The organism is Streptomyces sp. NPDC048297 (genome assembly GCF_043201585.1).
In the GTDB taxonomy this organism is placed as follows: domain Bacteria; phylum Actinomycetota; class Actinomycetes; order Streptomycetales; family Streptomycetaceae; genus Streptomyces.
The window spans coordinates 1-41,751 of sequence record NZ_JBICZA010000044.1 but is presented as its reverse complement, the minus strand read 5'-3'; the positions used below and the strand labels follow the sequence as shown (position 1 = coordinate 41,751).

At 69.3% G+C, this 41,751-nt stretch carries 33 protein-coding genes and 2 pseudogenes; 27 read left to right on the top strand and 8 right to left on the bottom strand.

Going from position 1 to position 41,751, the window contains the following annotated elements:
• The first annotated feature begins 705 nt into the window (after positions 1-705).
• The 3 genes from ACGFYV_RS33430 (at position 706) to ACGFYV_RS33420 (ending at position 3,451) form a co-directional block, all read left to right on the top strand.
• A complete protein-coding gene (locus ACGFYV_RS33430; RefSeq protein WP_393882275.1) occupies positions 706-1,629 on the top strand; it encodes a DMT family transporter in 924 nt (307 codons plus the stop codon).
• Between the two features lie 85 nt (positions 1,630-1,714).
• Positions 1,715-2,110 (top strand): ribonuclease domain-containing protein, encoded by a 396-nt coding sequence (locus ACGFYV_RS33425; protein ID WP_393882274.1) that lies wholly within the window; start codon positions 1,715-1,717, stop codon positions 2,108-2,110.
• 150 nt (positions 2,111-2,260) lie between these two features.
• Entirely contained in the window at positions 2,261-3,451 is a 1,191-nt protein-coding gene (locus ACGFYV_RS33420) for a cytochrome P450 (RefSeq protein WP_393882273.1), read from the top strand.
• Positions 3,452-3,464: 13 nt separating this feature from the next.
• Here ACGFYV_RS33420 and ACGFYV_RS33415 read toward each other — a convergent pair whose 3' ends face one another.
• Positions 3,465-4,487, bottom strand: a complete 1,023-nt coding sequence (locus ACGFYV_RS33415) for a Gfo/Idh/MocA family oxidoreductase (protein WP_393882272.1) — start codon at positions 4,485-4,487, stop codon at positions 3,465-3,467.
• Positions 4,488-4,605: 118 nt separating this feature from the next.
• On the opposite strand from ACGFYV_RS33415, the gene ACGFYV_RS33410 reads away from it, so the two are divergent.
• The 8 genes from ACGFYV_RS33410 (at position 4,606) to ACGFYV_RS33375 (ending at position 15,544) form a co-directional block, all read left to right on the top strand.
• A complete protein-coding gene (locus ACGFYV_RS33410) occupies positions 4,606-5,355 on the top strand; it encodes a GntR family transcriptional regulator (RefSeq protein ID WP_393882286.1) in 750 nt (249 codons plus the stop codon).
• A 189-nt stretch (positions 5,356-5,544) separates the two neighbouring features.
• On the top strand, positions 5,545-6,549 hold the full coding sequence (locus tag ACGFYV_RS33405) for a sugar ABC transporter substrate-binding protein (protein ID WP_393882271.1): 1,005 nt from the start codon (positions 5,545-5,547) through the stop codon (positions 6,547-6,549).
• The gene (locus ACGFYV_RS33400) at positions 6,546-7,580 is read left to right on the top strand and encodes an ABC transporter permease (RefSeq protein WP_393882270.1); all 1,035 of its coding nucleotides are present in this window, start codon (positions 6,546-6,548) and stop codon (positions 7,578-7,580) included. Before ACGFYV_RS33405 ends, ACGFYV_RS33400 begins: the two co-directional genes overlap by 4 nt.
• The gene (locus ACGFYV_RS33395; RefSeq protein ID WP_393882269.1) at positions 7,577-8,347 is read left to right on the top strand and encodes an ATP-binding cassette domain-containing protein; all 771 of its coding nucleotides are present in this window, start codon (positions 7,577-7,579) and stop codon (positions 8,345-8,347) included. The genes ACGFYV_RS33400 and ACGFYV_RS33395 overlap by 4 nt, the downstream gene beginning before the upstream one ends.
• A gap of 116 nt (positions 8,348-8,463) precedes the next feature.
• Positions 8,464-9,621, top strand: coding sequence for an ROK family glucokinase (locus ACGFYV_RS33390; RefSeq protein WP_393882268.1), 1,158 nt, complete (start codon positions 8,464-8,466; stop codon positions 9,619-9,621).
• Positions 9,618-10,199 carry a sugar kinase gene (locus tag ACGFYV_RS33385; protein ID WP_393882267.1) on the top strand — a complete coding sequence of 194 codons (582 nt, stop codon included), beginning with the start codon at positions 9,618-9,620 and terminating at the stop codon, positions 10,197-10,199. Before ACGFYV_RS33390 ends, ACGFYV_RS33385 begins: the two co-directional genes overlap by 4 nt.
• Before the next feature lie 201 nt (positions 10,200-10,400).
• Positions 10,401-13,262, top strand: a complete 2,862-nt coding sequence (locus ACGFYV_RS33380; RefSeq protein WP_393882266.1) for a DEAD/DEAH box helicase — start codon at positions 10,401-10,403, stop codon at positions 13,260-13,262.
• The gene (locus ACGFYV_RS33375) at positions 13,259-15,544 is read left to right on the top strand and encodes an SWIM zinc finger family protein (RefSeq protein WP_393882265.1); all 2,286 of its coding nucleotides are present in this window, start codon (positions 13,259-13,261) and stop codon (positions 15,542-15,544) included. The genes ACGFYV_RS33380 and ACGFYV_RS33375 overlap by 4 nt, the downstream gene beginning before the upstream one ends.
• Positions 15,545-15,588: 44 nt before the next feature.
• Here ACGFYV_RS33375 and ACGFYV_RS33370 read toward each other — a convergent pair whose 3' ends face one another.
• Positions 15,589-16,167 carry a TetR/AcrR family transcriptional regulator gene (locus ACGFYV_RS33370; protein ID WP_393882264.1) on the bottom strand — a complete coding sequence of 193 codons (579 nt, stop codon included), beginning with the start codon at positions 16,165-16,167 and terminating at the stop codon, positions 15,589-15,591.
• Positions 16,168-16,258: 91 nt separating this feature from the next.
• Here ACGFYV_RS33370 and ACGFYV_RS33365 point away from each other — a divergent pair, with 91 nt between their 5' ends.
• Both ACGFYV_RS33365 and ACGFYV_RS33360 read left to right on the top strand, forming a co-directional pair.
• Positions 16,259-16,705, top strand: coding sequence for an anthrone oxygenase family protein (locus ACGFYV_RS33365; protein WP_393882263.1), 447 nt, complete (start codon positions 16,259-16,261; stop codon positions 16,703-16,705).
• Between the two features lie 141 nt (positions 16,706-16,846).
• Positions 16,847-16,981 (top strand): annotated as a pseudogene (locus ACGFYV_RS33360) (RNA polymerase subunit sigma); the annotation flags it as partial.
• A gap of 148 nt (positions 16,982-17,129) precedes the next feature.
• Here ACGFYV_RS33360 and ACGFYV_RS33355 read toward each other — a convergent pair.
• From ACGFYV_RS33355 to ACGFYV_RS33340, 4 genes are all read right to left on the bottom strand, one after another.
• The gene (locus ACGFYV_RS33355) at positions 17,130-17,873 is read right to left on the bottom strand and encodes a DUF1295 domain-containing protein (RefSeq protein WP_393882285.1); all 744 of its coding nucleotides are present in this window, start codon (positions 17,871-17,873) and stop codon (positions 17,130-17,132) included.
• A gap of 62 nt (positions 17,874-17,935) precedes the next feature.
• Positions 17,936-19,252 (bottom strand): class I SAM-dependent methyltransferase, encoded by a 1,317-nt coding sequence (locus tag ACGFYV_RS33350; RefSeq protein ID WP_393882262.1) that lies wholly within the window; start codon positions 19,250-19,252, stop codon positions 17,936-17,938.
• Positions 19,253-20,350: 1,098 nt separating this feature from the next.
• Positions 20,351-22,594 carry a hypothetical protein gene (locus ACGFYV_RS33345; RefSeq protein ID WP_393882261.1) on the bottom strand — a complete coding sequence of 748 codons (2,244 nt, stop codon included), beginning with the start codon at positions 22,592-22,594 and terminating at the stop codon, positions 20,351-20,353.
• 13 nt (positions 22,595-22,607) lie between these two features.
• Positions 22,608-22,847, bottom strand: coding sequence for a hypothetical protein (locus ACGFYV_RS33340; RefSeq protein WP_393882260.1), 240 nt, complete (start codon positions 22,845-22,847; stop codon positions 22,608-22,610).
• Between the two features lie 254 nt (positions 22,848-23,101).
• Here ACGFYV_RS33340 and ACGFYV_RS33335 point away from each other — a divergent pair, with 254 nt between their 5' ends.
• From ACGFYV_RS33335 to ACGFYV_RS33310, 6 genes are all read left to right on the top strand, one after another.
• Positions 23,102-23,308, top strand: a complete 207-nt coding sequence (locus tag ACGFYV_RS33335; RefSeq protein ID WP_393882259.1) for a Wadjet anti-phage system protein JetD domain-containing protein — start codon at positions 23,102-23,104, stop codon at positions 23,306-23,308.
• Positions 23,256-23,420 carry a Wadjet anti-phage system protein JetD domain-containing protein gene (locus ACGFYV_RS33330; protein ID WP_393882258.1) on the top strand — a complete coding sequence of 55 codons (165 nt, stop codon included), beginning with the start codon at positions 23,256-23,258 and terminating at the stop codon, positions 23,418-23,420. Before ACGFYV_RS33335 ends, ACGFYV_RS33330 begins: the two co-directional genes overlap by 53 nt.
• Positions 23,421-23,712: 292 nt before the next feature.
• Positions 23,713-24,150, top strand: coding sequence for a hypothetical protein (locus ACGFYV_RS33325; RefSeq protein WP_393882257.1), 438 nt, complete (start codon positions 23,713-23,715; stop codon positions 24,148-24,150).
• 158 nt (positions 24,151-24,308) lie between these two features.
• Positions 24,309-25,547 carry an IS701 family transposase gene (locus tag ACGFYV_RS33320; RefSeq protein ID WP_393882284.1) on the top strand — a complete coding sequence of 413 codons (1,239 nt, stop codon included), beginning with the start codon at positions 24,309-24,311 and terminating at the stop codon, positions 25,545-25,547.
• Positions 25,548-25,608: 61 nt separating this feature from the next.
• Complete coding sequence (locus ACGFYV_RS33315; protein WP_393882256.1) at positions 25,609-25,992, top strand: hypothetical protein; 384 nt, start codon at positions 25,609-25,611, stop codon at positions 25,990-25,992.
• Between the two features lie 40 nt (positions 25,993-26,032).
• The gene (locus tag ACGFYV_RS33310) at positions 26,033-27,016 is read left to right on the top strand and encodes an IS3 family transposase (RefSeq protein WP_393882283.1); all 984 of its coding nucleotides are present in this window, start codon (positions 26,033-26,035) and stop codon (positions 27,014-27,016) included.
• Between the two features lie 616 nt (positions 27,017-27,632).
• Here the strand turns inward: ACGFYV_RS33310 and ACGFYV_RS33305 are convergent.
• Together ACGFYV_RS33305 and ACGFYV_RS33300 are read right to left on the bottom strand one after the other, a co-directional pair.
• A complete protein-coding gene (locus tag ACGFYV_RS33305) occupies positions 27,633-28,235 on the bottom strand; it encodes a hypothetical protein (protein WP_393882255.1) in 603 nt (200 codons plus the stop codon).
• 7 nt (positions 28,236-28,242) lie between these two features.
• Positions 28,243-28,740 (bottom strand): polymorphic toxin type 28 domain-containing protein, encoded by a 498-nt coding sequence (locus ACGFYV_RS33300; RefSeq protein ID WP_393882282.1) that lies wholly within the window; start codon positions 28,738-28,740, stop codon positions 28,243-28,245.
• Positions 28,741-29,115: 375 nt separating this feature from the next.
• On the opposite strand from ACGFYV_RS33300, the pseudogene ACGFYV_RS33295 reads away from it, so the two are divergent.
• The 8 genes and pseudogenes from ACGFYV_RS33295 to ACGFYV_RS33260 form a co-directional block, all read left to right on the top strand.
• Positions 29,116-29,295: pseudogene (locus ACGFYV_RS33295) on the top strand (transposase); the annotation flags it as partial.
• Positions 29,296-29,802: 507 nt separating this feature from the next.
• A complete protein-coding gene (locus ACGFYV_RS33290; RefSeq protein WP_393882254.1) occupies positions 29,803-32,130 on the top strand; it encodes a DUF6531 domain-containing protein in 2,328 nt (775 codons plus the stop codon).
• Positions 32,131-32,226: 96 nt separating this feature from the next.
• On the top strand, positions 32,227-39,207 hold the full coding sequence (locus ACGFYV_RS33285; protein WP_393882253.1) for a LamG-like jellyroll fold domain-containing protein: 6,981 nt from the start codon (positions 32,227-32,229) through the stop codon (positions 39,205-39,207).
• Positions 39,208-39,220: 13 nt separating this feature from the next.
• A complete protein-coding gene (locus ACGFYV_RS33280) occupies positions 39,221-39,742 on the top strand; it encodes an SMI1/KNR4 family protein (RefSeq protein WP_393882252.1) in 522 nt (173 codons plus the stop codon).
• 240 nt (positions 39,743-39,982) lie between these two features.
• Complete coding sequence (locus ACGFYV_RS33275) at positions 39,983-40,198, top strand: hypothetical protein (protein WP_393882251.1); 216 nt, start codon at positions 39,983-39,985, stop codon at positions 40,196-40,198.
• A gap of 87 nt (positions 40,199-40,285) precedes the next feature.
• A complete protein-coding gene (locus tag ACGFYV_RS33270; protein WP_393882250.1) occupies positions 40,286-40,798 on the top strand; it encodes a hypothetical protein in 513 nt (170 codons plus the stop codon).
• Positions 40,799-40,859: 61 nt separating this feature from the next.
• Positions 40,860-41,300 (top strand): hypothetical protein, encoded by a 441-nt coding sequence (locus ACGFYV_RS33265; protein ID WP_393882249.1) that lies wholly within the window; start codon positions 40,860-40,862, stop codon positions 41,298-41,300.
• A gap of 33 nt (positions 41,301-41,333) precedes the next feature.
• Positions 41,334-41,468, top strand: coding sequence for a hypothetical protein (locus ACGFYV_RS33260; RefSeq protein ID WP_393882248.1), 135 nt, complete (start codon positions 41,334-41,336; stop codon positions 41,466-41,468).
• Positions 41,469-41,751: the final 283 nt, after the last annotated feature.

The following is a 41,751-nucleotide window of genomic DNA, read 5'->3' as shown; positions in this document are numbered from 1 at the left end:
GCCACCCGGAGAGGCTGACCTGCCACCCGGAGACGCTGTCCGCCTCCCGGCGAGGCCGATCCGCCTCGCGGAGGGGCTGACTCGGCACCCGGCGATGCCGATCCGCCGCCTGGAGGCGCCGACCCGTCACCTGGCGACGCGGCTGCGCCACCCGGAGAGGCTGACCTGCCACCCGGAGACGCTGTCCGCCTCCCGGCGAGGCCGATCCGCCTCGCGGAGGGGCTGACTCGGCACCCGGCGACGCTGATCCGCCGCTCCTACATCCGGCGGCGCGGCTGTGCCGTCCGGAGAGGCTGATCTGCCTCCCAGAGAGGATGGCTGGGCACCCGGCGACGCCGATCCGCCGCCAGGAAGCGCCGCCCCCTCATCCGGCGACGCGGCTGTGCCGCCCAGAGAGGCTGACCCGTCAACCGGAGAGGCGGATTCGGCACCCGGCGACGCTGACCCGCCGCCTAAAGGCGCCGACCCGCCACCCCGCGCCGCCGACCCGCCCCCCGTTATGTTCTCCACGGCTCCGCAACGGGGCCGCCGCCCCGCCACCCGTCATCCGCCACTCGTCACCCCCCGCCCCCCGCCGACAGCGCCCCCGGCCGAAACCCCTGGCCGAAGATCGTCCCCGCCGGTACGGTGATCGCGTTCCGTGCGAGCCGCCGATGTCTCCGCACCCTGTCCGTACCTCGTCCGGAGACCGGGAGAGCCGCCCCCATGTCGTCCATCGCCGTACCGGGCGCGGTCGTCGCGCCCGGTCGTGCCTGGCACACCGACCTGCCCGTCCTGCTCGTCGCGGTGTGCTGGGGCGCCAGCTATCTGGCCGCCAAGGACATCACGACCCCCCGCACGGTGCTCGCCGTGCTGGTGCTGCGGTTCGCGCTGGTGCTGCCCGTCCTGGCCGTCGCCGGGCGGCGCTCGCTACGGGCGCTGACGGGCGCGCAGTGGCGCGGCGCCGCCCTGCTGGGGCTGATCCTCAGCGGTGTGTTCCTGCTGGAGACGTACGGCGTCGTGCACACGTCGGCGACGAACGCGGGCCTGATCATCAGCCTCACCATGATCTTCACCCCGCTCGCCGAGGCCGCCGTCACACGCACCCGGCCCACCCCGCCCTTCCTCGGCGCCGCCGCCCTGTCGGTGCTCGGCGTCGTCCTGCTCACCCAGGGCGGCGGTTTCACCCGGCCCTCCGCGGGCGACCTGCTGATGCTGCTCGCCGCCCTGGCCCGCACCCTGCACGTCCTCGCCGTGTCCCGGATCCGTGCCGTCCAGAGCGCGGACGCGCTGCCGCTCACCACGGTCCAGCTCGGCACCGCGGTCGCCGTCTTCGCGCTCCTGTCGGCCGGCACGGGCATCAGCACCGGCGGCACCACGCCCTGGGCGACGGCGGTGGACTTCGGCCCGCGGGAGTGGGCGGGGCTGCTGTTCCTGTCCGCGCTGTGCACGCTGTTCGCGTTCTTCGTACAGATGTGGGCCGTGCGCCGCACCTCCCCGTCCCGGGTCAGCCTGCTGCTCGGCACCGAGCCGCTGTGGGCCGCCGCGGCCGGCATCGCGCTCGGCGGGGAGCGGCTCGGGGCGCTCGGTCTCGCGGGCGGCGCGCTGGTGCTCGCGGGGACCGCGTGGGGCCGGCGGACGGCAGGTTAACTTCCCCGGAAGTCACCGGACTTGACGAGTAAATCTTCAACCTTGTCATTGACATGCCATCATCTACGCGCGTCATCATGGAGGCATGCGAATCCCCCCACGCGTCACACGCATCGGCGCCGCAGCCACTCTCCTGTCCGCCCTCCTCGTGGGCGGCACCGTCTCCGCGACCACGGCGGACGCCGCGGTCACCTCAGTCGGCAGCATCTGCCACAGCAGCCTGCCGTCGCAGGCGTACGACACCCTGCGCCTCATCGACCAGGGCGGCCCCTTCCCGTACTCGCAGGACGGCGTCGTCTTCCAGAACCGTGAGCACGTGCTGCCCAGCCAGTCGACCGGCTACTACCACGAGTACACGGTGAAGACCCCCGGCTCCTCCACGCGCGGTGCCCGCCGCATCGTCACGGGCGAGGAGTACCAGGAGGACTACTACACGTCCGACCACTACGCCACGTTCGACCTGATCGACTTCGGCTGCTGAACCGTCCGCCCGACCCTCGCCCCGCGGCCCCGCCCCACACCGGCCGCGGGGCGAGAGGCGTCAGGGGACGGGCACCAATCGCGCACCCCGCCCGTTGTCCTCGTACCGGGGTGATCCCGGTGGGCCTCGGGGGAGTCCGGAAGGGGAGCGATGGACAGGCGACAGGTGGTCGATCTGGGGGAGTTCGGGGACGCGTTCCGCGAGGATCCCCATCCGGTGTACACGCGGCTGCGCGAGCGGGGCCCCGTGCACCGCGTCCGGCTGCAGGGGGCGGACGCGGGCATGGAGGTCTGGCTGATCGTGGGGTACGAGGAGGCGCGCGCGGCCCTCGCCGACCCCCGGCTCGCCAAGGACGTCTCCAGGATCGGCGTGACCTTCCTGGACGAGGAGCTGATCGGCAAACACCTGCTCGCCACCGACCCGCCCCGGCACACCCGTCTGCGGAGCCTCGTCACGCGCGCGTTCACGATGCGCCGGATCGAGCGACTGCGCCCCCGCATCCAGCGGATCACCGACGACCTGCTCGACGAGATGCTGCCCCACGGCCGCGCCGACCTCATCGAGTCGCTCGCCTTCCCGCTGCCCATCACCGTCATCTGCGAACTCCTCGGCGTCCCGGACATGGACCGCGCGGCGTTCCGCAAGCTGTCCACCGAGGTGGTCGCACCGGCCGACTCGCAGACGGAGTACGACGCGGTCGTCGGCCTCGCCGACTACCTCACCGAACTGATCGAGGACAAGCGCTGCTCAGCCCCCACCGACGACCTGCTCAGCGACCTGATCCGCACCACCGCCGAGGACGGTGACCGGCTGTCCGTGGAGGAACTGCGCGGCATGGCCTTCCTGCTGCTCATCGCCGGCCACGAGACCACGGTCAACCTCATCGGCAACGGCGTCCACGCCCTGCTCACCCACCCCGGCCAACTCGCCGCCCTGCGCGCCGACATGGACCTCCTGGACGGCGCGATCGAGGAGATGCTGCGCTACGAGGGCCCGGTGGAGGGTGCCACGTACCGGTTCGCCGTGGAGCCCCTGGAGATCGGCGGCACGGCGATCGAGCAGGGTGCCCCGGTGATCGTCGGACTCACCGCGTCCGACCGCGACGCCGGGCGCTACGACGACCCGCACCGGTTCGACATCCGCCGCGACACCCGCGGCCACCTCGCCTTCGGGCACGGCATCCACTTCTGCCTGGGCGCACCGCTGGCCCGGCTGGAGGGGCGCACAGCCGTCGGCACCCTCCTGGAGCGCGCCCCCGCACTCGCCCTCGACGGTGCGCCGGGCGAGTGGCTGCCGGGCCTGCTGATGAGAGGGATGCGGAGCCTGCCGGTGCGCTGGTGAGCCGTCCGGGCGGTCAGCCGTACGGGAGCGCCGGCCGGTCCGGGATCTCCGCGAGCCGCACCGGGCGGCGCTCGCGCCGGGAGAGTTCGCAGGCCTCGGCGATCCGCAGCGCCTGGAGGGCCTCGTAGCCGTCGCAGGGGTTGGCCAGCGTGCCGTGCAGCACCTGGACGAAGGCGTTCAGCTCGGCCTCGTAGGCGGGCCCGAACCGCTCAAGGAAACCCGTCCACGGCTTGTCGGCGGGCGGCGGCCCGGTCGGCTCGGTGGACGCGATCGGCGTGCGGTCGTCCAGGCCCACGACGACGGTGTCCCGCTCCCCGGCCAGCTCCATGCGGACGTCGTAGCCGGCGCCGTTGAGCCGGGTCGCGGTCGCCGTGGCCTGCGTGCCGTCGTCCAGGGTGAGCAGGGCCGCCCCGGTGTCCACGTCACCGGCCTCGCGGAACATCGCGGGCCCGGCGTCGGAACCGGTCGCGTACACGTCGACCACTTCACGGCCCGTCACCCAGCGCAGCACGTCGAAGTCGTGGATCAGCGTGTCCCGGAACAGCCCGCCGGACAGCGGCAGCCACTCCGGCGGGGGAGGGGACTGGTCGCAGGTCATCGCACGCACCGTGTGCAGCCGCCCGAGCCGGCCCGAGCGCACCGCCTCCCGGGCACCCGCGTACCCCGCGTCGAAGCGCCGCTGGAAGCCCATCTGCAGCACGGTGCCCGCCGCCTCCACCTCGGCGAGCGCCTGCAGGGTGCCCGGCAGGTCGAGCGCGATCGGCTTCTCGCAGAACACCGGCAGGCCCGAGCGGGCGGCCCGGCCGATCAGTTCGGCGTGCGCCGCGGTCGCGGTGGTGATCACCACGGCGTCCACGCCCCACCTGAAGATCTCGTCCACCCCCGGCGCGGCCGTCTCACCCAGCCGATGCGCCAGCGCCTGTGCCCGCGCGGGGTCGGCGTCCGTCAGGATCAGCGCCCCGACCTCGTGATGGCGGCTGAGCGTGTTCGCGTGGACGGCGCCGATGCGACCCGTCCCGATGACCCCGATGCGCATGGAAACAAAGTGAGGGCGGACCCCGCGCGCTGTCAATGTGCATGTCCGGACAATCGGACTTCACGACTTCTCGTCAACCGGGCACACGACTACGCTCGGGCATGTGCCCAAACCAGATGTGGACCCGACCGTCGCGCTCGAGCTCCGTGTGGACCGCAGTTCCCCCGTGCCGCTGTACTTCCAGCTCTCCCAGCAGCTGGAGGCCGCCATCGAGCACGGCAGCCTCACCCCGGGCAGCCTGCTGGGCAACGAGATCGAACTGGCCGCACGCCTCGGCCTGTCCCGGCCCACCGTCCGTCAGGCCATCCAGTCCCTCGTCGACAAGGGCCTGCTGGTCCGCCGTCGCGGTGTCGGCACCCAGGTCGTGCACAGCCAGGTCAAGCGCCCGCTGGAGCTGAGCAGCCTCTACGACGACCTGGAGGCGGCCGGTCAGCACCCCGCCACCAAGGTCCTGGTCAACACCGTCGTCCCCGCCTCCAGCGAGGTCGCCGCCGCGCTCGGGATCGCCGAGGGGAGCGACGTGCACCGCGTCGAGCGGCTGCGCCTCGCGCACGGCGAGCCGATGGCGTACCTGGTCAACCATCTGCCGCCCGGCCTGCTCGACCTGGACACCGGCCGGCTGGAGGCCACCGGTCTGTACCGGCTGATGCGGTCCGCCGGGATCACCCTGCACAGTGCCCGGCAGTCCATCGGCGCCCGCGCCGCCACCTCCGCCGAGGCCGAGCGGCTCGCCGAGACCGACGGTGCCCCGCTGCTCACCATGCAACGCGTCACATTCGACGACACCGGCCGCGCGGTCGAGTTCGGCGACCACACCTACCGCCCGACCCGCTACTCCTTCGAGTTCCAGCTGCTCGTACGGCCCTGAGCGGGTCCGCCGCGCGGCCGTGAACGCCCGCCCGGGTTCGCCATGATGTCCGGACAATGTGACCGGCGTGCGCTCCCCGGCCGCGTCATGAGTGTCTCCTGTGTTCGATACTGGGGTGTTCGGGGCCGCCGAGGCACACGCCACGCGGCCCCCGCGTACGGACGGACACAGCAAGAAGGGCACGGCCTCGTGGCACGGTTTCGGACCTGGGTAGGCATAGCGCTGGCGGGGGCACTCTCCGTGTCCCTCGCCGCCTGCAGCAGCACCGGCGGCAAGCGGGCCGAGGACGCCCGCAAGGCCGCCGCGGCCCAGGGGCGGGCGGCGGTGAACACGCCCCGCTGGACCTTCGCGATGATCACCCACTCCGGAGACGGCGACACCTTCTGGGACATCGTGCAGAGCGGTGCCAAGCAGGCCGCCCTCAAGGACAACATCAACTTCCTCTACTCGCACGACGACGAGGCCCAGCAGCAGGCCCAGCTGGTGGACGCGGCGGTCGACAAGAAGGTCGACGGCATCATCGTCACCCTCGCCAAGCCCGACGCCCTCAAGGCCGCCGTGGCCCGCGCCGAGAAGGCCGGCATCCCCGTGGTCACCGTGAACTCCGGCTCCGAGGAGTCCAAGGCCTTCGGCGCCCTCACCCACATCGGCCAGGACGAGACCGTCGCCGGCGAGGCCGTCGGCGACGAACTGAACAAGCGCGGGAAGAAGAAGGCCCTGTGCGTCCTGCACGAGCAGGGCAACGTCGGCCACGAGCAGCGCTGCGACGGCGTCGCCAAGACCTTCCACGGCAGCGTCCAGAAGCTCTACGTCAACGGCACCAACATGCCCGACGTGCAGTCCGCGATCGAGGCCAAGCTCCAGGCCGACAAGTCCGTCGACGCCGTCGTCACCCTGGGCGCCCCCTACGCCGACACCGCCGTGAAGGCGAAGACCGACGCGGGCAGCAAGGCCGAGATCGACACCTTCGACCTCAACGCCAAGGTCGCCGCCGAGCTGAAGAGCGACACCCTCGGCTTCGCCGTGGACCAGCAGCCGTACCTCCAGGGCTACCAGGCCGTCGACCTGCTGTGGCTCCACAGGTACAACGGCGACGTCCTCGGCGGCGGCAAGCCGGTCCTCACCGGCCCGCAGATCATCACCAAGGACCAGGCAGGCGCGCTCGCGGACTACACCGCGCGGGGCACGCGATGAGCGCGATCTCCCGCAGCGACGAACGGCTGCTCCGGACCTCACCCCTGCGCAAACTCCTCACCCGCCCCGAACTGGGCTCGATCGTCGGCGCGCTCGCCGTGTTCGCGGTCTTCGCCGTCGTGGCCGACGGCTTCCTGCGCGCCACCAGCCTCAGCACGGTCCTGTACGCCTCCTCGACCATCGGCATCATGGCCGTACCCGTGGCCCTGCTGATGATCGGCGGCGAGTTCGACCTGTCGGCGGGCGTCCTCGTGACCTCCTCGGCGCTGGTCTCCTCGCTCTTCAGCTACCAGATGACGGCGAACACCTGGGTCGGCGCGGGCGTGTCCCTGCTGGTCACCCTCGCCATCGGCGCCTTCAACGGCTTCATGCTCACCCGCACCAAGCTCCCCAGCTTCATCATCACGCTGGGCACGTTCCTGATGCTGACCGGCATGAACCTCGGCTTCACCAAGCTGATCGACGGCACGGTCTCCACCAAGACCATCGCCGACATGGAGGGCTTTCCGAGCGCCCACGCCGTCTTCGCCTCGACCCTCACCATCGGCGGCGTCGCCGTGAAGGTCACCATCCTGTGGTGGCTCGCCCTGGTCGCGCTCGCCTCCTGGATCCTGCTGCGCACCCGCGCCGGCAACTGGATCTTCGCGGTCGGCGGCAACGAGGACGCGGCCCGCGCGGTCGGCGTCCCGGTCGCAAAGACCAAGATCGGCCTCTACATGGGTGTCGCGTTCGGCGCCTGGATCTCCGGCCAGCACCTGCTCTTCTCCTTCGACACCGTCCAGTCCGGCGAAGGCGTCGGCAACGAGCTGATCTACATCATCGCGGCCGTCATCGGCGGCTGCCTGATCACCGGCGGCTACGGCAGCGCGATCGGCTCTGCGGTCGGCGCGCTCCTGTTCGGCATGACGAGCAAGGGCATCGTCTTCGCCGAGTGGAACCCCGACTGGTTCACGTTCTTCCTCGGAGCGATGCTGCTCCTCGCGACCCTGCTGAACGCCTGGGTCCGCAAGCGCGCGGAGGCGACCAAGTGACTCTCGTCGAGCTGACCGGAGTCAGCAAGCACTATGGCTCCGTCCGCGCCCTCGAAGGCGTCTCGCTGGAGGTCCACGCCGGTGAGATCACCTGCGTCCTCGGCGACAACGGAGCCGGCAAGTCGACCCTCATCAAGATCGTCGCGGGCCTGCACCGGCACGACGGCGGCACGCTGAGCATCGACGGGGAGGAGACGACCCTCTCCTCCCCGCGCGAGGCCCTGGACCGCGGCATCGCCACGGTCTACCAGGACCTCGCGGTCGTCCCCCTCATGCCGGTGTGGCGCAACTTCTTCCTCGGCTCCGAACCCCGCAAGGGCGTGGGCCCCTTCAAGCGCATGGACGTCGACTTCATGCGCCGCACCACCCACGCCGAACTGCTGCGCATGGGCATCGACCTGCGCGACGTCGACCAGCCCATCGGCACCCTCTCGGGCGGCGAACGCCAGTGCGTGGCCATCGCCAGGGCGGTTTACTTCGGCGCCAAGGTCCTCGTCCTCGACGAGCCGACGGCGGCACTGGGGGTGAAGCAGTCAGGTGTGGTCCTCAAATATGTGGCGGCGGCACGCGACAACGGCCTGGGCGTTGTCTTCATCACCCACAACCCGCACCACGCATACCTGGTGGGGGACCGCTTCGTACTCCTGCGACGCGGCACAATGGTGGGCAATTACACACGGGACGACATCACACTGGACGAGCTGACCCAGCAGATGGCCGGGGGCTCCGACCTGGACGCGCTGCGCCACGAACTGCGGCGCACCTGAAGGGGCGCGGGGAACCGCGCGAAGAAACCCCCGCGCACCCGCGGTCGGCAATACGCGCGCACCCCGCCCCCTTCTCCGACCGCACCCTTACCCGCGGTGAGGCAGAATCGAGCCCGATGAGCACCTACCGCGACCTCACCGCCCCCATCGGCTCCCGCCGAGCCCCGGTCCTGCGGACCGTCGGCACCCGGGAACGCCGATCCCACCTGACCGCACCCCGCGTGCCCACGGTCGGGATCGACATCGGCGGCACCAAGGTCATGGCGGGTGTCGTGGACGCCGACGGCAACATCCTGGAGAAGCTCCGCACGGAGACCCCCGACAAGTCCAAGAGCCCCAGGGTCGTCGAGGACACCATCGTCGAGCTGGTCCTCGACCTCTCCGACCGGCACGACGTCCACGCCGTCGGCATCGGCGCCGCCGGCTGGGTCGACGCCGACCGCAACCGCGTCCTGTTCGCACCCCACCTGTCCTGGCGCAACGAGCCGCTGCGCGACCGCCTCGCCGGCCGCCTGTCCGTACCGGTCCTCGTGGACAACGACGCGAACACCGCCGCCTGGGCGGAGTGGCGCTTCGGCGCGGGACGCGGCGAGGACCACCTCGTCATGATCACGCTCGGCACCGGAATCGGCGGTGCCATCCTTGAGGACGGCCAGGTCAAGCGCGGCAAGTACGGCGTCGCCGGCGAGTTCGGCCATATGCAGGTCGTCCCCGGCGGACACCGCTGCCCGTGCGGCAACCGCGGCTGCTGGGAGCAGTACAGCTCCGGCAACGCCCTCGTCCGCGAGGCCAGGGAACTGGCCGCCGCCGACTCGCCGGTGGCCTACGGGATCATCGAGCACGTCAAGGGCAACATCGGCGACATCACCGGCCCGATGATCACCGAGCTGGCGCGCGACGGCGACGCCATGTGCATCGAGCTGCTCCAGGACATCGGCCAGTGGCTCGGCGTCGGCATCGCCAACCTCGCGGCGGCCCTCGACCCGTCCTGCTTCGTGATCGGCGGTGGCGTCAGCGCAGCCGACGACCTGCTCATCGGCCCGGCCCGGGACGCCTTCAAGCGCCATCTCACCGGACGCGGCTACCGCCCCGAGGCCCGCATCACCCGCGCCCAGCTCGGCCCCGAGGCCGGCATGGTCGGCGCCGCCGACCTCGCCCGGCTGGTCGCCCGCCGCTTCCGCCGCGCCAAGCGGCGCCGGGTGGAGCGGTACGAACGCTACGAGCGGTACACACAGGCCCGCCGGGACCGGGACGCCGACCGGGACACCGTATGACGACGACACTTCCCCGCCAGGCCACGGCCCCGGACGGACAGGGCTCCGCGCCCGAGGGCGGCCGCCACAAGATCGTGCGCAGGACCATCACCCTGCTGATCATCGTGCTGCTCATCGGCATCCCGGCCTTCTACCTGAACATCTCCGCCGACCAGAGCCGCGAGAGCGGCAAGGCCAAGGAGGACAAGTACGCGGCCACCGGTCTCACCCCGGGCTGGCCGTCGAAGGTGCAGCGCCGCCTCTACCAGGTCGCGGTCCCGCACCCCGCCGACTCCCTCGCCTCCTACGAGACCAACAACTGGCGCACCAGCCGCCTGTACGTGCAGTTCCGCACCACCGACGCCGGTCTGGACAGCTTCCTGGGCGCCATGGGCGTGCGCCGGGACCAGCTGAAGAAGGACCACATCACCATCGGCGCCCGCGACCGCGAGGTCACCGGCTGGGACTTCACCGGCCCCGGCGCCTGGTCGGGCCTCACCCACAAGCAGAAGAACCCCGCGCCCACCCAGGACGTGGTCGTGAACACGGCCGACCCCGTCTACCCGACGGTGTACGTCGTCTCCCGCACCGTGCCGTGACCGAGCCGGCCGTGACAGGGGTCGGGCGTGACCGGGCGGTCGTGACCGAGTCGGCCGTGACCGGGCGGTCGTGACCGAGTCGGTAGGGCCTTCTGCCCTTGCGCCACCTGGCCCTCACCAGTGTCCGGAGCCGATTGTCAGACCCCGCCCGTACAGTCGAAGACGTCTGATCCGAAACACGGGCGGGAGGTGGCAGGACGTATGAGCGAGGGCACGGCCGCGGTGGCCGAACGCACGGAGGGCTCCGGCCCGTTTCCGGGTCCCGTTCCGGTCCGGCTCGCGTCCGTCTACCTTCCCGCGCCCCTCCCGCGCCACGGCCGCATCGCCTTCTGGGACCCCGACGGCGGCCCGCTGCCCGCCGGCACCGGCCTCGACGAAACCGCCCTCGACGAGCTGACCGTCGTACGACGCCAGGGCGCGACCGTGCGCCGACGGCAGGTGCCCGCGCTGACCCTGCCCCTCGCCGACGCCCTGCCGCTCCTGGTCCAAGCCCGGCGCGACCCGGCCGCCCACCCGGCCACGGCCTGCTGGGGCGCCGCCGCGCTGCACGCGCTGCGACTGGTCGCGCGGGGCCGGCTGCTGCCCGGCCTCACCCCGAGCGGCCACGACGCCTGGCGCGCCGGCCCGCTGGAACCCGACGACATCGCCCACCTGCGCGCGGTGGCCGCGGCCCTGCCCCCGGAGGGCCACGCCGTGCCCCTGCCGGATCCCGGACCACTGCGGCTGCCCGAGCCGGAAGCGCTGGTCCGCTCCTTCCTGGACGCGGTCGCCGACACCCTGCCCCGCACCCCCGCCGCCCTCCACACCTGCGGCCGTCCCTTCGCCGCCCGCGCGGCCCAGGTGCTGCCCGGCGCCCACGACTGGGCGGCCGAGGTCGCCGCCGGCATGGACGCGGGCGTGCGGATCTCGCTGCGCCTCGACCTGTCCGCGCACGACATCTTCGACGCGGGAGCCGGCGAGGGCGCGCGCGCCGCGGGCGCGGCGATCGTGCAGGTGCACAGCCTCGCCGACCCGACCCTGGTGACCGACGCGGCCGACCTGTGGGCGGGCGAGGCCGGCACGGCCTTCGGCCCCCGCGCGCGCGTGGACGCCGCCCTCGCCGTCCGGCGCGCGGCCCGCGTGTGGCCGCCCCTGGACCGGCTCGCCGAACACGACGTCCCCGACGTCCTCGCCCTGTCCGAGGACGAACTGGGCGACCTGCTCGGTGCGGCGGCCTCCCGGCTCGCCGCCACCGGCGTCGCCGTGCACTGGCCCCGGGACCTCGCCCGCGACCTCACCGCCACCGCGGTGGTACGGCCCGCTCCCGGCTCGGCGACCGACGGCACCGGCTTCTTCGAGACCGGGGAACTGCTCCGGTTCCGCTGGCAGCTGGCGATCGGCGGGGATCCGCTCAGCGAGGCCGAGATGGACGAACTCGCCGAGGCCCACCGCCCGGTCGTACGGCTCCGCGACCACTGGGTCCTGGTCGACCCGGCCCTCGTCCGCAAGGCCCGCAAACGCGAACTGGGCCTGCTCGACCCGGTCGACGCGCTGTCCGTCGCACTCACCGGCACCGCCGAGGTCGACGGCGAGCGCGTCGAGGCCGTCCCCGTCGGCGCGCTCGCCGCACTGCGCGACCGCCTCACGGCCGGACCGCGCCCCGCCGAACCCCCCGCCGGACTCGCCGCCACCCTCCGCGACTACCAACTCCGCGGCCTGGCCTGGCTCGACCTCATGACCTCCCTCGGCCTCGGCGGCTGCCTCGCCGACGACATGGGCCTCGGCAAGACGATCACCCTCATCGCCCTGCACCTGAAGCGGGCCCGCACCGAGCCGACCCTCGTGATCTGCCCCGCCTCCCTGCTCGGCAACTGGCAGCGGGAGATCACCCGGTTCGCCCCCGGCGTCCCCGTCCGCCGCTTCCACGGCCAGGACCGCACCCTGGACGATCTGGCCGGCGGTTTCGTCCTCACCACCTACGGCACCATGCGCTCCGCCGCCGCGCACCTCGCCGAGCAGCCCTGGGGCATGGTCGTCGCCGACGAGGCACAGCACGTGAAGAACCCGTACTCCGCGACCGCCAAGGCGCTGCGCACCATCCCCGCCCCCGCGCGCGTGGCCCTCACCGGCACCCCGGTCGAGAACAACCTCTCCGAACTGTGGGCCCTGCTCGACTGGACCACCCCCGGACTCCTCGGCCCCCTCACCTCCTTCCGCGCCCGGCACGCCCGCGCGGTGGAGAACGGTGAGGACCCCGAGGCGGTGGAGCGTCTGTCCCGCCTGGTCCGGCCCTTCCTGCTGCGCCGCAAGAAGTCCGACCCCGGCATCGTCCCCGAACTGCCGCCCAAGACCGAGACCGACCACCCCGTCCCGCTCACCCGGGAACAGGCCGCGCTGTACGAGGCGACGGTGCGCGAGTCGATGCTGGCCATCGAGACCGCCGAGGGCATCGCCCGACGGGGCCTCGTCCTCAAGCTCCTCGGCGCCCTCAAGCAGATCTGCGACCACCCGGCGCTGTACCTCAAGGAGGCGGCCAGCCCCGACCGGCTTGCCGCCCGTTCCGGCAAACTCGCCCTGCTGGACGAGCTGTTGGACACCGTCCTCGCCGAGGACGGCTCCGCGCTCGTCTTCACCCAGTACGTCGGCATGGCCCGCCTCATCACCGCCCACCTGTCCGCACGCGCGATCCCCGTGGACCTCCTGCACGGCGGCACACCGGTGCTGGAGCGCGAACGCATGGTGGACCGCTTCCAGAACGGCGAGACTCCGGTCCTCGTCCTCTCCCTCAAGGCGGCCGGCACCGGCCTCAACCTCACCCGCGCCGGCCACGTCGTCCACTTCGACCGCTGGTGGAACCCGGCCGTCGAGGAACAGGCCACCGACCGCGCCTACCGCATCGGCCAGACCCAGCCCGTCCAGGTCCACCGCCTGGTCACCGAGGGCACGGTGGAGGACCGCATCGCCGAGATGCTGGAATCCAAGCGCGCCCTCGCCGACGCCGTCCTCGGCTCCGGGGAGTCCGCCCTCACCGAACTGACCGACCGCGAGCTGTCCGACCTGGTCTCCCTGCGGAGGACCCCGTGACCACCGGAACCCCCCGCCCCGCCGACGCCGCCCGCCGCGCCCTGCGGGCCGCCCGGGAACGAGCGGAGACGGACCGCGAGGCGGACAGCGCCGAGCAGTCGGCGGCCTGCCCTGCCGAGGTGAAGTCCGGGTCCGGCGCGGTGGCAAGGGAAGCTCTGCGAGCGGCGGTGGCGGCGCGTTCGGCGCGGCGGGACGAGGCCGACGTGGACGGGCCGAGGACGGCCGGGACTGCGGGGGCGGCGGGGACCTCGGGAGCGGCGGGGGCGGAGAGGGCAGTGGGGGCTGTCGGCGGGGCGGCGACCGGCCGGGAGGACGAGTCGTTGGCGGACGGGCCGACGGCGGACGAGTCCAAGGCGGACGAGTCCGAGGCGGACGAGTCGATGGCGGACGACGCTGCCGATGGGCGACCGCGCGGGCAGCAGGACATCCGTACGTCCACGTCCGACGGATCCCCCACCGAGGCAGTCCGCACCTCGACCGATGACACCTCCGGCCCCGGCATCCGCCCCGAGCCGTCGGCCGGCGAAGCGCCCTCGGCCGGAAGCCGACCGGGGGACGTCGCCCGTGAGGCGTTGCGCGCGGCCCGCAGGCAAGCGCTCCTCGCCGAGTCAGAGGCTGCGAAGCCGGACGACAGGCGCTCGCGCCGCACCGGGGCACGTCCTGCCGCCGCCCACCCCGGGGAGGAATCCCGGACCCCTCGCTCCCAAGCGGCCCACGACATGCGGCAGTTCCTCGCCACCGCCTTCCGCATGCCGTCCGGGACCGACAGCCCGGAGGGCCTCGGCGACAGGGGCGAGGCCGACAGGGGCGAGGCCGACACGCGCGACGCCGGTACCTTCGCGGACGCCACCACCCGGATGGCGCCCCACTCTCCGGCCTCCACCCGGGAACCCGGCACCAAGGCCCCGGCGCCCGGCGTCCGCGCATCCACCGCACCCGGAGGCGTCAGTCCGGCCCCCGCACCCGCCCTTCCCCACGTACCCGCCCCTCCCCACGTACCCGCCACCATGGCCACCCCCCACCGTGACACCGAACTGCGCCGCACCTTCCCGGCGTTCCGGGCGAGGCAGGCCTTCGCGGAGGGCGCCGGCGCCGTCTTCGCCGAGAGCTGGTGGGGAAACGCCTGGGTCGAGGCGCTGGAGCAGGGGGCGTTGGACGCCAAGCGGCTGGGCCGGGGGCGTGGTTACGCGGACGGGGGCAACGTCGACTCGATCACGGTGACCCCCGGGCTCGTGCTGGCGTACGTGCGGGGGAGCAGGCCGCGGCCGTACCGGGTGCAGGTGCGGTTGCGGACACTGGAGGACGCGGACTGGGAGCGGTTCCTCGACACGGCCGCCGACCGGCCGGGGCACATCGCGGCGCTGCTGGACAAGGAGTTGCCCCAGTCCCTGGCCGACTGCGGCGTGCCCCTGCTGCCCGGCCCCGGCGACCTCGACCCGCACTGCAGCTGCCCCGACTCGGGCCACCCCTGCAAGCACGCGGCCGCCCTCTGCTACCAGACGGCACGCCTGCTCGACGCCGACCCCTTCGTGCTGCTCCTGCTGCGCGGCCGGGGCGAGCGACAACTGCTCGACGCGCTGTCCCGGCGCAGCGCCGCCCGCGCGGCCCGCGCCGCCCAGGAAGGGCAGCCGGGCGCGCTCCCGGGCATCCGGGCCTCACAAGCCCTGACGCCCCGCCAACTACCGCCCCTTCCCCTGCCGTTGCCCGCACCACCGCACCCCGAGCAGCCCCCGGTGTACCCGGCGGCGCCGGGCGGCCCGGACCCCTTCGCGCTCGACCAGCTCGCGACGGACGCCGCCGCCCGCGCGCACGCCCTCCTCACCACTGGCCGCGACCCGGTCGGCGAGCTGACGCTGTGGCAGGACGCGGTGCGCCTTGCCGCCGCCCGCCCCGGCTCCGGTCTGACCGCCACCACCCGCACCCTGTACGCCACGCTCGCCACGGCCACCGGCCGCACCACGGCCGACCTGGCGCGCGCGGTCGCCGCCTGGCGGCAGGGCGGCCTCGCCGGCCTGACCGTCCTGGAGGAACCGTGGGACCCGCCGGCGGGCCGCTTCGACCGCGCCCGCCCGCTCCTGCTCGCCGCCGACCTGCCGGCCTTCCGCCCCTGGCGCAACCACCTCACCCACCCCCGCGGTCACGTCCAGCTCCGCCTGGGCCGGGACGGCCTCTGGTACGCCTACGAGTCCGACCCCGGCCACGACGACTGGTGGCCGCGCAGCACCCCCGACCTCGACCCGATCGGCGCCCTGACCGGCCTGGACACCGCGAGCGACCTGTGACCGGCCTGTGACTGACCTGTGAGCGCCGGGGGCTTCCGGGGTGGTCAGACGACGGCGAGCCGGTCCACCAGCAGTTGCACCCTCGACTCGGTGTCCCCCGGCGGCAGCCGTCCCGCTCGGGTCAGGGTGGCCAGCCCGTGCAGGGCCGCCCAGAACACCTCGGTGAACAGCCCCGGGTGGACACCGTCCCCGGCGACCTCGTCGAGGGTTTCCAGCAGGGCGGCGAAGGCGTCCTTCAGCGGTTGCGGGGTGTCCTCGTCCGCGAAGGCCAGGCCGCCGTCGAGCTCGAACATGGCGTCGTAGACCGCCGGGTTGCGCGTGGCGAAGCCGAGGTAGGTGCGGGCGAGGGCGGTGACGCGGGAGCGAGGTCCGTCCGCGGCGGAGGTCGCGGCCCGCAGTGCGGCGGCCATCTCGGCGGCGCCTTCGAGGGCGACGGCGCCGATGATCTCGCGCTTGCCGCGGAAGTGGCTGTAGAGGACGGGCTGGCTGTACTCGATGCGCTCGGCGAGCCGGCGGGTGGTGACCGCGTCCCAGCCCTGCTGCTCGGCGAGTTCGCGGGCTGTCGCCACGATGAGGCGCTCGCGGTCCGCCCGTTCGCGCTGCTTGCGTTCCTGTACCGACATGACGCGATGCTAGCACCGCTAGACATACGAGCGGCGGCAGCGCTAGCGTTGCCTCATCATCTAGCGCCGCTAGATCTCTGGAGGGGTCATCATGCTCAACGCACTCGAGGTGTTCACCACTGTGGTCGTCGGTGTGATGGTGGGGGTGGAGTTCTCCGTCGCCTTCGTCATGAACCGAATCTTCGACGCCCTTCCCGAGGACAGCGGCCAGCTCGGCCGCGCCCACGGGGGCCGGATGCTCGGCGCCGTGATGCCGGTCTGGTACATCACCTCGCTCGTCCTCGTCGCCGTCTGGGCCATCGCCGGACGGCACCGCCCCGGCGCCGGTCTCGTCGTCACCGCCGGCGCGCTGCTGATCCTCAGCGTGGTCATGTCGATCCTGCTGCTCGTCCCGATCAACAACCGGGGCAAGACGTGGACCCCCGAGAACCGGCCCGACGACTGGAAGGAGCAGATGAACCGCTGGGACCGCTTCCACTACGTCCGCGTCGCCGTCATCATCGCCGCCTTCACCCTGCTGGTCGCCGCCCTCGCCTGATCGAGCGATCCACCGGATCGGAGTTCAGCGCGAGGTGAGAACCCGCCCACTGGTCACGACCCGCTGCGCGCCCTGGTCGCCGCAAGCAGCCGGAGCCGGTGTTTCCGGACGGACCGGTAACCGTGTTCACCGACGACAAGGATCCGCTCCGTCCTCGGGGTCGCCTGGGCCGTTTTGCGTGATCAGGCGCAGTCCGGGGAGGCGCTGGTGGAGGTGTGGCGTACAGCCCCCCACTACCGGCCCGAGCGCGGCACGGCCATCTGGATCCTCATCCTCCCGATCTGTGCCTCCGGGGTCGGCATGACGGTGGGGCCGACCGGTGGATCGAAGCAGCCGACCTCGACGCCGGTCGCCCTGCTCGGCGTGCCGGCGTGAGGGTCCGCGTGGGGTGCCCCACCCGTCGGCGGGGCACCCCACGCGGCTATCAGCCTCGGCGTGGCCGCCGGGGGAAGAAGCCGCTGGTGCGGGCCGCGTACGCGTCCCACCCGGGGCGGCCGGCCATGTGCCGTTCCAGGAGTCGTTTCCCGCTCCCCTTGATCAGCAGAACGCTCATCACCAGCGGTGAGATGACGGACACGACGGTGGCCTGCCATCCGCCGTCGCATGCGACGAGGAACAGCCCCCACCAGATAAGGAAGTCTCCGAAGTAGTTGGGGTGCCGGGTCAGCCGCCACAGACCCCGCTCCATGATGCGGCCCCGGTTGGCCGGGTCCGCCTTGAAGCGGGCCAGCTGGGCGTCGCCGACGGCCTCGAAGAACAGACCGAAAGCCCAGACGGCCGTGCCGGCGAAGGCCAGGGCGGACAGTGGCCGGGACGTGTACTGGGCGGCCTGCACCGGCAGGGACACCAGCCACACCAGGGCCCCCTGCAACAGATAGATTATCCGCAGGGCGTACAGGTTCCGGTTGCCCCGCGCGCGGGCCAGCAACGCCGCATAGCGCGGGTCCTCACCGTGGCCGCGGCCCCGCCGGGAGATGTGCACCGCGAGCCGCAGCCCCCATATGACGGTCAGAAAGGTGACCAGCAGACGTCTGCCCGTGTTGCCCTGGCCCACCGAGAGACCGAAGGTCACCGCGGCCACTGCGGCGAAGGCCGGCCCCCAGGCAATGTCAGCGACACGGTGCATGTCCAGATTGACGGCGATGGCGAATGTGCCCAGCATGACCATCAGGGCGGTCACTGCCGCCCATCCAAGGTTGGCAGCGAAATCACCCCAGGCGAATGCCGCATTCACCGCTGCGCCAGGTGCCCGTACCAGCTGGCCGCTTCCGCCCCGGTCAGGCCACTGTCACCTGTGGCCGTCGGGCGCACGGCGAGGAACTGGTCCACCCCCATGCGCCGCTCCTCGAAGGCCAGGGCGCCGCCTATCAGGTACAGCCGCCACACCCGGGCCGTCTCCTCGCCGACCAACCGGACGAACTCTGCCCAGTGTTCCTCCAGCGTGCGGTGCCAGGCGTTGATGGTGCGCGCGTAGTGTTCGCGCAGCGACTCCACCGACCGGACCTCGAGGCCGGCGGCTTCCAGCAGGCCGACGGTTTCGCCCACCGGCCGCATGTGCATATCCGGGGCGATGTACGCCTCGATGAACGCGCCGCCGCCCGGTGCGGTCGCACCGCGGGACATCTGCTGGACCAGCACCCGCCCGCGTGGGCGGACCAGCCGGTGCAGGGCGGCGGCGAAAGCGGGGTATTCCTCGTCTCCGACGTGCTCGCCCATCTCGACGGTGGCGACGGCGTCGTAGGCGGAGCCCGTGATGTCCCGGTAGTCCTGGCACACCACCTCCACCCGGTCCTCCAGCCCTCGCTCGCGCACTTGCTCCCGCACGTATGCGGCCTGCTCACGGGCCAGGGTGACGGCGGTGACCTGTGTCTTGTGCTCCTGCGCGGCATATAAGGTGAGCGAGCCCCAGCCGCAGCCGATGTCCAGGAGGCGGGCACCGGGTGCGAGGCCGAGCTTGCGGCAGATCAGCTCCAGCTTGGCGCGCTGCGCGTCGGCCGGGGAGGCCTCGGGCTCCTCGCTGGTCCAGTAGCCGCAGGAGTAGGCCATCGTCTCGTCGAGCAGCAGACGGTAGAAGTCGTTGGACAGGTCGTAGTGGTGGCTGATGGCCGCCCGGTCGCGGGCCTTGCTGTGCAGGCCGCCGCGCAGCCGTGCCTGGGTCGCGGGCGCGGGCGGGCGCGGGCCGACGGCGCCGAGCCGCACCGCCTCAGCGATCACGCGGGTCCAGTCGGCCGGGGACAGCCGAGGAGCATGCAGGCCTCGCTCCCGCACGGCGGCCCACATGGCACGCAGCCCCTGGGCCAGGTCGCCCTCCACGTCGATCTCGCCCGTGACGTACGCCTGGGCGAGGCCGAGTTCGCCGGGTTGCCACAGCAGGCGGCGTAGTGCACGGCGGGAGCGCACGACGACCACGGGGGCGCCGGCGGGGCCACTCTCGCTGCCGTCCCAGGTACGCAGCCGCACCGGCAGAGGCCCGCCGAGCGCGTCCTCCGCGAGGACGGCGAGGCGGTTCGCGGCACCGGTAGGGACTGGGGTGCGGGCGGTGGTCATGGGGCCGGGTTCTCCTTAGTGAGCAGATACTGCTGGACATCGAGATAGCCGGCTCGGGAGCCAGCCTCAGAATAGGCCAGGGGGTCCGCTTGCTGGTGTGGACCAGTGGTAGTGACTGAGAGCATGCGGCTACGGCCAAGCCTTCTACCGAGTGTTCACCGTGCGGTGCTCAAGCTGCTGTTGGGCGGGATTCCGGAAGGTTTCCAGGTGAGTCACGCCAAACCTCATCCATGCCACGACACTTGACGCCGCAACGCGAACCGCCTGGAGACCGTGGTCAAAGAGAAGCAGTCCGGGAGCGGGGCAAAGCCCACTACGTTCACCCCGGCGATGTGACATCTCGTGACAGATGAGAGGCTCAGGCAGGTGAGCGAGACACCACCGAACACCCTGCAATACCGCTTTGACGGGCCAGAAGATGCTCCCGTCCTGATCCTGGGCCCCTCGCTGGGCACCACGTGGCACATGTAGGCGGAAGCGTCTTCTGGCGTCCACGTGGTCCAAAGTGGTGCTGTTTGTACAGGTGAGGGCACTGCGGTCCCGGTGCCTCGATGGTGTTCGTGACAGGCAAGTGACAGAACAGGCAATGCGGAGCCCCGCTGGTCGGCGGATTCCAGTGATCATTCCGGCGGGGCTTCGTCGTGCGGCTGGGCAAGACGGGATAGGGCTCGTACTGGACGCCCTGTTGTACTCGGGCTCGCCGCTGTCGAGCACGCGGAGCAGGGAGGCGGTGACGATGCGGGTGCTGCGGCCGATGCGGAGCACACGGCACGGAAACCTTCCTTGGCAAACCAGGTCGTAGCCCTTCGCCTTCGAGCGCCCCAACGCCTTGGACGCTTCCTCCAGGCTGGGGCACTTTCAAACGTACGCAGCTGCGGAGCTCGGAGAGTGCGGACAGGCGGTACGCAGGGTCGGTTGGGTAGGTACCCGGAGCTGGCCGCTTCCTGGGGCCAGGCAGGGTTAGTTGAGCGTGGAAGCACCATGTCAATGAAGGTCAGCCGGTTTGGCGGGCGATCACACCTATGGGGTGGTGCGGACCGGGTCCCGGGCTGGATCGACGCATGATTGGCCACGCAGGGTTGGCCCGCCAACAACGCGTCAGATGGGTTCCGTCATCTCCTCCATGAGCTCAGGCAGCCTGCGTAGCTTGGATAGCGTCTGGTTGAGGAGGCGCACGGTCGTATCGGCCCGCTGCCGGCTGATGGGTTTGGGGACGGACTCCGCGCGGCCCTGTTCCGCGAGGTGGCTTAGGAGTTCGCCGATTTCGGCGGAGGCCGTGTGCAGGCCACGGACCTGTTCCTCGACCCGGGTCACCAGGGCCTCGACGGTGAAGGGTTCATCCGGAGAGGCGGCTGACCTGTCGGCGTCGTCCGGCGTATCGGTGTCAGGCGCTTCGGATTGGGCCGGGATGGCAGGGGCGGGCGGTGGCGCGAGGGGTTGCGTGGGCGCTGATGCCACGGGTGCGGGCGTTGGTGTCGGGGGGGAGAGCGCGGGCAGCATAGGTGACGGGAGGGGCGTAGACGCCGTCAGTGCGGTGAGCGACGGCGGTGCAGCCGCTTCGGTCTTGCGGGGCCGGGTACCCGTGTCCTTCGGGAATTCGTTATCGAACCAGAGCGGTGTCATCTCCCTCCCTGTCATTTCCTTGCCGGAGCCGCTGACGCGCCAGGGCCGCCGGTCTCCGTCGTCCATGGCCGCGGCCAGCGACTTGAGTACGCCGACTGCCATCAGCCGGCTCTTCTCGTACCGCAGGGCCTGCAGGCAGTTCATGACGGTCCTGCGGGATCGGCGAATCCGTTCCCCTCCGTCGCCGATCGCTTCCTGGCCGTCGAGCGAGCCCCGGTCGGCCTCGATGATGCCGAAGGAGGCCAGCCAGTGCGCCGCCCTATAGGACACTAGTTCGTCGAAGGCGTCGTCATCGGTGTCCGCGGCGGAGAGTAGTTCAGGCAGCCTGCGCCCGGAGAGGACGATTCCCTCCCTGGCCCGGGTGGAGAAAACCTGACCCACGCGGGGGTTCCACGGTGCTGGGTAGCTCTCTGAGGTCAGCGCGGACCATGTGCGGGCCCGCTGGTTGATCTCTCCCGACTTGAGCTGGGACGGCGGGTTCTCGCTGAGCGCGCGCCGCAGCAGATGACGTTTGCGCGGATCCACTGGAAACAGTTCCTGCAACAACCGCATGGAGCGCAGGTCTCGCAGCTCGGAGACCGTCATGTCCACCGACGCATCCGGGAGTTCACGGATCGGCGTGAGCCCGGAAAGGACCTCCGCCGTCTTCTCGTCCATGACCTGTTGCTCCACGTACATTCCGAGAACGCTCCGTCCCAGCGCGCGTGAGCGGTCGAGGGCGTCGAACTCCAGCGGCGGGTGGACGTGATCTCGCCGGTTGTTCATCTGTACGATGCGGTAGAGCCGCTGCGGAGTGGGTGTGCCGATTACCAGATGTGCGTCCACCACGGCGATGGCGGCAGCGCGTCGTGCCCGTGAGCCGCTCGTCGGATCGAGTTCGCCGTCGCCCGTTTCCGCGAACTCTCTGTTGAGTACGGCGGAGAATTCCGGGAGCCAGTCACGGGGGTCGCAGATGATCTCTTCCCCCTCCCGTTCGAGCTTCTCTGCCGGGACGCCGGCCAGCACTTCACTGGATGTCAAACGGAAAATCGATTGCCGTTTCTGTGTTCGATTATTCCCTCGAACTGCCATCCATCCCCAATAAGCATCCGGGTAAAGGGGGTTGCCGTCAGAGTCCCTCTCCGGGTTCTCCTCGATCCTCACTTGCTGAGGGACGTACATTCCGGGGTCTTGTTGTCCGTTGAGGACGAGGTCTTCCTCAAGGTCGTATGGGCGGACGCGGTCCCGCCTCTTCAGCTCGTCCGCCGCGTCCTCGGCATTCATGATCAACGTGCGCCGGTTGGTCACGACGCTTTCCAGTGCGGCGAAACACGTCTCGTGTCCAGTGTCGTCGACTCCCACCCATGCCCGGACCGAAGTCAAGGTTCTCTCTGTCTCCCGGCCGACGGTCGGATCCGCGACGGAGCGCCAGATGGAGCTGATCCGCTCGTTGTGGCCCCATTGCACCCCACCGACGCCGTGCATGCGTACGACGGCGACGACCATGTCACCGGCGTCTGTATGGATGCGTCGGACCGCGTTTGCCTTGAGCATGCGTACGCCGTGGGCGTTGGGCTCGCTCAAGGTGTCGTCGGGATCAACGATGAAGGGGGCAATGTTCTCCAGTGCGCCACGGGGAAGATTCGCCCCCTCGGTCGCCAGTACGGCCTTGATCCATGCCTCTTGCTTCTCCCGAGAAACCGGAACCGGGAACGGACCGTTGAAGTTGCTCTCGCTCATGTCCTACCTCACATCATTTGGAGTCCCGGATGAGTTCCATGACCCACTGGATTCCCCTGGCTGCCCATCGGTAGACTGGGTTGCCCGTCAGGGCTGCGACCAGCGTGAACACGATCTGAAGGATCCGCAGGCGATCCTTCATCCGCTTGCGGCGTGCCAACTTGATCTCCGCTTCGGCCAGTTCCCGATCCTTTTGTCGCTTCTCCCTGGCGGATTCTTCGGAAGAGCGGTCAGGTTCGGGGGATGAAAGCATGGCTGAGGCCCTTCGGGTGGCGCGGCCGTACGTCGACCGGTTGGCCAACACCCGTTCCGCAATGGCGCGTTAGGAACACGAAGCATGTTGGCGCCGGGAGTCAGGAGAGCGCCACGATTATCGGCTAGGTGTGCCCCTTCGAGTGACGGGGTGCACCCCTGTTCCTATCGGGCAGAGGCGAACGCGCACTCTATTGGCGCGGTTAGTAAAAGCAAGCTAACGGGCCGCATGTCGCACAGGGTTGCCGGACTCGCATGCGGGAGATTCGAGTAGCCGGGAGGGGGTTGACGAATCGACAGTCAAGCGGCAATGGCTGCTTTGCCATCCTTAACCGGCTGCGCCGGACCTGTGCGCACGCGCAGTCGATCCTGATGAACCGGCCCACTCTCCTGGAGCACCGCGGGCGGGGTGAAGGGAGATGCGCCCACCTACCGGCCGCTCCGCACACTCACGCCGGATGAAGCCGATGTATATGGCAGCCTCGTGGGCGGCGACTTCGGCCCGAACGAGCGACTCGAACAAGAACGCGTGCGGTTCCACCTGCTTGAGGACGCCATCAACGAGCTTCGCTAGGCGTTGAGCAGCCCTCGGCCGGGCTGTCGGTGATCGAGTACGCCCGCACCATCTGAACGATCACACAACGTCGTGATTCATTACTGGGAAAGGCTCATTGCGTGGGCATTGACAGGCAAATATCCGCAGACGAACGTGCAGCTCCTGCCTGACCCCATCTCTGTCAGCCTTGGGTGAGACGCCCCGCTTCGTCGGGTTAGTACTCCGGCTGTAGATCGTGATCTTGATGGCTTCGGCAGGGCTGTCCGGGTTCGTGCTCTCCCGAGGCGGTCTGAGCAGGCACCATGCACGGGTGAGCATCATCATCAAGTTCTTCATCGCCCCTGACGACACCTCAGCAGCGAGCTCCGTGGACAGCGGGCCGGACGGAGTCTTCGGGTCACTGACCTGCGGCAACTTCGATGCCTCCGAGGCGGTGATCGAGTGGGAGAGCCTGCTCACCGGACAGAGCTTCGAGGCGCTCGTCGCATCCGATGAGCCGCATACGGTTGCTGACCCCGGAGAAGAGGGCGGCCCACTGCTGTTCGTCGTCTCGGACGCGCTCCAAGGGGCGCTGACCGCTGCTTCGACTGATCGCCTTGCCGAGGTCGGCAAACTGTGGATCCAGGAACGGGCTGCCGAGGGCGAGGCTTTCGACCCCGAGATGGTGGGGGAACTCCTGAGTGATCTGGCGGACCTGGCCCGCACCGCCGACGGGCGGGGCCACGGCCTGTACTGCTGGATGGCCTGACGTCTCGGCTGTCACCGTGCAGTCCCGACGTCTGGACCCGGCGGGACGACTGCAGCCACCGGTGATCATCGTGGCTTGTGAAGACAACGAACGATCAAGCGGTGGCCGCAGGTCACAGCGTAGACCCGGCCCGATGGCGGAACGCATTCGAGGGCCTGATGGACCGGATCGCGGGCCGTTTCACACGTGTGGAGCCGCGGCGGCGAGTCAAGCGGTTGATGCTTGGCCTCCTGTCGGATCTCCCGCGCAAGAACTGCTGGACGATCGCCGAATGGGTCGGGGAGTCCACTCCGGACGCCATGCACCACCTGCTCAGCCGGGCCAAATGGGATGCCGACGCAGTGCGTGACGATGTACGGGGCTACGTGGTGGAGCACCTGTACGACGAGCAGGCGGTGCTGGTCGTCGACGAGACCGGGGACGTGAAAAAGGGCACCGGCACGGTCGGGGTCCAACGTCAGTACACGGGCACCGCCGGCCGGATCGAAAATGCCCAGGTCGCTGTCTACATGGTCTATGCCAGTCGGCGCGGGCACGCCGCAGTGGACCGGGAGTTGTACGTCCCACGCTCCTGGACCTCCGACCCAGGCCGCTGCCGTGACGCCGGGCTCGGCGGGGACGCCTCTTTCACCACCAAACCGGAACTGGCCGCGCGCATGGTCGCCCGGTTCCTCGACGCTGGCCACAAGGCCTCATGGGTAGCGGGCGACGAGGTCTACGGCGGCAACCCGAAACTCCGCAGTGTGCTGGAGGAGCGAGGGACCGGCTACGTTCTCGCGGTGGCCCGTTCGCACGAAGTCGCCACCGTTGCCGGGAAGTTCCGCGCCGATACCCTGGTCAAGAAGGTGCCCAAGCGGGGCTGGCAGAAGCTGTCGGCCGGAGCCGGGGCGAAGGGCCTCCGCTACTACGACTGGGCGGTCATCGACCTCGCCGACTCCCGGCCAGGGAGCCGACAACTGCTGATCCGCCGCAACCGCAGCAGCGGCGAGCTCGCCTACTACCGCTGCTATGCGCCCACCGCCGTGCCGCTGACCGAACTGGTGCGGGTGGCTGGCTCAAGGTGGCGGGTGGAGGAGTTCTTCCAGTCCGGAAAGGGCTTGGCCGCTCTGGACGAGCACCAGGTGCGCCGCTACGCGTCCTGGTCCCGCTGGGTCACCCTCGCCATGCTGGCCCACGTCTTCCTCGCTGTCGTCCGGGCCGAGGAGCACGACCGCCAACCGGTACCGAACAGCAGCCTCATACCGCTCACCTGTAACGAGATTCAGCGCCTGTTTATCACTCTCGTCATCCGGCCCACCCACGATGCAGCCCACTGGCTCCGCTGGTCCGACTGGCGACGCCGACACCAGGCCCGATCCAAGGCTGGCCATTACCAGCGGCAAGCCGCTGAAGCATGAAGATCACGATCTACAGCCGGAGTATTAGCCTGAGAGGGCACGACAGGAGAACCACCCCCTCATGACCAGCACCAACCCCGTCGGATCCGATCCGGCTCCCCGACCGAAGTGCCGTTTCTTCAGCCCCGAGTACAAGCTGCGGATCGTGACCGAGTACGACGCCGCGCCCAAGAACGAGAAGGGCGCGGTCCTGCGCCGCGAGCGCCTCTACCACTCGCACGTCAAGGAATGGCGGGCCGCGCGGGATGCCGGGGCCCTGGAAAAGCTGGTCGGCAAGCGCACCAGTCCGGCGAGGCCGAAGAAGTCCGCCGCAGAGGCGGAGAACGAGAAGCTGCGCCGCCAGGTGGAACGGCTCGGGAAGGAACTGGCCCGGAACAAGGCCGCGTTGGAAGTCATGGGAAAGGCTTCCGCGCTCTTGGAAATGATCTCCGAGGGCGCGGACTGAAGGCTGCCGCCGACCCGGGGCCGCCGACGCGTTCGCTGGCATCGAGGGCAAGCTGGGCATCACGGCGGCCTGCCGGCTGACCGGTCGCTCCCGGGCCACCCACTACCGCCGGCTGCGTCCCTCGCCACCGGGCAGACGCCGCTCGCCGCAGGTCCAGCCCTCGGCCCTGACGGCCGAAGAACGGGCTGCGGTCCTGGAGCTGATGAACAGCGTCGAGTACGCCGAGCTGCCGCCCGCGCAGACCTGGGCCCGCGAGCTGGATGCCGGGCGCTACCACTGCTCCATCTCCACGATGTACCGGATCCTGCGAGAAAGGGGGCAGTCCGGCGAACGCCGCCGCCAGGCCACGCACCCGGCGAACACGGTGCCCGAGCTGGTCGCCACCGGGCCCACGCAGGTGTTCACCTGGGACATCACCAAGGCAGCCGGCCCCGTCAAGGGCGTCTGGTATCACGCCTACGTCATCATCGACATCTTCAGCCGCTACATCGTCGGCCACACCGTCGAGGCGGCCGAATCGGCCCAGCGGGCCGAGGAGTTGATTCGCGAGGCCATCGCCCGCAACGGCATCGTGCCCGAGACCGTGCACGCCGACCGCGGCACCTCGATGACCTCCAAGAAGGTCTCCCAGCTGTTGATCGATCTCGGCGTCACACGGTCGCACTCACGGCCGAAGGTTTCCAACGACAACCCCTACAGCGAGGCCCACTTCAAGACCACGAAGTACGTGTCCGACTACCCCGAACGGTTCGATTCGCTGGCCCATGCCCGCGAGTGGTTCGACGCGTTCATCGCGTACTACAACCACGAGCACCGGCATTCGGGCAACGGCTGGCACACACCCGCCAGCGTACACTTCGGCACCGCCGAGGAGGTCCGCGACCAGCGGGCTGTCACCCTCGCCGAGGCATACGCCCGCCACCCCGAACGCTTCGGCCGCCGCCCCCGACCACCCCGGATACCCCAGCAGGCATGGATCAACGACCCAGCCAAGCGTAGGGAACCCGCACCACAAACCTCATAGCGTCACGACCGTCTCACTGGACTTGAAATCTTCCGGACCCAGGACCGTGGAGGAACATCACTCGAATCGCTACGCACGCTGATCCGAAGCGGAGGCCGCAGAGCGTCGAGGAACTCCGCGAACTCATAAATCGCGAACTTACCGAACCAGCGGATGTGCCGACCGACCGAGCGAAGCGGCTGTGGGAAGAGACATGTGCGGGCGATCCGGCGGCTGTGACTTCCTTTTCAGGCCGGTCTCGGTGCGGACGGCGGTGGCGTCGCCAGCCGCGTAATAGCGCTGGGCGCTGGTAGTCGGTGGCCTTGGTGCCTTCGGTGAGGCGGGTGAGCTCGCCTTCGATGTCCCAGGTGAAGGCACGCGCGATGCTGGTGAGGCCGTAGCTGTTGGTGGTGTTGCCCTGCTCGTCGTACGAAAGGGTCCCAGCTTGGCCGGATCTCCGACATCACCTACGAAACCGAGCATGAACTCCTTCTGTGTCCACACCCGGCCTCGCTCCTGCAAATTCAGCTCGTCGAAAAGATCATGTATGCGCATCGCGTGCTGCAGCAGGTCTTCGAGGCTCAGCAGGCCCCGGCCGGACGACGTCCGGCCGGGGCCTGCTTGGGTGGCAGCGGATTCAGGGCTGACGCGCAGCCTCGTGCAGTCGGTCATGTGCGGCCCTCAGCAAGCCCCGCGACCACTCCGCACGGGTGACTCCCTCGGGCAGTCTGGTCAACTCGGCGTGGCTGGCGCCCAGCGCGCGGGCGACTGCCTCCACCGCGAGACCCTGCATAAGATCGTCGTTGTACTCACCGCGGCCTTCCTCGGCGAGCCTCAGCAGGGCACGGAGGAGTTCGGCGTCGAACCCGTCGTGCAGGATCCACCCAGCCCCCGAGACCGCGGCCATGAACACGTCGTCGTCCAGGTCCCACTCGGGGGATCCCAGCAACTCGAGGATCTGCTTCCTGTATTTCGCTCCCACTCTCCAGTGCGCCGTGAGCACCTGCACGGCAAGCGCCGAGACCTCGGGATCCTGGGGGTAGATCAGATACGTGGCGATCAGCGGCTCGTAGGCCGGGCCGCCCGCACGGGCCACCGCGTACAGCCGCTGGTAGAGCTCCCGGCCGGCCTGGCACTCGGTGACGGCTTGGGCGATCTGCTTCACTTCCTGCGGCGGGATGGTGCCGTCCTTCGCCCGTGCGATCAGCTGCCGCGCATATGCATCATGCGCCACTGTCATGCTCCACTCACTTGATTCTGGGGACGAACTGCTCGGAGAAGTCCAGCATTCTGCTGGCCCGCCTCAGGTCGGCGACGAGAAGGTCTCGCATGGCACCACTCGTCCAAGGATGGGCCAGCTTCCTGTTGATGGCTGCGATTTGATTGATTAGGCCACCCTGGGCGTTGCGAACCTCGTCGACATGATCCCAGGGGACACCGCTCGCCTTCCGCTTAACCAGCTCTCCCTTCAATTCCCGTGCCGCCCCAGTGAGGTCCTTCATCGTCAAGTGCTCCTTATAAGCGTCTATCTTGGCGGAGAACGGCGAGGTGGGGATCTTGTTCGCGAGCTTGATCGCGTCGGCTATGTTGTCGAGTTGCTTGGGCAGCTTGGCCGCGTCGCCCGCGAGCGGAATGAAGCCGACCGCTCCGAGGCCGACCTCGACCGCGTCCTCGTCCACGGCGGAGCGACCCAGGTCCGCGGCGTCGCATCCGGCGCCGGCCACGGGCACCCAGCCGCAGGCCATCAGGGCGATCTCACCGGCCACGCCCCACGACGGTCCCGTGGCGGTCCCCTTGTAGTCGGGGTCCGGAGCCATCCCCGGGCTGGGGCTGGGCGTCGCGGTGGACGGTGCGCCGCTGCGGTACTTCACAGTCGGCAGTGGGCTCGGGCCGGTCTTGAAGTGGACCCTGTATGACACATGGCTGCGGGTGGTGTTGACGGTGAGGGCCAACGACGAGCCGTCGGGATAGTTGTAGTGGTAGGTCTTGGTGTAGCTCCAGTCCCAGCCGTTCCTGCTCTTGGTCCAGGTCTCGGTACCACCGTTGCAGGAACTCGAGGCACCACCACACATGCCGTCGGGGCGGAGGCCTGTGGGGTCGGCGAGGCCAACGCCGTGGCGCTGACCGGCTGGATCGCCCAGGTCCGGGCAGCGGACCTGCCTTTCATGCATTCTTACGCCACCGGCCTCGAGCGCGACCGTGCGGCCGTCGACGCCGCCCTGACTCTGCCCTGGTACAACGGCCGCACCGAGGGCGTCAACAACAAGCTGATCAAGCGGCAGACCTACGGCCGCGCCGGACACCCCGCATCCTGCTCAGCTGACCTCAGAGTCCATCGCGATCACCGGCTACGAGAATCTTGTAAGAGCCGAAGACCGTACAGACCCGCGGCGCACGGCGCCTGAGCGGCGGAACGGTGAACGGAAGACGGCATTCCGGTGGGTTGTCCATAAGGGCGGCAAAGGAATACTCCGGGTCGTCACAAGAGATCTTGTCTCTCCCTTCACGCGGCGCTTACAACTTGTGTCACGGCCTGCGTGATCAAGGGGACGACCTGACGCATCGGCTGTTCCTGTCGTGGTGCGATGCGTAAAGGTTCGGTGGGTGGGGTGCGTTCGCTGTCGCGGTGGCGTGTGTGGCTGGCCGTGGTGCCGTTGCTGCTGTCCTTCTGGGCTTAGGAGGGAGGCGCAGCCTACGCGGCGACGCGGCCGTCCTCCTCCCTGGGCATCGGGCTGGACTCTGTGTGGAAGTGGCTGTCGGGTTCGGACGGTTCGGGCCCGCGGTCGAAGACCGGCTCGGCGCGCGACGTGCGCGCCGCGAAGGCCGGCCGGGGGCACCCCTCCGGGCGCGCGCCGGGCAGGGGCAAGGGGCAGTTGGCTGCCTGGAAGGCGCCGAGTATCCAGGCCGAGAAGAAACGTTCCGGCAAGGTGCCGGTGGGTTTCGACGTGAAGACGAGTAACCGCGTGGCCGCCAAGTCCGGCGCGACGTTCGACTATTACCAGAACGCCGACGGGTCCTTCTCCCGGAAGATGTCGCAGTCCCGCATCAACTTCAAGGACGTGTCCGGGACGTGGAAGTCCATCGACACCCGTGTGGCGAAGGGCGGTGACGGCCGCTGGCACGAGAAGGCCAACTCCTTGAAGGTGTCCCTTGCGCCCGCCACGGCGGCGACGGGAGCGGCGGCGACCGGCGTCACGCAGTCCGCCCTGCGGGGCAACGGCGGTTCGGTCGTACCTGCCGCCTTCACGTCCTCGCTGCCCTGGAGGGCGACCTCCGCCGTCCAGGCCGACGACCCCACCCCCTCGCCCGATCCGACCGTGAGCGCGGGCTCCTCGGCGCAAGCGGACCTGGCGACGCTGACCATCTCCGACTCAGAGTCGGTCTCCTGGTCGTTGGCGGGTGCGAACGCCGTGACCGGCACCGCCTCCGGCTCCTCCGTTGAGTACGACGGCGTCCTCACTGACACCAACCTCGTGCTCGCGCCGACCGCCGAGGGTGTGAAGGAGTCCCTGGTTCTGACGTCGGCCGACGCGCCGACCAACTGGGTCTTCCCGATGACCCTCAAGGGTCTCACCCTGACCACGGCCTCGGACGGCACGGTGGAGTTGGTGGACGGCAGTGGTGCGGTCGCGGCGACCCTGCCGCAGCCCTTTGCCCGCGATTCCTACGTCGATCCTGCCACCGGTGAGTCCCACGACAACTGGGGCATGACGTACAGCGTCACCGAGGTCGACGGTACCCCGGCTGTGAAGATGTCGCTGGATCCCTCCTGGCTCGCCGGCTCCTCGATTCACTTCCCGGTGACGGTGGACCCGACGATGACGGTGTCGACCGCCGGCCAGACCCTCACGACGTACGTCTATTACCCGAACACCGCGGACTATTCGTCGGACACGATCATGCGCGTCGGTACGCCGGACGGCGGCTCGTACATCGGCCAGGCGTTCATGAAGTTCCTCGGGCTGCCGGACACCGACGGTTACCACATCACCGGCGCCGACCTGCATCTGTTCGACGTGTGGGCGTACACGTGCAACTCATCCACGTCGTACGACGTGTACCCGATCACGGAGCAATGGTGGGTGACCGGCCAGAAGTCCTGGTCGAACCGGCCGGCGACGTCCGCCTCCATAGGCACCTGGTCGGGCACGGTGTCCGACACGGTGTGCGGGAACACCTCGGTGTCCACCGGCACGGGTCAGTGGCAGACCACTCACCTGGATACGGACTACTTGCAGAAGATCGCCCTGGGTCAGACCAACAACTACGGCCTGTCCGTGTTCTCCTCGGCGACCAGCTCCAGCCAGTGGAAGAAGTTCGACTCCTCCCAGGTCGACTCGCACGCGCCGTACGTCACGGTGACCTACAGCAAGAACTCCGCGCCGGACATCGAACACACCTATCCGAAGGCGAACTTCACCTCGCCGTCCCTGCGCCCGCAGCTGCAGGTCAAGGCCGTCGACCCGGACTCCTGGCCCACATCGCCCCTGAAGTATGACTTCGCGGTCTACTCCTCGGCGGGCAAGCAGATCGACACCTCCGGCTGGCAGTCCTCCACCAAGTGGACCGTGCCGTCGGGGGATTTGGACTGGTCGACGTCGTACTACTGGACGGTGTCGGCGAACGACGGCTGGTCGACTACCACCAGCAGCAGCCAGCCCTTGTCGACGCTGGTGGCGCAGCCGCTGGTAGCTTCCCGGCTGGCGCAGAACGGCGGTCACGGCTACGACGAGGAAGCCGGCAACTACACTGCCTCCGCTACGGACGCCTCCGTCTCCACTGTCGGCCCCTCCCTGGAGGTGACCCGCTCCTACAACTCCCTGGACACCAGTACCGCGGGCGCCTTCGGTGCGGGCTGGTCGGCGCTGGCCGACATGCGGGCGGCGATGGACGACGACGGTTCCAAGAGCGTGGTGGTCACCGATGACGGCGGCAAGCAGGAGCGCTGGGGCTATTCTTCCTCCGGGTACACCCCGCCCACCGGCACGTACGGCACTTTCAAGGCGTTGACGTCCGGCTACTCGCTGACCGAGACCTCGGGTACGACGTACACCTTCGGCACCTCGGGCGGCACCAACATATGGCTGTTGTCGCAGATCAAGACGCATGCCGGGCTGACCGAGTCGCTCACCTAGGACTCCTCGCACCGGCTCGCCACCGTCAAGAACGACGTCTCCGGGCGCACCCTGACCTTCGCCTGGGCCAAGCCCTCCGGGGCCGCCCACTACCACGTGCAGACGGTCACCACCGATGCCGCGACCAGCGGCGACGCGACCACCGCCGCCCTGTGGACGTACGGCTACACCGGCGACCGGCTCACCTCCGTCTGCCCTCCTTCCACCACGAGCCCGTCCACCGCGTCGACGTCCTGCTACGCGTACATCTACATCGACGGGTCCAACTACCCCTCCGCCGCTCTGGACGCCGCCCCCAGCGGTTACTGGCGCCTGGACGAGCCGTCGGGCAGCACCATGGCCGCCTCCTCGGTCCTGGCCAATGAACAGACCGACGCGGGCAGTTTCCAGAATGCCACGCTGGGCAGCACGACCGGCCCACTCACCGGCTCCACGGCGAAGGCCGCGACCCTCGCGGGCACGGGCTACGTGAAGGTCCCGGCAGGGCTGCTGCACGCCAGCACCACGCGTGCCTTGTCGTTGTGGTTCAAGACGTCCAAGAAGGGTGTGCTGATCGGCGACCAGTCCAAGAGCCTCACCGGGGCGAGTGCCGCCTCCGGTACCTGGACGCCCGTGCTGTACGTGGGCTCGGACAACAAGCTGCACGGCCACTGGTGGAGCGTGAGCGGCTCGGGTAGCGCCGACTTCGGCTCCACCGGCACCGTCACGGACAACGCGTGGCACCACGCGGTCCTCAGCTCCGACGGCAGTACCCAGACCCTCTATCTGGACGGCACGAAGCAGGACACCTTCTCCGGCACTCCGGACGACCAGGACAACGTCTACACCTACATCGGCGCCGGTTTCGCCACCTCGTGGCTCGACTCGCCGGGCGACGTCAGCTACTTCACCGGCTCCATCTCCGACGTCTCCTTCTACAGTCACCCGATCACCGCCTCCCAGGTCGACGACCTGTACGCGTCGGGCACGGCGAGCGCAGCCCTGCTCACCAAGGCCGCGAGCCCGGCCGGGCGCACCACGGCCGCGGTTGCCTACGACACCGACGCCGACCGTCTCACTTCCGTCACCGACGAGCACGGCGGCAGCTGGAAGCTCGGCACGCCGACCGTCGCGGGTTCCAGCGCGGTCTTCCGAGGCGCGGTGCTTGGCGCCGCCCCGGCCGGCTACTGGCAGCTCGGTGACGACAACACCGACGGCTCGGCCGTCTATGCCGCGGACGAGGTCAACGGCGGTGACGGCACGTACAACAACGTGACCCTCGGGGTCAGCGGCCCATTCAGCGCGAAGGACAGCTCCGCGAGCACGGCCGCCTCCTTCGACGGGACGAGCTCGTACGTCTCGGTCCCGGCCGACCTGCTGCACACCGGCACCAAGCGTTCTGTGGGGATCTGGTTCAAGACATCCACCTCCGGCGTGCTGATCGGCGACCAGTCCGTGGCGATCGACGGGGCCGCGGATGCCTCCGGCTCCTGGACGCCCGTGCTGTACGTGGGCTCGGACGGCAAGCTGCGCGGTCACTGGTGGAGCGTGAGCGGTTCGGGCGGCGCCGACTTCGGCTCCACGGGCACGGTCACGGACAACGCGTGGCACTACGCGGTGCTCAGCTGCGACGTCGACAGCCAGGCGCTGTTCCTGGACGGCACCAAGCAGGACACCTTCTCCGGCACCCCGGCCGACCAGTCCAACTCGATCACCTACATCGGCGCGGGCTTTGCCAAGAGCTGGATCGACTCGCCGGGCAGCGTCAGTCACTTCAAGGGCTCCATCTCCGACGTCGCCTTCTACGACCACAATCTGACGTCCGCCCAGGTCGCCACCCAGTGGAACGCCTACAAGCAGTCCACCGGTACCGTCGCCACCGAGTCCGTCGACGTCACCGACCCCGGCAACAACACCCTCACCAGCACCTACGACCTCTCCGACGGCGGCCGCATCCTAGCGGACACCGACGGCACCGGAGCCACCACCTCCTACGGCTACGACACCTCCGGGTTCCTGTACACCACCACCGACGGCAACGGGAACGTGACCACCACCGGCCACAACTCCCGCGGCGACGTGGTGTCCCGGACGTCCTGCCAGGACCGATCGGCCTCCAAGTGCTCGACGTCGTACTTCACGTACTACTTCAACACGTCCTCCGACACCGACCCGCGCAACGACCAACTGCTGACTTCCTCCGACGGCCGCTCGTCCAGCTCGACGGATACCGCCTACCAGACCGCCAACGTCTATGACACCAACGGCAACCTGCTCACCACGACGACCCCGGCGGTCACCGGCCACAGCGCCGGACTGACGACGAAGAAGGCGTACACGACCTCCACCACGGCCGCCTACGTCTTCGGCACCACCGCCCCGACCGGCCTGCTGGCGTCCACGACCACGTCCGGCGGCGCGAGCACCTCGTACCTCTACTACGCCAACGGTGACCTCGCCCAGGCGACCTCACCTCTCGGCCTGGTCACCCGCTATACCTACGACCGGCTCGGCAGGGTGCTGACGAAGACCGAGATCTCCGACACCTACCCGGCGGGCCTGGTCACCCGCTACACCTACGACCCGCTGGGCCGACTCCTGACCGAACTCGACCCGGGCACGACGAACGCTGTCAACCAGGCCGTCGTGCACACGGCCCTGACGACCAAGACCTACGACCCCGACGGCAAACCCCTTTCCAGCACGGTCTCCGACACCACCGGTGGGGACACAGCCCGCACGACCTCCAGCACATACAACGACTTCGGTGAGCCGAAGACGGTCACCGACCCCGAGCAGAACATCACGCGCTACGAGTACGACAGCTATGGCAACAAGGCGACCGAGACCGACGCCGACGGCCAGGTCTACGCCTTCACGCACGACGCCAACGGCAACGTGCTGAACACCACTCTCACCAACTACACGGGCTCCTCGGTCACCGCACAGACGGCTGCCCCGCAGCTGCTGGAGAAGCGGGCCTACGACCCGGGCGGCCGCCTGTACACGATCACCGACGGCATCGGCGTCACCATCACGTACGGCTACTACGACAACGGCCTGACCAAGCAGATCACCAGCACCGGCTCGTCCGGGACGACCTCGGTCAACGAGCAGGACGCCTACGACGACGCGGGCAACCTGACCGCGAAGACCACGGCGAACGGCACCCTCACCACGACGTACACGGTCGACGCCGCCGACCGCACCACGGCGAGTACCGAAGATCCGAACACCGTGGCCCGGACCACGGCGTACACCTTCGACGACGACTCCCGCGTCCTGACCTCGACGCAGACCGACGCGGCGGGCGACCCCGCCCAGAAGTGGACGTACACCTACGACCCCGCCGGCGACGTGAAGTCCGCCGCCCAGTACGTCTCCAGCTCCCTCACCCTCACCAGCAAGGCGACCTACGACAAGCGCGGCCTGAAGCTCACCGCCACCGACGCCCAAAGCCAGGTCACCAACTACGCCAACGACGAGGCCGGCCGCCCGACCACCACCACGAGCCCGGCGATCACCATCACCACACCCGGCACCGGCGAAACCGCCACCGTCTACCCGACCACGTTCAACGGGTACGACACCTTCGGCGACCGCACCGAGGCCGAGGATGCAGGCGGCCACATCATTGCCACCGCCTTCGACCGCGACGGCCGCAGGACCGGCACCACGCTGCCCTCGTACAACGGCACGTTGGCGACCACCGCCTGGACCTACGACGCAGCGGGCGACGTCCTCAGCGAGACCGACGCCAAGGGCGAAACCGACAACACCTACGACCAGTTGGGCGACCTGGTCCAGCAGACCGACCCGGCCATATCGATCAACGGGACCGACACGCGCGGCACCTTCACCTACGCCTACGACCTGGCCGGCAACCGCCTGACCGAGACCTCGCCCTACGGCGCCGTCACTCACCACACCTACGACGATCTGGGCCGCGACAGCAGCACCTGGGCGTACGTGTACACCTCCACCAGCGCCCAGACGAAGCAGGAGACCGACACCGCCTACGACACCGCGGGCCGGGTCGCGAGCACGGCCTCCATCAGCGGCGTCACTGCCAGGTATGCCTACGACGGACTGGGCCGCACCCACACCGTCTTCGACACCACCGGCGACACCACGACCTACAGCTACGACCTGCGCGACGACGTCATCAAGACCGTCCTGCCGGACCAGACCGCCCAGACGGCCACCTACGACGCGGCCGGCCGCAGGACCGCCACCGCGAACCTGGACACCGCCGGAGCCGTGCTGTCCTCGACGTCGGCGACGTACACCGACAACGGGTACCTGAAGACCGTCACCGACGCCCGCCAGCACACCACGAGCTACGACTACGACGCCCTGGGCGAGGTGACCCAGCAGACCGAACCGGTCAGCGACACCGTCTCCATCACCACGAAGTTCGGCTACGACGCCTCCGGGCATCAGACCGCGTACACCGACGGCAACGGCGACACCACCTACTCCACCTACAACTCCCTCGGCCTGCCCGCGAGCAAGCAGGTCCCGGCCGTCACCGGCTACACCAGCGACGCCGACCGGACCACCACCTACACCTACGACGAACGCGGCCGTCTCGTCACCCAGACCGACCCCGGAGGCGTCACCCTCACCAACACCTACGACGCCCTCGACGACCTGACCGCGCAGACCGGCACGGGTGCCGATGCCACCACCGCCGATCACCACTTCACCTACTCGCTCAATGGTCACCTGGTGGCCTCCGCGGTCGGGGACACCTCGGAGTACTACGACACCAACGCCCTCGGGGACATCCTCACCACCTCCGGCCAGGCGGGTAGCTCGTCCTTCACCTACAACGCAGACGAGTCCCCGCTCACCCGCACCGACGCCTCCGGCACCAGCAGCTACACCTACGACACCGACGGACGGCTGAAAACCGACACCGACGCGGCGACCGGCATCACGCTGACCTCCCAGTACAACGCACTATCCCAGCCCAAGTCGGTCACGTACGGCAGCTCGGGCGACGTGCGCAACTTCGGCTACGACTCCCTGCACCGCCTGACCTCCGACGCTCTGGCCACCACATCCGGCGGCACGATCGCCAAGGTCGCCTACGACTACGACAAGAACAACAACCTGACCTCCAAGACCACGACCGGCATGCAGGGCGCCTCGGCGAACACCTACGCCTACGACTACGCGAACCGGCTGGCGTCGTGGACCTCCGGCTCCACGACCACCGGCTACACCTACGACGGCGATGGCAATCGCCTGACTGCCGGGTCGACGACGTACTCGTACAACGCCCGCGACCAGCTGACCTCGGACGGCACCCACAGCTACAGCTACACGGCACGGGGCACCTTGGCGGCCAAGGGCTCGACGGCGTACACCTTCGACGCCTACGGGCAGCAGATCACCGCCGGCTCCACCTCCTACACCTACGACGCCCTGGGCCGGGCGATCACCGCGGGCCCGACCACCCTCACCTACTCCGGCACCGACAACACGGTGGCCTCCGACGGCACCACCACCTACAGCCGTGATCCCTCCGGCGCGCTGACCGGCGAATCCTCGGCGGCGGCCGGCGCCACCCTCGCCTTGAGCGACCTGCACGGCGACCTCATCGGCCAGTTCACGGCGACAGGCACCACACTGGCCGGCTCCGCGAGCTACGACCCCTGGGGCACGACCACCGCTTCCACGCTCACCGGCACCGTCGGCTACCAGGGCGAGTTCACCGACCTGGCCACCGGCAACGTCAACATGCACGCCCGCTGGTACAGCCCGGGCACCGGGAGCTTCGACTCGGCGGACACGGTGGACAACGCGGCGGTGGGTGAGAGCGCCAACGCGAACGATTACGCGTATGCGAACGACGCGCCGCTCACGGGGACGGACCCGAGCGGGCACTGCTTGGAGGATCTGTGCATCGGTGAGGGTTATGGGGCCTACCTCCTAGGCGCGGCCCTGATCGGTACCTGCGCCAAGTACTGCTCTGCGCTGTCCCAGAGCATTTCCGACGGCTTGAGCTCATTGTCTTCCTGGAGCTCGTCCAGTTCTTCCTCCCACAGCCACTCCTCCGCTGCAAGCCACACGAGCGCCGCGACCAGCAGCTATGGGATGTGCGCCGAAGTCTGGTCGATGTCCTGCCAGCAGCACTACGGCAGGACCAACTCCAGCAGCGGCGGCCGGTCCTCCGGCGGCGGTGGCGGTGGCGGTGGAGGAGGAGGTGGTGGAGGAGGAAGCGGCTACTGCTACTCCTGCGGCGGGGGAGGCGGCATCAGCGCCGCGGACGCTGCCGCCGCGGCCGCCAAGGCCGCTGCCGCAGCCGCTGCCGCGGCGGCAGCCCGGCGTGCCGCGATCCGCGCCAACGCCATCAAGATCACCGCCTCGATCGGCAAGGGCACCCTCACCGTCCACTCCCTCTCGACGGCCGCCGAACCCCCGACGGTCAGGATCAACATCGGCAACTCCGTCCGCAACGCGGCCTCGGCCGTCGCGGCGGGCCTGACCACGGCCGCCGTCTGCGTGGCCACCGGCGGCTGCACCGGAGACGACGATGACGAGGGGCGCAGGAGCTCGTGCGATGCGACGCCCCTGATCGACGGCGGGCGGATCTACGGCGGTCTTGAGGAATACACGGACCACCAGGGGAACAAGGGATGCAGGGCGACCGGCGCCATCGCATTCCTCACCAAGAGCGATCGCAGGTCGCGCACCGGAGCGGGTGGTCTGCCGAAGTGCTCCGAATGCGAGCCGTCCGTCGATCCGGACGGAATGGAAGAGATCAGGGCAGGAGGAGGAAGGCCGCAAGCCGGCCACCTGATAGGTTATTGGGGCAAGGGTACCGGCCAGGATGTCCGAAACTTGGTGGCTTTGAACGCCAGGGCGAACGCCCGGATGGCAAGCAAGGTGGAAGCCTTCGGGTGGAAGTCCCTGAATAAGAACAACAGCCTGTTCATGTCCGTCGTTCCCATATACGGAGACACCCACTCGGCCGTTCCTACGACTATCCAAGTGGGAATGACCGCGTACGGACCCGGGGGAGGGATCGTGGACAGTTATTCATGCACCGCGATCAACTCCAAGACCGGCATCGGCTCGAAATGCTAGAAGAGGTCCAGTAGTGGCAACATTCGAAGATATCCGAGCCTTGCTGGGCGAACCCAGATTCAACTGGACGGATCCGGCGCCATGGATTGAAATGGGGCGAGAGTTCGGAATCGAATTCCCGGCGGATTTCCGTGAGATCGTGGATGCCTACGGTTCGGTCCAGATCAACAATCAACTGTATCTGGAGCACCCCGCCGGCCATCTTCTGCACAGTCTGGGGGAATCCATCAGGGGGGATCTCGAGCTCTTCCGCGAGGAGGACATGGTGGAGTACCTGCCCAGTCCGGTAGGGGCGAACCCCGGTGAGTTGATGCCGGTGGCGACGGCCACAACGGGGGAATGGGTTTTTCTCCGCGTTCCGGATGGCTTCTCGTCACCCTGGCGCGTCGTGGTGGCCGAGCTCGACAGTCCGGCCTGGACTCTGCACGAGATGACGTTCGGCGAATGGTTGCTGGCTTACCTCAGGGGTGAGGACGTGACGGTGTGTTCTCGGAACTTCGCGCCTGACCGCCCGTTCTTCGAACCGCTGAGCTGAACCGTGGTACTCGCAGATCAGCACATCGCCGTACGCCCCCACGGCGGAGATGAAGTCGGGCGGGAGCTCGACGCCCCACTCCTTCGCTACCGCTTCGATCAGCTCCTCCTCGCCCGCTCGGACCGGTAGTCCGAGAAGCGAGGAGAGGGCGGGGGGTTCAGTGCGCGGGCTCATTGCCCCACTCCATGTCGACAGCCGGGCGTTCCGCTCCTGGTGCTGCCTTCGCCCGGGGGAGCCCTGGTGTGGGGCAACACCGTCGAGGGTGGCCAGCTACTCCTAGCCGACCGGGGCGGGGGTCGTTGGACGGTGTCGGTGTTCCGTCGTAGTTGGCACGACTGGCATGAAACCGATGTGGAGTTCGGCGAATGGCTCCCGTGGATGCTGGCAGGCGAGATCGAGACGGACTGGATGCCCGAGTGGCCGACGCCACCTTACGAGTTGGAGCTGGTGGAGTAGATGGGACCGAAGCGACACCGCCGGCACATGCACTGGCCGGGACGTCCTCACGTCCTGACCAACTGAACGGATCGGTACGAGGACACCATGCACTGGGCTGTGGAAGAGCTGGGCCGCGTAATGCAGCCGCCCCCGGATGGCGGCGACACGGTCGACTGGGATGCGCTGCGCGCTGATACGGGATGGAAGCTCCCGGCTGACTACCGTGACTTCGTCGCGGTGTACGGGCTGGGTGCCATCAGCGACTCGATCGGCATCCTTACGCCCCCCTTCGACGGCTATCCATACGGGGATCACCTGCTCTATGGCGCCGAGTGGCCGCCGGTGGATGGGACGTTGACCTGGGCGACGAACGAGGCCGCTACCGACTTCCTTTGGCGGTGCGCAGGTGAGCCGGATGAGTGGCGAGTGGTCGTCCGGCCCAGAGACCGCCGGGAGTACGAGTACGGCATGGGAATGGCGGAGTTCCTGCTCCGCCTGGTGCGGGGAGAGATCCACCCGCCGCTCGGTGCCAGACTGGGGGCGCCGATCACGTTCGAATCATGGCGTGAGGAAGAACGGCGTCTGCTCGACGAGGACGGCAATCTTGAAGGTTTCTGATCGGGCCCGCCGCCTCCCTCGCAGGCGGCCGTGGGTCGTGCTCGGCGCGGGAGCAGTGGCGGTGCTGGCTGTGACCGGCACCATGGCCCTGCTCCTCCACTCAGGCGCGGACCGCGGCCGGACGGCGCCGGCTCCTGTCTCGCATGTGGACACCGCCACCCGGGTCTGCCTCCTGACGTCCACGGACGCGGACGCGACGGGCACGTGGCCCGCGCTGCAGAAAATGGCTGGCGCGAGCGACACGAATGTCGTCGTGCAGCGCTATCGTCTGCCCGCAGGAGCGAACTCCGTTGCCTACGTGAACACCCTGGTCCAGCTGCGCTGCTCCACGGTCGTCACTACCGGCACCGCGGCACGCTCCGCCGTCGCCGCCCGCCTCGCTGCCGGACTGGTCCCGCACGTCCGCTTCGTGGTGGTCGCCGACCAGCCGCTGAGCGGCACGATGCACCTGAGCCCGAACGCGGTGAGCACGCGAGCCCTGTCCCGGGTGGTGACCGGGTGACCGACGCTGATCTGATCCGCCTGCTCGGACTTCATGGCGAATGACCTGACCACCGCATACGACAACGGGACGTCCGGCACGACGACCGCCGCTGCTCTGCAGATCAGCTATGGCACCCTCGTCCTGCCACCGGACGTCGTCCGGGCGGCGCGGCCAGGCTGGTGGTGAGGCGGCCCCTGATCGCGCCGCTCGCCTTCGTGTGCTGTTGTGCTCGGCTGGGATCAGGTTCGGGGTGTTGCGTGTAGGGGATTGAGCATGTCCTGCGGCCCCTGGGCGAGGGTGAGATGGGGGCGGGAGGATGGGCGGGTGCTGTCCCGGGTCCGGGGTCTGACTCATGATATTTTTGACCAAAGTGTCTAACTGATCGTTTCAGAATGAGGTTCGTAGGCGGCGGAGGCATATGAGACTGCAGGCCAGTTCGAGCAGGCCCTGGTGGAGATCGGCGCGTCGT

What these genes read in the sequence shown, in the direction of transcription:
- ACGFYV_RS33340 (WP_393882260.1), bottom strand. Translation starts at nt 22,847, where the DNA reads ATGCTTTCATCCCCCGAACCTGACCGCTCTTCCGAAGAATCCGCCAGG.
- ACGFYV_RS33355 (WP_393882285.1), bottom strand. Translation starts at nt 17,873, where the DNA reads ATGGTCATGCTGGGCACATTCGCCATCGCCGTCAATCTGGACATGCAC.
- ACGFYV_RS33305 (WP_393882255.1), bottom strand. Translation starts at nt 28,235, where the DNA reads ATGACAGTGGCGCATGATGCATATGCGCGGCAGCTGATCGCACGGGCG.
- ACGFYV_RS33430 (WP_393882275.1), top strand. Translation starts at nt 706, where the DNA reads ATGTCGTCCATCGCCGTACCGGGCGCGGTCGTCGCGCCCGGTCGTGCC.
- ACGFYV_RS33345 (WP_393882261.1), bottom strand. Translation starts at nt 22,594, where the DNA reads ATGAGCGAGAGCAACTTCAACGGTCCGTTCCCGGTTCCGGTTTCTCGG.
- ACGFYV_RS33315 (WP_393882256.1), top strand. Translation starts at nt 25,609, where the DNA reads ATGACCAGCACCAACCCCGTCGGATCCGATCCGGCTCCCCGACCGAAG.
- ACGFYV_RS33350 (WP_393882262.1), bottom strand. Translation starts at nt 19,252, where the DNA reads ATGACCACCGCCCGCACCCCAGTCCCTACCGGTGCCGCGAACCGCCTC.
- ACGFYV_RS33420 (WP_393882273.1), top strand. Translation starts at nt 2,261, where the DNA reads ATGGACAGGCGACAGGTGGTCGATCTGGGGGAGTTCGGGGACGCGTTC.
- ACGFYV_RS33425 (WP_393882274.1), top strand. Translation starts at nt 1,715, where the DNA reads ATGCGAATCCCCCCACGCGTCACACGCATCGGCGCCGCAGCCACTCTC.
- ACGFYV_RS33365 (WP_393882263.1), top strand. Translation starts at nt 16,259, where the DNA reads ATGCTCAACGCACTCGAGGTGTTCACCACTGTGGTCGTCGGTGTGATG.
- ACGFYV_RS33270 (WP_393882250.1), top strand. Translation starts at nt 40,286, where the DNA reads ATGCACTGGGCTGTGGAAGAGCTGGGCCGCGTAATGCAGCCGCCCCCG.
- ACGFYV_RS33260 (WP_393882248.1), top strand. Translation starts at nt 41,334, where the DNA reads ATGGCGAATGACCTGACCACCGCATACGACAACGGGACGTCCGGCACG.
- ACGFYV_RS33320 (WP_393882284.1), top strand. Translation starts at nt 24,309, where the DNA reads ATGGACCGGATCGCGGGCCGTTTCACACGTGTGGAGCCGCGGCGGCGA.
- ACGFYV_RS33415 (WP_393882272.1), bottom strand. Translation starts at nt 4,487, where the DNA reads ATGCGCATCGGGGTCATCGGGACGGGTCGCATCGGCGCCGTCCACGCG.
- ACGFYV_RS33380 (WP_393882266.1), top strand. Translation starts at nt 10,401, where the DNA reads ATGAGCGAGGGCACGGCCGCGGTGGCCGAACGCACGGAGGGCTCCGGC.
- ACGFYV_RS33390 (WP_393882268.1), top strand. Translation starts at nt 8,464, where the DNA reads ATGAGCACCTACCGCGACCTCACCGCCCCCATCGGCTCCCGCCGAGCC.
- ACGFYV_RS33370 (WP_393882264.1), bottom strand. Translation starts at nt 16,167, where the DNA reads ATGTCGGTACAGGAACGCAAGCAGCGCGAACGGGCGGACCGCGAGCGC.
- ACGFYV_RS33385 (WP_393882267.1), top strand. Translation starts at nt 9,618, where the DNA reads ATGACGACGACACTTCCCCGCCAGGCCACGGCCCCGGACGGACAGGGC.
- ACGFYV_RS33400 (WP_393882270.1), top strand. Translation starts at nt 6,546, where the DNA reads ATGAGCGCGATCTCCCGCAGCGACGAACGGCTGCTCCGGACCTCACCC.
- ACGFYV_RS33335 (WP_393882259.1), top strand. Translation starts at nt 23,102, where the DNA reads ATGCGGGAGATTCGAGTAGCCGGGAGGGGGTTGACGAATCGACAGTCA.
- ACGFYV_RS33300 (WP_393882282.1), bottom strand. Translation starts at nt 28,740, where the DNA reads ATGGCCTGCGGCTGGGTGCCCGTGGCCGGCGCCGGATGCGACGCCGCG.